The 53,933-nt window shown below is 71.8% G+C and carries 56 protein-coding genes and 1 pseudogene (1 of these 57 only partly in view); 29 read left to right on the top strand and 28 right to left on the bottom strand.

Going from position 1 to position 53,933, the window contains the following annotated elements:
• The first annotated feature begins 64 nt into the window (after nt 1-64).
• Nucleotides 65-1,219 carry a UDP-N-acetylmuramate dehydrogenase gene (locus Sru01_RS25480; RefSeq protein ID WP_203990464.1) on the top strand — a complete coding sequence of 385 codons (1,155 nt, stop codon included), beginning with the start codon at nt 65-67 and terminating at the stop codon, nt 1,217-1,219.
• A gap of 14 nt (nt 1,220-1,233) precedes the next feature.
• On the opposite strand, the gene Sru01_RS25475 is transcribed toward Sru01_RS25480, so the two are convergent.
• The 3 genes from Sru01_RS25475 to Sru01_RS25465 form a co-directional block, all read right to left on the bottom strand.
• On the bottom strand, nt 1,234-1,800 hold the full coding sequence (locus tag Sru01_RS25475) for a TMEM165/GDT1 family protein (protein ID WP_203990462.1): 567 nt from the start codon (nt 1,798-1,800) through the stop codon (nt 1,234-1,236).
• A gap of 322 nt (nt 1,801-2,122) precedes the next feature.
• A complete protein-coding gene (locus Sru01_RS36345; protein WP_275412211.1) occupies nt 2,123-4,990 on the bottom strand; it encodes a helix-turn-helix transcriptional regulator in 2,868 nt (955 codons plus the stop codon).
• A 252-nt stretch (nt 4,991-5,242) separates the two neighbouring features.
• Nucleotides 5,243-5,410: a hypothetical protein gene (locus tag Sru01_RS25465; RefSeq protein ID WP_203990458.1), complete on the bottom strand. Its 168-nt coding sequence runs from the start codon at nt 5,408-5,410 to the stop codon at nt 5,243-5,245.
• A gap of 241 nt (nt 5,411-5,651) precedes the next feature.
• Between Sru01_RS25465 and deoC the strand changes: the two genes are divergently transcribed.
• The 4 genes from deoC to Sru01_RS25445 are packed head-to-tail and all read left to right on the top strand — an operon-like array spanning nt 5,652 to nt 9,110.
• Entirely contained in the window at nt 5,652-6,602 is a 951-nt protein-coding gene (deoC, locus tag Sru01_RS25460) for a deoxyribose-phosphate aldolase (protein WP_239137730.1), read from the top strand.
• A 10-nt stretch (nt 6,603-6,612) separates the two neighbouring features.
• Nucleotides 6,613-8,043 carry an aldehyde dehydrogenase family protein gene (locus Sru01_RS25455; RefSeq protein WP_203990454.1) on the top strand — a complete coding sequence of 477 codons (1,431 nt, stop codon included), beginning with the start codon at nt 6,613-6,615 and terminating at the stop codon, nt 8,041-8,043.
• Nucleotides 8,036-8,245 carry a hypothetical protein gene (locus Sru01_RS25450; RefSeq protein WP_203990453.1) on the top strand — a complete coding sequence of 70 codons (210 nt, stop codon included), beginning with the start codon at nt 8,036-8,038 and terminating at the stop codon, nt 8,243-8,245. The genes Sru01_RS25455 and Sru01_RS25450 overlap by 8 nt, the downstream gene beginning before the upstream one ends.
• Nucleotides 8,238-9,110: an aldehyde dehydrogenase family protein gene (locus tag Sru01_RS25445; RefSeq protein ID WP_203990452.1), complete on the top strand. Its 873-nt coding sequence runs from the start codon at nt 8,238-8,240 to the stop codon at nt 9,108-9,110. The genes Sru01_RS25450 and Sru01_RS25445 overlap by 8 nt, the downstream gene beginning before the upstream one ends.
• 60 nt (nt 9,111-9,170) lie before the next feature.
• Here the strand turns inward: Sru01_RS25445 and Sru01_RS25440 are convergent, their stop codons facing one another.
• Complete coding sequence (locus Sru01_RS25440; protein ID WP_239137728.1) at nt 9,171-9,749, bottom strand: LURP-one-related family protein; 579 nt, start codon at nt 9,747-9,749, stop codon at nt 9,171-9,173.
• Between the two features lie 155 nt (nt 9,750-9,904).
• Between Sru01_RS25440 and Sru01_RS25435 the strand changes: the two genes are divergently transcribed.
• Both Sru01_RS25435 and lipB read left to right on the top strand, forming a co-directional pair.
• Nucleotides 9,905-10,105, top strand: a complete 201-nt coding sequence (locus tag Sru01_RS25435) for a PspC domain-containing protein (protein ID WP_203990450.1) — start codon at nt 9,905-9,907, stop codon at nt 10,103-10,105.
• Between the two features lie 151 nt (nt 10,106-10,256).
• The gene (gene lipB, locus Sru01_RS25430; protein WP_239137727.1) at nt 10,257-10,922 is read left to right on the top strand and encodes a lipoyl(octanoyl) transferase LipB; all 666 of its coding nucleotides are present in this window, start codon (nt 10,257-10,259) and stop codon (nt 10,920-10,922) included.
• 139 nt (nt 10,923-11,061) lie between these two features.
• On the opposite strand, the gene Sru01_RS25425 is transcribed toward lipB, so the two are convergent.
• Genes Sru01_RS25425 through Sru01_RS25415 form a run of 3 tightly spaced genes read right to left on the bottom strand, consistent with a single transcriptional unit; the run spans nt 11,062 to nt 14,126 of the window.
• Nucleotides 11,062-11,925: an MBL fold metallo-hydrolase gene (locus Sru01_RS25425; protein WP_203990448.1), complete on the bottom strand. Its 864-nt coding sequence runs from the start codon at nt 11,923-11,925 to the stop codon at nt 11,062-11,064.
• Between the two features lie 5 nt (nt 11,926-11,930).
• Complete coding sequence (locus tag Sru01_RS25420; RefSeq protein ID WP_203990446.1) at nt 11,931-12,518, bottom strand: TetR/AcrR family transcriptional regulator; 588 nt, start codon at nt 12,516-12,518, stop codon at nt 11,931-11,933.
• A 51-nt stretch (nt 12,519-12,569) separates the two neighbouring features.
• On the bottom strand, nt 12,570-14,126 hold the full coding sequence (locus Sru01_RS25415) for an amino acid permease (protein ID WP_203990444.1): 1,557 nt from the start codon (nt 14,124-14,126) through the stop codon (nt 12,570-12,572).
• A 358-nt stretch (nt 14,127-14,484) separates the two neighbouring features.
• On the opposite strand from Sru01_RS25415, the gene Sru01_RS25410 reads away from it, so the two are divergent.
• The 3 genes from Sru01_RS25410 (at nt 14,485) to Sru01_RS25400 (ending at nt 17,356) form a co-directional block, all read left to right on the top strand.
• Nucleotides 14,485-15,774, top strand: a complete 1,290-nt coding sequence (locus tag Sru01_RS25410) for a cytochrome P450 family protein (RefSeq protein WP_203990442.1) — start codon at nt 14,485-14,487, stop codon at nt 15,772-15,774.
• Between the two features lie 252 nt (nt 15,775-16,026).
• Nucleotides 16,027-16,800, top strand: a complete 774-nt coding sequence (locus Sru01_RS25405; protein WP_203990440.1) for a DUF6196 family protein — start codon at nt 16,027-16,029, stop codon at nt 16,798-16,800.
• Complete coding sequence (locus Sru01_RS25400; protein ID WP_203990439.1) at nt 16,790-17,356, top strand: CGNR zinc finger domain-containing protein; 567 nt, start codon at nt 16,790-16,792, stop codon at nt 17,354-17,356. Before Sru01_RS25405 ends, Sru01_RS25400 begins: the two co-directional genes overlap by 11 nt.
• A gap of 128 nt (nt 17,357-17,484) precedes the next feature.
• Here Sru01_RS25400 and Sru01_RS25395 read toward each other — a convergent pair whose 3' ends face one another.
• Both Sru01_RS25395 and Sru01_RS25390 read right to left on the bottom strand, forming a co-directional pair.
• Nucleotides 17,485-18,030: a type 1 glutamine amidotransferase domain-containing protein gene (locus tag Sru01_RS25395; RefSeq protein WP_203990437.1), complete on the bottom strand. Its 546-nt coding sequence runs from the start codon at nt 18,028-18,030 to the stop codon at nt 17,485-17,487.
• A 106-nt stretch (nt 18,031-18,136) separates the two neighbouring features.
• Nucleotides 18,137-19,045, bottom strand: a complete 909-nt coding sequence (locus Sru01_RS25390) for a Sco1979 family transcriptional regulator (protein ID WP_203990436.1) — start codon at nt 19,043-19,045, stop codon at nt 18,137-18,139.
• A 251-nt stretch (nt 19,046-19,296) separates the two neighbouring features.
• Here Sru01_RS25390 and Sru01_RS25385 point away from each other — a divergent pair, with 251 nt between their 5' ends.
• The 7 genes from Sru01_RS25385 to Sru01_RS25355 all read left to right on the top strand — a co-directional run bounded on the left by Sru01_RS25385 (nt 19,297) and on the right by Sru01_RS25355 (nt 27,290).
• Nucleotides 19,297-19,788 (top strand): ATP-binding protein, encoded by a 492-nt coding sequence (locus tag Sru01_RS25385; RefSeq protein WP_203990435.1) that lies wholly within the window; start codon nt 19,297-19,299, stop codon nt 19,786-19,788.
• A gap of 198 nt (nt 19,789-19,986) precedes the next feature.
• The gene (dnaK, locus tag Sru01_RS25380; RefSeq protein ID WP_203990434.1) at nt 19,987-21,852 is read left to right on the top strand and encodes a molecular chaperone DnaK; all 1,866 of its coding nucleotides are present in this window, start codon (nt 19,987-19,989) and stop codon (nt 21,850-21,852) included.
• 73 nt (nt 21,853-21,925) lie between these two features.
• Nucleotides 21,926-22,462 (top strand): nucleotide exchange factor GrpE, encoded by a 537-nt coding sequence (locus Sru01_RS25375; protein ID WP_239137726.1) that lies wholly within the window; start codon nt 21,926-21,928, stop codon nt 22,460-22,462.
• A 7-nt stretch (nt 22,463-22,469) separates the two neighbouring features.
• On the top strand, nt 22,470-23,399 hold the full coding sequence (locus Sru01_RS25370) for a DnaJ C-terminal domain-containing protein (RefSeq protein ID WP_203990433.1): 930 nt from the start codon (nt 22,470-22,472) through the stop codon (nt 23,397-23,399).
• A gap of 32 nt (nt 23,400-23,431) precedes the next feature.
• Nucleotides 23,432-23,737, top strand: a complete 306-nt coding sequence (locus Sru01_RS25365; protein WP_203990432.1) for a chaperone modulator CbpM — start codon at nt 23,432-23,434, stop codon at nt 23,735-23,737.
• A gap of 2 nt (nt 23,738-23,739) precedes the next feature.
• On the top strand, nt 23,740-26,370 hold the full coding sequence (gene clpB, locus Sru01_RS25360) for an ATP-dependent chaperone ClpB (protein WP_203990430.1): 2,631 nt from the start codon (nt 23,740-23,742) through the stop codon (nt 26,368-26,370).
• 353 nt (nt 26,371-26,723) lie between these two features.
• Nucleotides 26,724-27,290, top strand: coding sequence for an ATP-dependent Clp protease proteolytic subunit (locus Sru01_RS25355; protein ID WP_203990496.1), 567 nt, complete (start codon nt 26,724-26,726; stop codon nt 27,288-27,290).
• Nucleotides 27,291-27,409: 119 nt separating this feature from the next.
• Here the strand turns inward: Sru01_RS25355 and Sru01_RS25350 are convergent, their stop codons facing one another.
• From Sru01_RS25350 to Sru01_RS25335, 4 genes and pseudogenes are all read right to left on the bottom strand, one after another.
• Nucleotides 27,410-28,177, bottom strand: a complete 768-nt coding sequence (locus Sru01_RS25350; RefSeq protein WP_203990428.1) for an ABC transporter permease — start codon at nt 28,175-28,177, stop codon at nt 27,410-27,412.
• Nucleotides 28,178-28,353: 176 nt separating this feature from the next.
• Nucleotides 28,354-29,304, bottom strand: a pseudogene (locus Sru01_RS25345) (ATP-binding cassette domain-containing protein); the annotation flags it as partial.
• 400 nt (nt 29,305-29,704) lie between these two features.
• Nucleotides 29,705-30,718, bottom strand: a complete 1,014-nt coding sequence (glnII, locus tag Sru01_RS25340) for a glutamine synthetase (RefSeq protein ID WP_203990424.1) — start codon at nt 30,716-30,718, stop codon at nt 29,705-29,707.
• A gap of 259 nt (nt 30,719-30,977) precedes the next feature.
• Nucleotides 30,978-31,286 carry a chorismate mutase gene (locus Sru01_RS25335; RefSeq protein WP_203990423.1) on the bottom strand — a complete coding sequence of 103 codons (309 nt, stop codon included), beginning with the start codon at nt 31,284-31,286 and terminating at the stop codon, nt 30,978-30,980.
• A gap of 140 nt (nt 31,287-31,426) precedes the next feature.
• Here Sru01_RS25335 and Sru01_RS25330 point away from each other — a divergent pair, with 140 nt between their 5' ends.
• Together Sru01_RS25330 and Sru01_RS25325 are read left to right on the top strand one after the other, a co-directional pair.
• Complete coding sequence (locus tag Sru01_RS25330) at nt 31,427-31,747, top strand: ArsR/SmtB family transcription factor (RefSeq protein WP_203990422.1); 321 nt, start codon at nt 31,427-31,429, stop codon at nt 31,745-31,747.
• A complete protein-coding gene (locus tag Sru01_RS25325; RefSeq protein ID WP_203990421.1) occupies nt 31,744-32,133 on the top strand; it encodes a VOC family protein in 390 nt (129 codons plus the stop codon). The genes Sru01_RS25330 and Sru01_RS25325 overlap by 4 nt, the downstream gene beginning before the upstream one ends.
• 236 nt (nt 32,134-32,369) lie before the next feature.
• Here Sru01_RS25325 and Sru01_RS25320 read toward each other — a convergent pair whose 3' ends face one another.
• From Sru01_RS25320 to Sru01_RS25310, 3 genes are all read right to left on the bottom strand, one after another.
• Nucleotides 32,370-33,731 (bottom strand): pectinesterase family protein, encoded by a 1,362-nt coding sequence (locus tag Sru01_RS25320; protein ID WP_239137725.1) that lies wholly within the window; start codon nt 33,729-33,731, stop codon nt 32,370-32,372.
• Nucleotides 33,732-33,977: 246 nt separating this feature from the next.
• A complete protein-coding gene (locus Sru01_RS25315; protein ID WP_239137724.1) occupies nt 33,978-35,474 on the bottom strand; it encodes a family 43 glycosylhydrolase in 1,497 nt (498 codons plus the stop codon).
• A 521-nt stretch (nt 35,475-35,995) separates the two neighbouring features.
• Complete coding sequence (locus Sru01_RS25310) at nt 35,996-37,000, bottom strand: DNA polymerase ligase N-terminal domain-containing protein (protein WP_203990419.1); 1,005 nt, start codon at nt 36,998-37,000, stop codon at nt 35,996-35,998.
• A 169-nt stretch (nt 37,001-37,169) separates the two neighbouring features.
• Between Sru01_RS25310 and Sru01_RS25305 the strand changes: the two genes are divergently transcribed.
• Entirely contained in the window at nt 37,170-37,721 is a 552-nt protein-coding gene (locus tag Sru01_RS25305) for a hemerythrin domain-containing protein (protein WP_203990417.1), read from the top strand.
• A gap of 51 nt (nt 37,722-37,772) precedes the next feature.
• Here the strand turns inward: Sru01_RS25305 and Sru01_RS25300 are convergent, their stop codons facing one another.
• From Sru01_RS25300 to Sru01_RS25290, 3 genes are all read right to left on the bottom strand, one after another.
• Nucleotides 37,773-38,429 (bottom strand): DUF6082 family protein, encoded by a 657-nt coding sequence (locus tag Sru01_RS25300; RefSeq protein ID WP_203990415.1) that lies wholly within the window; start codon nt 38,427-38,429, stop codon nt 37,773-37,775.
• Nucleotides 38,430-38,516: 87 nt separating this feature from the next.
• On the bottom strand, nt 38,517-39,140 hold the full coding sequence (locus Sru01_RS25295; protein ID WP_203990413.1) for a DUF6879 family protein: 624 nt from the start codon (nt 39,138-39,140) through the stop codon (nt 38,517-38,519).
• Nucleotides 39,133-39,471: a hypothetical protein gene (locus tag Sru01_RS25290; RefSeq protein ID WP_307812081.1), complete on the bottom strand. Its 339-nt coding sequence runs from the start codon at nt 39,469-39,471 to the stop codon at nt 39,133-39,135. The genes Sru01_RS25295 and Sru01_RS25290 overlap by 8 nt, the downstream gene beginning before the upstream one ends.
• 275 nt (nt 39,472-39,746) lie before the next feature.
• On the opposite strand from Sru01_RS25290, the gene Sru01_RS25285 reads away from it, so the two are divergent.
• A complete protein-coding gene (locus tag Sru01_RS25285) occupies nt 39,747-40,601 on the top strand; it encodes an NAD-dependent protein deacetylase (protein ID WP_203990490.1) in 855 nt (284 codons plus the stop codon).
• Here the strand turns inward: Sru01_RS25285 and Sru01_RS25280 are convergent.
• Nucleotides 40,579-41,028 carry a cupin domain-containing protein gene (locus Sru01_RS25280; protein WP_203990411.1) on the bottom strand — a complete coding sequence of 150 codons (450 nt, stop codon included), beginning with the start codon at nt 41,026-41,028 and terminating at the stop codon, nt 40,579-40,581. The two genes, Sru01_RS25285 and Sru01_RS25280, sit on opposite strands and share 23 nt — an antisense overlap.
• A complete protein-coding gene (locus Sru01_RS25275) occupies nt 41,025-41,417 on the bottom strand; it encodes a VOC family protein (RefSeq protein WP_203990409.1) in 393 nt (130 codons plus the stop codon). The genes Sru01_RS25280 and Sru01_RS25275 overlap by 4 nt, the downstream gene beginning before the upstream one ends.
• Nucleotides 41,418-41,464: 47 nt before the next feature.
• On the opposite strand from Sru01_RS25275, the gene Sru01_RS25270 reads away from it, so the two are divergent.
• Nucleotides 41,465-42,100 (top strand): TetR/AcrR family transcriptional regulator, encoded by a 636-nt coding sequence (locus tag Sru01_RS25270; protein ID WP_203990408.1) that lies wholly within the window; start codon nt 41,465-41,467, stop codon nt 42,098-42,100.
• Nucleotides 42,101-42,232: 132 nt separating this feature from the next.
• Here the strand turns inward: Sru01_RS25270 and Sru01_RS25265 are convergent, their stop codons facing one another.
• The gene (locus Sru01_RS25265) at nt 42,233-43,174 is read right to left on the bottom strand and encodes an aldo/keto reductase (protein WP_203990407.1); all 942 of its coding nucleotides are present in this window, start codon (nt 43,172-43,174) and stop codon (nt 42,233-42,235) included.
• 138 nt (nt 43,175-43,312) lie between these two features.
• Here Sru01_RS25265 and Sru01_RS25260 point away from each other — a divergent pair, with 138 nt between their 5' ends.
• Nucleotides 43,313-44,062: a sulfite exporter TauE/SafE family protein gene (locus Sru01_RS25260; protein WP_203990406.1), complete on the top strand. Its 750-nt coding sequence runs from the start codon at nt 43,313-43,315 to the stop codon at nt 44,060-44,062.
• A 10-nt stretch (nt 44,063-44,072) separates the two neighbouring features.
• Here Sru01_RS25260 and Sru01_RS25255 read toward each other — a convergent pair whose 3' ends face one another.
• Together Sru01_RS25255 and Sru01_RS25250 are read right to left on the bottom strand one after the other, a co-directional pair.
• Entirely contained in the window at nt 44,073-44,885 is an 813-nt protein-coding gene (locus Sru01_RS25255) for an SAM-dependent methyltransferase (protein WP_203990405.1), read from the bottom strand.
• Between the two features lie 129 nt (nt 44,886-45,014).
• A complete protein-coding gene (locus tag Sru01_RS25250) occupies nt 45,015-45,830 on the bottom strand; it encodes an SAM-dependent methyltransferase (RefSeq protein ID WP_203990404.1) in 816 nt (271 codons plus the stop codon).
• A gap of 204 nt (nt 45,831-46,034) precedes the next feature.
• On the opposite strand from Sru01_RS25250, the gene Sru01_RS25245 reads away from it, so the two are divergent.
• The 3 genes from Sru01_RS25245 to Sru01_RS25235 are packed head-to-tail and all read left to right on the top strand — an operon-like array spanning nt 46,035 to nt 48,850.
• Nucleotides 46,035-47,234: an ABC transporter ATP-binding protein gene (locus Sru01_RS25245; RefSeq protein WP_239137723.1), complete on the top strand. Its 1,200-nt coding sequence runs from the start codon at nt 46,035-46,037 to the stop codon at nt 47,232-47,234.
• Nucleotides 47,235-47,268: 34 nt separating this feature from the next.
• Nucleotides 47,269-48,045, top strand: coding sequence for an ABC transporter permease (locus Sru01_RS25240; RefSeq protein WP_203990402.1), 777 nt, complete (start codon nt 47,269-47,271; stop codon nt 48,043-48,045).
• Nucleotides 48,046-48,049: 4 nt separating this feature from the next.
• Entirely contained in the window at nt 48,050-48,850 is an 801-nt protein-coding gene (locus Sru01_RS25235; RefSeq protein WP_203990400.1) for an ABC transporter permease, read from the top strand.
• Between the two features lie 232 nt (nt 48,851-49,082).
• On the opposite strand, the gene Sru01_RS25230 is transcribed toward Sru01_RS25235, so the two are convergent.
• Nucleotides 49,083-49,958 (bottom strand): DUF3037 domain-containing protein, encoded by an 876-nt coding sequence (locus Sru01_RS25230; RefSeq protein ID WP_203990399.1) that lies wholly within the window; start codon nt 49,956-49,958, stop codon nt 49,083-49,085.
• A 15-nt stretch (nt 49,959-49,973) separates the two neighbouring features.
• On the bottom strand, nt 49,974-50,777 hold the full coding sequence (locus tag Sru01_RS25225) for a hypothetical protein (protein ID WP_203990398.1): 804 nt from the start codon (nt 50,775-50,777) through the stop codon (nt 49,974-49,976).
• A gap of 223 nt (nt 50,778-51,000) precedes the next feature.
• On the opposite strand from Sru01_RS25225, the gene Sru01_RS25220 reads away from it, so the two are divergent.
• Nucleotides 51,001-51,504 carry a GNAT family N-acetyltransferase gene (locus tag Sru01_RS25220; RefSeq protein WP_203990397.1) on the top strand — a complete coding sequence of 168 codons (504 nt, stop codon included), beginning with the start codon at nt 51,001-51,003 and terminating at the stop codon, nt 51,502-51,504.
• A 207-nt stretch (nt 51,505-51,711) separates the two neighbouring features.
• Here Sru01_RS25220 and Sru01_RS25215 read toward each other — a convergent pair whose 3' ends face one another.
• The gene (locus tag Sru01_RS25215; protein ID WP_203990396.1) at nt 51,712-52,215 is read right to left on the bottom strand and encodes an ATP-binding protein; all 504 of its coding nucleotides are present in this window, start codon (nt 52,213-52,215) and stop codon (nt 51,712-51,714) included.
• Between the two features lie 202 nt (nt 52,216-52,417).
• On the opposite strand from Sru01_RS25215, the gene Sru01_RS25210 reads away from it, so the two are divergent.
• Together Sru01_RS25210 and Sru01_RS36340 are read left to right on the top strand one after the other, a co-directional pair.
• Entirely contained in the window at nt 52,418-53,287 is an 870-nt protein-coding gene (locus Sru01_RS25210) for a helix-turn-helix domain-containing protein (protein ID WP_203990395.1), read from the top strand.
• A complete protein-coding gene (locus tag Sru01_RS36340; RefSeq protein ID WP_203990394.1) occupies nt 53,284-53,505 on the top strand; it encodes a DUF397 domain-containing protein in 222 nt (73 codons plus the stop codon). The genes Sru01_RS25210 and Sru01_RS36340 overlap by 4 nt, the downstream gene beginning before the upstream one ends.
• 52 nt (nt 53,506-53,557) lie before the next feature.
• On the opposite strand, the gene Sru01_RS25200 is transcribed toward Sru01_RS36340, so the two are convergent.
• Nucleotides 53,558-53,933, bottom strand: the 3' portion of a protein-coding gene (locus Sru01_RS25200; RefSeq protein ID WP_203990392.1) for a YDG/SRA domain-containing protein. 524 nt of this gene lie beyond the right edge of the window; only the last 376 of its 900 coding nucleotides appear in the window; the start codon falls outside the window, past its right edge — the gene reads right to left on this strand; its stop codon occupies nt 53,558-53,560.

Raw genomic sequence — 53,933 nt, 5'->3', positions numbered from 1 at the left:
GGCCACCTTGCGTGGCGTGCCGTCGGATGACGTCGGGCGATCTGGGGCGATGTGGGGATGGTGCATGGCTGACCGGCTGGCAGGGGTGCGGATCGCCCCGTACACCACGTTGCGGCTGGGCGGGCCCGCGCGCGCCTTCGCCGCGGCGGATTCGGCGGCGGAGCTGGTGGAGCTGGTCGCGGCGGCCGACCGGGCCGGCGAGCCGGTGCTGCTGCTCGGCGGCGGCAGCAACCTGGTCGTCGCGGACGCGGGATTCGACGGGCTGGTGGTCCGGGTCGCCTCGCGCGGCGTCGAGGTCCGCCAGGACGGCGACCGGGTGACGGTCACCGCGCAGGCCGGCGAGGACTGGGACGCGCTGGTGGCGCGCACGGTGGCCGAGGGCTGGTCCGGCGTGGAGTGCCTGTCGGGCATCCCCGGGTCGGTGGGCTCCACCCCGATCCAGAACGTCGGCGCCTACGGCCAGGAGGTCGCGCAGACCGTGGCCGCGGTGCGCGTGTACGACCGGGCGACCGGCGAGCTGCTCGACCTGCCCGCCGAGCGGTGCGGCTTCGCCTACCGGCACAGCGCGTTCAAGGCCGACCCGGGACGGCATGTGGTGCTGTCGGTCACCTACCGGCTGGCCAGGTCGGCCGAGTCCGGGCCGATCGCCTACCAGGAGCTGGCCACCCGGCTGGGCGTGCGGGCGGGCGAACGGGTGCCGCTGCGCGACGCGCGCGCGGCCGTGCTGCGGCTGCGCCGCGGCAAGGGAATGGTGCTGGACGCGGCCGACCCCGACACCTGCAGCGCGGGCTCGTTCTTCACCAACCCGATCCTCACCGCGGCGGAGGCGGCGGAGCTGGAGCTCCGGGCGCCCGGGTTCCCGCGCTGGCCGATGCCGGACGGCGCGGTGAAGGTGCCGGCGGCCTGGCTGATCGAGCACGCGGGGTTCGCCAAGGGGTACCGCCGCGGCCCGGCGCGCATCTCCACCAAGCACACGCTCGCGCTGACCAACCCGGGCGGGCTGGGCGTGACCGGCCCGGCCACCGACCCGGAGGCGCTCGCCGGCGCCGGTCCGCAGAGTGACGGCCTGCCGGGGGACGGCCTCCCGGGGCCGGCCGGCGAGGCGCCGGCCACCACGGCCGACCTGCTCGCGCTGGCCCGGGAGGTCCGGGACGGCGTGCGCGCCAAGTTCGGCGTCACGCTGGTCAACGAGCCGGTGCTGGTCGGCGCCGGGCTCTGACCCGGGCGGCCGGCTCAGCGCAGCGGCTCCAGCAGCAACAGCACCCCGAAGATCGCGAAGGCGGCGGCCGCGCCATAGCGGATCACCTTGTCCGGCAGCCTGCGGCCGAGCATCCGGCCGACGGCGATGGCCAGCGCGTCCGCGGCCACCATGCCGACCGTGGAGCCGATCCAGGTGCCGAGCCAGCCGTGCTGGGTGGCCAGCGTGATGGTGGCGAGCATCGTCTTGTCGCCCAGCTCGGCCAGGAAGAACGCCACGCTCACCGCGATCAGCGCGCTGCGGGTGGTGTTGCGGGCCTTGGCCGACTCGGCGTCGGTCAGCGTGTCGCCGCGCAGCGTCCACCCCGCGAAGGCGAGGAACGCCACGCCGGCCGCGATGGAGATGGCGGTCGTCGGCAGCGCGTCGCCGATGAGCCCGCCGACGGCGACGCTGAACAGGTGCACCACGGTGGTGGCGATGGTGATGCCGGCCAGCACCGGCCAGGGCCGGAACCGGGTGGCGAACGTCATCGCCATGAGTTGGCTCTTGTCGCCCAGTTCGGCCACGAAGACGACGCCGAGACTGATCAGGAAGGCTTCCACGGGAGGAGGGGGCCCTTCGTCGGTCGGGCCACCGGACCGGAAGCGGGCCCCCGCGGGGATCTCGGGCGCGACTCCTCCGGCCCGGCAGCGGAGGTTCGCACACGCGTGCGGCTGCCAGGCCGAAGGTCTCGTCCGCCCGGGTGGGCTCGCGTGACCGGGCTTGACGCCAGTGTGTCGACCACGCGATTGGGACTACTCCCCTTCGGTGCATCCACCCTATCCGATGGCCGGGATCGCCTGGTCCGGGCCCGCTCGGCGGCGTGCGGGCCGCCCCGGGACCGCGTTCCGGCGGCCGCCGGCCCGGTCCGGCGGGAACCGGCGCTCAGACCAGCAGGGACAGCCGGTGCGCCGCCGCGGCGGCCTCGCCCCGGGTGGCGGTGCCGAGCTTGGCCAGGATGTTGGAGACGTGCACGCTGACGGTCTTGGCGGAGATGAACAGCTCGCCGGCGATCTCGCGGTTGGAGCGGCCGAGCGCGACCAGGCGGAGCACCTCCAGCTCGCGGGGCGTCAGCTCGGTGGTGCGCGACGCGTCGGCCGGGCTCGCGCCCTCGACCAGGGAGATCCCGGCGCGCCGGGCGAGCGACTCGATCGCGGTGACCAGCGGCCGGGCGCCCAGCGAGCAGGCGATCGGATACGCCTCGCGCAGCCGCGTCGCGGCGCCGTCCCGGTCGCCGGCCCGCGCGGCGGCGGCCGCGGCCTGGGTGAGCGTGGTCGCCTGCTGCGGAGGGCGGCCCAGCGTCGCCCAGGCGGCCGCCGCCGCGTCGAAGTCGCCGGTGAAGGCCAGCCGGTAGGCCACCGAGACCGGGCCGTCCAGCGTCATGTGATCGGCGCGCGCCTCGGCCTTGGCCAGCACCGCCGCGGCCAGGTCGGGACAGGAGGCCTCGGCCGCGTCGCAGGCGGCCCGGATGCGGGCCATGGCCCGCCAGCCGAGCATCGCCTTGCTGGAGTGCATGTTCCCGGAGGTGGGCAGCAGCTCCTCGGCGGTGCGCAGCGCCTCGGCGTGCTCGCCGCGCAGCAGGTGCAGCTCCAGCAGCAGCCGGAGGTTCGCCATCCACTCCTGGGCGTAGGACAGCGGCTCGCGGCCGGTGGTGCCGACCTCACCGAGGATGCGCTCCAGCTGGTCGGTCTCGCCGCGCCCGGCGGCGATGTCGCCGCGGACCCGGCGCAGGTGCTGGCGGATCCGCGGGATCGGGTCCATGGCCAGGGCGTGGTCGATGGCGTCCACCGCCTCGTCCCAGCGGCCGATCGACTCCAGCGCCTCGGCCCGGTTGTTGGCCAGGAACGCGCCGGAGTTGCGGTAGCGGCCGATCTTCCGGGCGATCGCCTCGCCCTCCAGCGCCCGCTGCACGGCCTCCTCCGAGCGGCCGAGGTTGTTCAGGGCGTCCACGCTGTTGGCCAGGGCGCGCAGCGTGATGCGGCCCGAGCCGAGCCGCCGGCCGATCTCCATCGCCTGCTCGTTGGTGCGGTACGCCCCTTCCAGGTCGCCGGCCAGCGACTGGCCGAGCGCCAGGTTGATCAGCAGCTCGCCCTCCAGGCACTCGTCGCCGAGATCGCGGGAGATCTCCAGCGCCTCCTGGGTGAGCGCGGTGCCCTCCACGGTCTCGTTGCTGAACATCAGCACCGAGCTGAGCCGGGTGAGGACGTGCACCCGGGCCTCGGTGGGCCGCGGCACCAGCCGCTCGGCGTAGCGCAGGTCCTCGATGGAGTTTCGCCGGCCCTTGTCGCTGTTGAGCTGGGAGCGGCGGACCAGCAGCCGGGCGACCCGCTCGGGCTCGGCGCCCTCGTCCAGCTCGGCCAGCGCCCCCTTGACGAATTTCAGCCCGCGCTCGGTCTCCCCGCTGATCAGGGCGGCCTCTGACGCCAGCTCCAGCACGGTGGTGTGGTCGACGCCGATGCGCGTCGCGGCGTCCGGCACCCGGTCCCACAGCGACAGCACCCGCTCCAGCAGCTGGATCTGCTCGGTGTAGGCGAAGGCGTTGGCCGCCTTGCCGGCGGCCTCCCAGGCGGCGATGAGGGCCCACAGGTTGTCGCGCGCCGAATACCAGTGGTGGGCGATCTCGATGGCGGCCCGGCCGGGCGGCACCAGCGTGCGGTCGCGGTCGATCTCCTCGGCGAACCGGGCGTGCACCCGGTTGTGCTCGCCGGGCAGCATCTCCTCGTGCACGGCCTCGCGGATCAGCGCGTGCCGGAAGACGTAGGCGCGCCCGTCGGCGACCTGGATGACGTTGCCGGCGATGGCGGGCCGCAGCGCGCTCTCCAGGTCGACGTCGGACAGGTCGGTGACCGCGGCCAGCAGCCGGTGGCCGACCCGGTTGCCGCCGGCCGCCGCGATGCGCAGCACGCGCTGGGTCTCCTCGGGCAGCCGCTCCACCGAGCCGATGATCAGGTCGTGCAGGGACTCGGGCACGCCGCAGTTGTCGCAGTCGTGCTCGACCAGCGCCTCGACGAACAGCGGGATGCCCGCGCTGCGGTGGAAGACGCTCTCGACCAGGGAGTATTTGGGGGTCTGCCCGATGATGCCGGCGATCTGGTCGGCGACCTCGCCCCGGATGAGGCGGGGCACCTCCAGCCGGACGACCCCCTCCACCCGGCCCAGCTCGGCGAGCACCGGGCGCAGCGGGTGCTGGCGGTGCAGCTCGTCGGACCGGTAGGTGAGGATCATCAGGACCGGCGCGGTCCGCAGGTTGCGGCTGAGGAAGGCGATCAGGTCGCGGCTGGACCGGTCGGCCCAGTGGATGTCCTCGATGATCAGGACGATCGCCCGGCGTTCGGCGAGGCGCTCGATCAGGGTGAGGAACTGCTCGAACAGCCGCGCCCGGCCGGTCTCGGTCTCGCGGTCGCCGCTGGGCTCGCCGAACTCCGGCAGCAGCCGGGCCAGGTCGCGCGCGGCGCCGTCGGGCAGCAGGGCGGCCACCTCGGCGGCGCCCATCTCCTTCACCAGCTGCCGCAGCAGTGCGGTGAAGGGCGCGTAGGCGAGGCCTTCGGCGGACAGCTCGACGCATCCGCCGAGCAGCACGTGCGCGCCGGCCGCCGCGGCGTCCTCGGCGAACCGGCTGACCAGGCGGGTCTTGCCGCCGCCGGCCTCGCCGCCCACCAGGACGGCCGACGCCGCCTGCTTGCGCGCCTGCTCGAACGCCTCGGAGAGTGTGCCCAGCTCGGCTTCGCGTCCCACGAATACGGGACTCACCATCCGACCGACCATGTCCGCCAGCATGTCATGTCCTGTGCAGCCGTCAGTACTGTTTATTCGCTCAGCTGAGCGAACGGGCGTCGCGGGCACGGGTGCCGTCCGGCCGCCTCCGCCGGACGGTACCCGCGAGCCCCCGCGCCGTTCAGGGCGGCTGGGAGGCCCGGCCGGGAGGGAGGTTCCGGCCGGGCATCGTGGGGACGGGTTTCTCGCGGGTCTCGCGGCGGGGCTCGCCACGAGACGGGGACCGGCGCGTCACGAGGTGCGCAGCTTGCCGAAGACCGCGCGGGAGCGCCGCTCGGAGCCGCGGGACTTGCCCGCCCGCCCGGCCAGCGCCTCGCGGACGCGACGGTGCTCGGCGGCCTCGGCGCGCAGTTCGGCCACCCGGTTGGCGATGAGCTGGTAGTGGATCTCGGGTCCCATGGTGGGTGTCTCCTTGTTTCGCATCTCTTTTCTGACATCTCTAGATTCGCGGTAAGGCGCCCCCCGCCACATCGGGCGGATGCCCTATCCCCGCCCGGTCCGTGGCCCCGGACATGCCTAAGTCCCGCCGCGTAGGGCCTTAGGCGCCGCCCGCGCGGCGGCCGGCGGCCTTACCGGGCCTTAGGGGATGGCCTGGTTTGGCACAATCCGGCTGGTCGGCGATGCTGGGGAGGTGTCAACACTGACGACCTCGCTCGCGGAGATCGCGTCATCGGACGCGGCGCTGCGCGCGTTCCTGCACGGCCTGCCCGGCGTCGACCGGGTGGGCGCCGACCAGCGCGCCGCGATGCTCGGCACCCGATCGATCAAGACGACCGCCAAGGCCCAGGCCATCGACCTGGCCATCTCCATGGTCGACCTGACCACGCTGGAGGGGGCGGACACCCCCGGCAAGGTGCGCGCGATGTGCGCCAAGGCCGTCCGCCCCGACCCCGCCGACCCCTCGGTGCCCAAGGTGGCCGCGGTCTGCGTCTACCCCGACCTGGTCGCCGGCGCGGTGGCCGCGCTGCGCGGCTCGGGCGTCCGGGTGGCCAGCGTAGCGACCGCCTTCCCGAGCGGCCGCTCCTCGCTGGAGGTCAAGGTGGCCGACACGGCCCTGGCGGTGGCGGCCGGCGCCGACGAGATCGACATGGTGATCGACCGCGGTGCCTTCCTGGCCGGCGACTACCGCAAGGTGTACGACGAGATCGTGGCGATCAAGGCCGCCTGCGCCGGCGACGGCCGCGACGCCCACCTGAAGGTCATCCTGGAGACCGGCGAGCTCGCCACCTACGACAACGTGCGCCGGGCCTCCTGGCTCGCCATGCTGGCCGGCGCCGACTTCATCAAGACCTCCACCGGCAAGGTCGCCCCGGCGGCCACCCTGCCGGTCACCCTGGTGATGCTGGAGGCGGTCCGCGACTTCCGCGCGGCGACCGGGCGGGTGGTCGGCGTCAAGCCGGCCGGCGGCATCCGCACCACCAAGGACGCCATCAAGAACCTGGTGCTGGTCAACGAGACGGCCGGCGACGACTGGCTCACCCCGGACCGGTTCCGGCTCGGCGCGTCCAGCCTGCTGAACGACCTGCTGATGCAGCGCCAGAAGATGTCCACCGGGCGCTACGCCGGCCCCGACTACTTCACCCTCGACTGAGGCGGCCCCCATGTTCGAGTACGCACCGGCGCCCGAGTCGCGGGACGTCGTCGACATCCGCCCCTCCTACGGCCTGTTCGTCAACGGCGAGTGGGTCGACTCGCCGGGCGGCGAGCGCGAGAAGACCGTCAACCCGGCCAGCGAGGAGGTCCTCGCCGAGTTCACCATGGCCACCGACGCCGACGTGGACCGGGCCGTCACCGCCGCGCGCGCCGCTTACGACACGGTCTGGAGCCGCATGCCCGGCCGGGAGCGGGCCAAGTACCTGTTCCGCATCGCCCGGATCATCCAGGAGCGGGCCCGCGAGCTGGCCGTGCTGGAGTCGCTGGACAACGGCAAGCCGATCCGCGAGTCGCGGGACGTGGACCTGCCGCTGGTCGCCGCGCACTTCTTCTACCACGCGGGCTGGGCCGACAAGCTGGAGTACGCCGGGTTCGGCCCGGCGCCCCGGCCGCTCGGGGTGGCCGCGCAGGTCATCCCGTGGAACTTCCCGCTGCTCATGCTGGCCTGGAAGATCGCGCCCGCGCTGGCCTGCGGCAACACCGTGGTGCTGAAGCCCGCCGAGACGACGCCGCTGACCGCGCTGGCGTTCGCCGAGATCTGCCGGCAGGCCGACCTGCCGCCCGGCGTGGTGAACATCGTGACCGGCGCCGGCGCCACCGGACGCGCGCTGGTGGAGCACCCCGGCGTGCGGAAGGTCGCGTTCACCGGCTCGACCGAGGTCGGGCGGCAGATCGCCCGCTCGGTGGCCGGCACCCGCAAGAAGCTCACCCTGGAGCTCGGCGGCAAGGCCGCCAACATCGTGTACGAGGACGCGGCGCTCGACCAGGCCGTCGAGGGCATCGTCAACGGCATCTTCTTCAACCAGGGCCACGTCTGCTGCGCCGGATCCCGGCTGCTGGTCCAGGAGTCGATCGAGGGCGAGCTGCTGGACGCCCTCAAGCGGCGGCTGGCCACCCTGCGGCTCGGCGACCCGCTGGACAAGAACACCGACATCGGCGCGATCAACTCGGCCGCCCAGCTGGCGAAGATCAGGGAGCTGAGCGAGGCGGGCGAGCAGGAGGGCGCCGAGCGCTGGTCGCCGTCCTGCCCGATCCCCGACAAGGGCTACTGGTTCCCGCCGACCCTGTTCACCGGCGTCGCCCAGTCGCACCGCATCGCCCGGGAGGAGATCTTCGGCCCGGTGCTGTCGGTCCTCACCTTCCGGACCCCGGCCGAGGCGGTGGAGAAGGCCAACAACACCCCCTTCGGCCTGTCCGCCGGGGTGTGGACCGAGAAGGGCTCGCGCATCCTGTGGACCGCCGACCGGCTGCGCGCCGGCGTGGTCTGGGCCAACACCTTCAACCGGTTCGACCCCACCTCGCCGTTCGGCGGCTACCGGGAGTCGGGTTACGGCCGCGAGGGCGGCCGGCACGGGCTGGAGGCGTATCTCGATGTCTGAGCCCTGCGAGCACCGGCGCGGGCCGCGCCGCCGGCGGCGGGCCCAGGCGGCCCGCGGGCACGCGCACGCCCGGGCCGGCCAGGCCCCCCTGACGACCCGCCGCGGGTGGTTCGCCCACCGCTGCGGGGTGAGCCGCTGCCACCAGGTCGCCACCCCGGCGCGGCTCTCCTGCGAAGAGACCACCTGGAGGGGCGATGACTGAGAGCGGCCGGCTCGCCGTACGCAAGACCTACAAGCTGTACATCGGCGGGGCGTTCCCCCGGTCGGAGAGCGGAAGGTCCTACGTGGTGACCTCCTCCAAGGGCGACTTCCTGGCCAACGCCTCCCGGGCGTCCCGCAAGGACGCCCGGGACGCGGTGACGGCCGCGCGCAAGGCGTTCCCCGGCTGGTCGGGTGCCACCGCCTACAACCGCGGGCAGATCCTCTACCGGATCGCCGAGATGCTGGAGGGCCGGCGGGCGCAGTTCGCCGCCGAGCTGGCCGACGCCGACGGCGTCTCCGCCCGCCGGGCCGGCGAGCTGGCCGACGCCGCGGTGGACCGGCTGGTCTGGTACGCGGGCTGGTCGGACAAGATCGGCGCGATCCGCGGCGCGGCGAACCCGGTGGCCGGGCCGTACTTCAACCTGTCCACCCCCGAGCCGACCGGCGTGGTCGCCGTGGTGGCGCCGCAGCAGGCGCCGCTGCTCGGCCTGGTGTCGGTCGTCGCCCCGGTGATCGTCACCGGCAACACTTGCGTGGTGGTGACCTCCGAGCGGGCCCCGCTGCCGGCGATCACGCTGGCCGAGGTGCTCGCCACCTCCGACCTGCCGGGCGGCGTGGTGAACCTGCTCACCGGCCGGGTGGCCGAGCTGGCGCCGTGGCTGGCGGGACACATGGACGTGAACGCCATCGACCTGACCGGCTGCGACGAGGAGCTGGCGGTGGCCTGCGAGCGGGACGCCGCGGAGAACCTCAAGCGGGTGCTGCGCCCGCCGGCCGGGAAGATCGACTGGTCGGCCGACCCGGGCGTCGAGCGGCTGACCGCGTTCCTGGAGACCAAGACCGTCTGGCACCCCACCGGGGTGTGAGCCGGGCATGGCGGCGGCCCCGGCCCGGCCGGGGCCGCCGTCACGCCCGCGCGGGGACGGTCAGCGGGCCTGCAGCGCGTCCAGGGCCACCGCCATCGCGATGATCAGGCGGCGGTCCAGGCGCGGGTCCTGGATGTCCACCAGGTAGCGGTCGCGCAGCCCCCACTTGCGGTCCACCGAGAACGCGATCTGCGCGCCCTGCCCGAAGTCGAAGTGGTACGGCAGCCACGACAGCGAGTCGACGAACCGGCGCAGCACGCTCACCAGCACGTTGCGCTCCTGCCCGGTGAAGGTCGGCATGCCGGGCTGCTGGAAGTGCCAGGTGGAGCGGATCAGCGAGGCGGCGAACTCCTTCTTGAAGAAGCCGATCGGCTGCCCGCCATGGTCCACGACGTCGTAGCCGCTGGCCAGGTCGATCACCTTGCGGGCCTTGAACCCGGCGAGCACGTACTGCCGCGAGTCGTCGGTGTACAACGTGACCTGCTCTTTGAAGGCCAGCCGCTTCTGCTCGGCGAACGCCACCATCGGGCCTTCGGAGCCGTCGGGCAATTCGATGTGCACCACGTAGCGGTTCACCATCATGGTGATCTTCTGGCGCACGATGAGGCGGTGCTGCGCCTGCAGGGTCGGGAGGTCCACTTTGCTCTCCATGGTCAGGGGATTGCCACCTTAGAGGGTCCACGCGCTGATCAGGACGTGCCCGCCGCCGCGGGCCGGGAACGTGTGAATTTCCGGGAACCGGGCAGGAGCGGGGATCGTTGACCGAGTGAATGGACTCGGGGGAGGAGCCGTTGATGTACAGATCGCGCGAGCACAAGATGATCGCCGGCGTGTGCGGTGGCCTGGCGGAGAGCTGGGGCTGGACGCCCACCATGGTCCGCCTGCTCTTCGTGCTGTCCTGCGTGCTGCCCGGCCCGCAGTTCGTCATCTACCTGATCATGTGGCTGGTCATTCCGAAGGCACCGGCCGGCGCCGGCTACGGCTACCGCCGCTGACCCGGGGCGCCTGACTCGGGTGCCTGACTCGGGCGCCGCCCGCCGGGCCGGCCCGGCGGGCGCCGACCGGCGCCCGGTGCCCGAAGCCGGCGCGGGCCGGGGCGGCCGACCGGCCGCCGGTCATCGGTTCGTCGGACGTATGCTCGGACGCGTGAGCGAACGAACGGTACGCGCGCGGCCGCTGGCGCCGGTCGTCGACGAGCTGGTCGAGTACGAGAAGGCCATGGAGCGGATGGCCGACCTGGTCGACGAACGGCAGCGTGACGCCCGGCCCGACACGTTGTGGCTGCTCAGCCACCCCCAGGTGTTCACCGTGGGCAAGCGCACCGCGGCCGAGCACCTTCCCGACCCCGCGCACGGCATCCCGGTGGTCGCCACCGGCCGCGGCGGCCAGCTGACCTACCACGGTCCCGGCCAGCTTGTCGGCTACCTGGTCGTCAAGCTGCGCGTGGACGAGGGCATCGTCGACTACGTCCGCGAGGTCGAGCTGCGGCTGGTCGACGCGCTGTCCCGCCTCGGCGTGCCCGCCGAGCGCCGCGACACCCCGCCCGGGTCGGAACTGCTCACCGGGGTGTGGACCCGCGACACCGGCCGCAAGATCGTCTCCATCGGGATGCGCTCGAGCCGCGGGGTCACCAGCCACGGGTTCGCGCTCAACGTGGAGGGCGACCTCGACCCCTGGCACTACGCGGTGCCGTGCGGCATGCCGGAGGTGGACATGACCTCGCTCGCCCGCGAACTGCCGGGCGGCGCCCCGCCCTTCGACGAGGTCCGCCGGGTGGTCGCCGCCGCGTTCGAGGCGTTCCCCGCCGGCTGACCCGCGCCACCCGACCCGCGCCGCGCGGCCCCTGCGTGGACCCGCTGCCCGGGCTCCGCCGCCTTCGCGGCGCGCTCCGCCGTCCCGGCCCCACCGGCGGGCGGCCGGCCGCGCCGGGCACCGGTGCCCGGCGCACCTGTCATAGGGCCGGCCGGGCCGCTGTCTGGTCCGGCGTCGCCGGGCGGAAGCGGTCGAGTTCCACCGGGTCGTGCGCCGAGAAGATCTCGGCCGCGCCGCCGGCGGCCAGCGCGCGCAGCCGGCCCAGGTTGGCCAGCCGGGCCGCGCGGTCGGCCTGCATGAGCGACTGGAACAGCCGCAGCCCCGGCGGGCACCGGTGCCGGTCGGGCGCGAGCTGGTCGTGGTGGAAGTAGGCGTCACCGGCGTGCACCAGCCACCGGGCGGCGCCCTCCCGTCCGGTGTCGACGGCCACGCCGGTGTGGCCGCGGGTGTGCCCGGCCAGCGGCACCAGCAGCAGGCCGGGCAGGCCGGGGATCTCCCGCACCCCGGTGAACCCGTGCCACCGGTCGCCGCCGGTGCCGTACTCCGCCCAGCGCGGGCCGTGCGCCCACTGCGCCGTCCGGTAGCGCCGGCGCTCCAGCGCGGTGGCCGGATGGCGGGCAGCCGCCAGCTCGGCCGCGCTCACGTGCACCTCGGCGTGCGGGAAGTCCGCGAGCCCGCCGGCGTGGTCCACATCCAGGTGGGTGACGATGATGTGCCGCACGTCCCCGGCGGCGTGGCCGAGCCGCTCCACCTGCCGGACGGCGGTCTCCGCCGGGTCCAGCAGCGGCCTGTTCTGCCGGAGGAACCACCGGCCGAGGTGTTCCGCCGGCCGGCGGAGGTCGGCGAGCCCGAACCCGGCGTCCACCAGGACCAGGCCGTCGTCGCTCTCGACCAGCAGGCAGTGGCAGACCATCCGCCCCCGGTCCAGCAGGCCGCCGGTGCCGTTGACCAGCCGGCGCAGCGGCGGGCTCATCGTCCCGCAGTTGAGGTGGTGGACCCGCATGCCGCTCACCTCGCGCCGGCCGGGACGGCGGCGTCCACCAGGACGCGCAGCTGGCGGGCGGCGGCGTCCAGCGGGGCGGTGTCCCGCCGGACGCGGGCGAGCAGCAGGGCGCCCTCCAGCGTGGCCAGGATGGTGGTGGCCAGGTCGTCGTGGCGGTCGGCCGGCACCTCCCACCGGCCGAGGGCGGTGGCGATGAGGTCGGTCCAGGACCGGTACGCCTCGTCGCACGCGGCCCGCAGCGGATCGCAGCCGGCCGATTCCAGCGCCACCGTGGCGACCGGGCAGCCCTCGGTGTAGTCGGAGGACTCCAGCGCCGCGCGGAACAGCCTGACGGTGCCGTCCAGGGCGTCGCCGGGCCGACCGGCGCCGGCGATCAATGACTCCAGCAGCGCGCGGATCTCGGCGCCGCCGGCGCGGACCGCCTCCACGCCGAGCTGTTCCTTGCCGCCGGGGAAATGGTGGTAGAGCGTGCCTTTGGGGACCTGTGCCGCCGCCAGCACCTGGCTGAGCCCGGTGCCGCTGTAGCCCTGGCGGCGGAACAGGTCGGCCGCGGTGGCGAGGATGCGCCGCCGGGTGTCCTTCTCGTCGGTCATGATGACCACACTAGACCGACCGGTCGGTCTAGTGCAATCGGCGGCTCGCGATCAGCCGGCCGGCCGGTCCGCGGGCCGGTCGTCCACGGTGCGGCGCGGGCCGGTGAACCAGTGCCGGGCCGACAGCCGCCACCACAGCGCGATGCCGGCCAGCACGACGCCGACCGCGATCGGCGCGTAGTTGAGCGAGGTCCAGGCGAACTCCGCGTTGCCCGGGACGCCGGCCGGGCCGAGCGGCAGCACGAAGTACACCGAGATGACGGCGATCTCCACCACCGCGATCCAGCACAGCACCCGGTACCGGCGGCCGAGCGTCCACGGGCCGGGCCGGAAGGCGTCGCCCGCGCGCAGCCGCAGCCAGATCGGGATCAGGAACGCCAGGTAGAGCCCGATCACCGCGATGGACACCACCGCCAGGAACGCCACCGGGACCTCGGTGCCGGCCGGCGCGTACAGCGCGGGCAGGGTGAGCAGCAGCGCGACCGCGCAGCCGGCGATGATGGCGTTCGCCGGGGTGCCGTTGCGGTCGACCCGCGACCACAGCCGCCAGCCGGGCACCGCGCCGTCCCGGGAGAAGGCGTACATCATCCGCGACATCGAGGTGACGCAGCTCATCCCGCAGAAGAACTGGCCGACGGTGGAGATGCCGAAGATCACCGTGGCCAGGCCGGGGGACAGCGCCGAGGTGAAGATCGCCCCGACGAATCCGCCCTCCTTGTTCACCGCGTCGACGTCGGTGGCGGCGAACAGGAAGGACAGCAGCAGGATCCAGCCGCCGATCGCCGAGTAGAAGATCGACTTCCACAGGCCGCGGGCCGCGCTGAGCGCCGCGCCCTTGGTCTCCTCCGACACGTGGGCGCAGGCGTCGAAGCCGGTGATCGTGTACTGGGTGAGCAGGAAGCCCAGCGGCAGCACGTACAGCCAGAACAGCGGGCCGGAGTCCCCGGCGCCGAAGCCGGAGTTGTCGAACCGCTCGAACAGGAAGCCGACGCTCTGGTGCTTCTCCGGCCCGAAGGCGAGGATCAGCACCACGGCGGCGGCGCCGGCCACGTGCCACCACACCGAGATGTTCTGCAGCAGCGAGATCAGCCGGTGGCTGAAGATGTTGATCAGCGCGTGCAGGACGAGCACCACCGCGAACAGCAGGAAGGTCTGCTGCAGCGCGTCCCCCCGCGCCCAGCTCTCGCTGAACCGGCCGATCGTGATGTTGAGGAAGGTGGCGCAGCCGTAGTCGACCGACGCGGTGACCGCGATCAGGCCGATCAGGTTGAGCCATCCGGTGTACCAGCCGTGCACCGGGCGGCCGAGCTTGGCGGCCCACCAGTAGATGCCGCCGGCGGTTGGGTAGGCGGAGACCAGCTCGGCCAGGCAGAAGCCGATGACCAGGATGAACGCGGCGATCAGCGGCCAGCCGACCGAGATGGCGAGCGGGCCGCCGTTGTTCCATGCCTGGCTGAAGGTGGTGAAGCAGCCGGCCAGGATGGAGATGATCGAGAAGGAGATGGCGAAGTTGGAGAAACCGCTCCAGGTGCGGGCGAGTTCCTGCTTGTATCCGAGCTCGGCCAGGCGTTCCGCGTCGTCGTCGATGGGGGAGGTCTGCTGGGCCATGGCTCTCCTTGCCGTACGCGGGCGGCACGGGTGCCGCCAGGGGGAGTGGGGGGTTGCGTTGGCCGGATGGGAGTGTTCCCGCAGGTAAACACACTTTCAGCGGCAGGTCGAGCATGAACGGCCCGAGAAATCCAGCTTTTACTCCTACGTCCAGACTTAGGCCGGTTTGTGACACACAGGGTTGAGTGGCCCGCCCAGCGCGCATAGATCCTTGCGGTTCCTCTCCCGCCACGCCGTGCCGGGCCCGCGCTCGGCCCGGCACCGCCGCCCACGGGCGGGCACCGGGCACGCCAGGGCCGCGCACCGGACGCCGGAGAGGCGCCGGCGACACTCATCGATGCCCGAGGAAGGCACAGGCATGGGAACTTCGGCCGCTCCCAGCACCAGCAGCACTACCGACGCCGGCCTGCCGGCGGAGACGATCGACCTGACCGACCCCCGGCTCATGCGGGACCCGTTCGGCGGGTACGGGCGGCTGCGCGAGCGCGCGCCGCTGGCCCGCGGCCGGTTCACCGGACGCGGCACCCCGGTGTGGCTGGTCACCCGCTACGCCGACGTGCGCATGGTCCTGGCCGACCCGCGGTTCGCCAACGACCCGGCCAACGTGGCCGGCCTGGACGCCGCCGGCATCCGCGCCCGCGAACTCGCCGCCCGCGGGGTGCCCGCCGAGTACGCCAGGTATCTCGACAGCGTCCTGGACGTCGACGGGGCCGACCACCTGCGGCTGCGCACGCTGGTGTCCCGCGCCTTCACCCGGCGCCGGGTCGGCGCCCTGCGTCCCCGGGTCGAGCAGATCACCGAGGACCTGCTCGACCGGCTGCCCGACGGCGCCGCCGGCGGCGTGGTGGACTTCCTGGAGGGCTTCGCCTACCCGCTGCCGATCACCGTCATCTGCGAGCTGGTCGGCATCCCCGAACCGGACCGGCCGCGGTGGCGCCAGTGGGGACGGGCCCTGATCGAGATGCGCCCGGGCGGGGTCGGTGCCGTCCTGGCCGCCATGGTCGGGCACATCCGCGAGCTGATCGAACATCGCCGCGCCGCGCCCGCCGACGACCTGCTGACCGCGCTGATCCGCGCGCACGACCAGGGCGGCGACCGGCTGTCGGACACCGAGATGGTCACCATGGTGCTCACCCTGGTGCTCGCCGGGCACGAGACCACCGCCCACCTGATCGGCAACGGCGTCGCCGCGCTGCTCGCCCACCCCGGCCAGCTCGCCGCGCTGCGCGCCGACCCCGGCCTGCTGCCGGGCGCCGTGCACGAGCTGATCCGCTGGTGCGGCCCGGTGCACGCCACCCGGCTGCGGTACGCCACCTGCGACCTGGAGATCGGCGGCATGCCGGTACGCCGCGGCGAGGCGGTGATGGCCATGCTGGTCGGCGCCAACCACGACCCCCGCGAGTTCGACGACCCGGCCCGGCTGGACATCACCCGCCGGCCCGGCGGCGACGCGCACGCCGGGTTCGGCCACGGCCCGCACTACTGCCTGGGCGCCGCGCTGGCCCGCCAGGAGACCGAGGTCGCGCTGGCCGCGCTGCTGCGCCGCTTCCCCGGCCTCACCCTCGCCGTCCCGTACGAACGGCTGGAACGCCAGCTCATGCCCGGCGCCTGGCGCCTGGCCCGCCTCCCGCTCCGCCTGGCGGGCTGACCGGACGCGGGGGCCGCCGGTGCTTCACGGCACCGGCGGCCCTCCGGGTCACCGGTAGGGCGTGGCCGCCGGCGGGGTCTCGGCGGCCGGGGCGAGCAGCCGCCCGTTCGCCGGGTCGTACTCGCCCTCCGGCAGGTGGACCAGCCCGGTGGACGGGTCGGCGATCCCGCGGCTTCACTCCGTGCCCACACCTCAGCCAGGTGGCCTCGATCAGGTCTTCTAATGGAATAACCCATTAGTTAGGGTGATCCCATGGTTTCAATCTCCCATGAGCGTCAGGTCGAGTCCGAGCGGCGGCTGAGGGCGGTGCTGCGTGCCGCGGAGCTCGCACACCTGCCCGGGGCCTGGTGCTTCCAGCGCTTCGACGGCGACCCGCCCTTCGCAGCCCTCGCCACGGTGACCGACGTCGACGGCCGGTGCGCCCTCGCGCCGGCCACGCCGGACGCCGTCGAGCGGTTCGGCGTCACGCTGACCACGTTCGCGCCACGGATCGACAACAGCGGTTACGTCGGATGGCTGGCCACCACGATCAAGCAGCGCCTGGGCAGCGGCGTCTTCGTGATCTGCGGCGACAACCCGCGCCGCGGCGGGATCTTCGACTACCTCGGCTACCCGCTGGAAGTGGCCGGCGCCGTGCGCGGCCTGCTCGACGAGCTGCGGCGGCCGGGTGGCGGCGACCCGCTGGATCTCGACCTGCGTGTGTTCGAAGTGGTGAGCACCTCCCCCGCGAGCGCGGTGTCCCGCGACACCTTCTTCGAGTTCCACGAGCGCGACGGTCTCGTCGAGGCCGGCTACGCCGGCGGCGGGATCGTCCAAGGGCGCCTGGTCGGCCGGCGCGAAAACGATCGGGTAAGCGCCGCTTACAGCCAGCTCGGCGTCGACGGCCGGTTGCACACTGGCACCGCCACCATGCGTGTGGAGCCGGACGCCGGGGGAGGGATCCTGCTGGTCGAGGAGTACACCTGGGCGGACGGCACGACCGGCCGCAACGTGCTGCGATCGGCCGAGCGGCACGATGCCGGCTGAGCCCGTCGCGATCTCGTTCGCGAACACCCGATCATCCGCCCAGCGCGACCGGATCGCCACCCTTCCGCAGTGGCGGGCCTGGCTGGACGAGTGGCCGGGCATCCGGGCGGCGGGTCACGCCGTCGACGCCGGTGGCCTGCTCCTCGTGCGGACGACCCGAGACGACGTGCAACTCCTCCTGCACGCCACCACCGGCCGGGCCCCGGCCGAGCCGGGGGCGGCCGTGCGACTGCTCGACCTCATCCGCTTGGGCACGGGCCTGGAACTCCACTGGCAGGCAGGTCACGCCACGCTCGCCGTTCCACCGGGCACCGCGCCGGCCACACTGATCGCGCGGCACCTCGCCCACGCCGCGCTCGGCCTGCTGCTGACCGGCCCCCCACTGGGGGCCTGCCAGGAGCAGCACTGCCTGAAGCTCTTCGTCACCACCCGTGCGGACCGGCGCTGGTGCGACAGCGCCGCCTGCGGCAACCGCGCCCGCGTCCGCTCGCACCACCGCCGGCGTCGAACCGATGAGGTGGGGGCCGCTCCGATGCCGCCGGATGCCGCCGGGTAGCTTCATCGCGACCGGCCTGGATCGCCGAGCAGATCATGCCGCGACTCGACGCCGAGGTTCCATCCGTAGCCCCCGTCCGCGCCGCGGCCCGGGCGCGAGAGCGTCCGGGCCGGATGGGTCGTGCGCGGTCAGCCGCCGAAGTTCTCCACCAGGGCCTGGCAGAAGGCCTTGAGGTCGTCGGGCTTGCGGCTGGTGATCAGGGTGTTCGGCCCGTTGGTGCAGACCATGACCTCCTGGTCGGTCCAGGAGGCGCCCGCGTTGGTGAGGTCGGTCCGCAGGCTCGGCCAGGAGGTCAGCGCGCGGTCGCCCACCACGCCGGCCTCGATGAGCGTCCACGGCGCGTGGCAGATGGCCGCGACCGGCTTGCCCGCGTCGAAGAAGCTCCGGGCGAACCGGACGGCGTTCTCGTCCATCCGCAGGTTGTCGGGGTTGGCCACCCCGCCCGGCAGCACCAGGCCGTCGAACTCGCCGGCGCTCACCTGGTCGGCGGTGGCGTCGATGTCGAAGGTGTCGGCCTTGTCGAGGTGGTTGAAGGCCTGCGCCTTGCCCGGCTGGGTCGAGATCAGCCGGGGGGTGCCCCCGGCCTGCTCCACGGCCTTCCAGGGCTCGGTCAGCTCCACCTGCTCGATGCCCTCCGGGGCCACCAGGAAGGCGATCGTCTTGCCCTGTAGCATTTCGTCCACTCCCTCTGAGCTGCGTTTTCTCTCGTTCCAGGCCCGTGCCCGGCAGGTGGCCCGGTATGCAGCCCAGGGGACGGTTTCCGTGCCGCCCCTGGTGGGGTCAGAATTCCTTGCGGAGATCGTCCAGGAACCGGCGGGTCTCGGTGACGGTCGCCGCCTCGACGCACAGGCGGTCCATCACCTTCATGTACGGGTCGGTCTCCTCGCGCTTGTCCAGGTAGAGCGCGCTGGTGAGCTGCTCCATGTAGACGACGTCGGGGATCTCCTGCTCGTCGAACCGCAGGATGGTGAACGGCCCGCCGGCCGCGGCGTGCCCGCCCTGACCGAACGGGACGACCTGCAGGGTGATGCCGGGCGACCTGGTGAGGTCCAGCAGCCGCTCGACCTGGGCGCGCATGACGCCGGGGCCGCCGAGCGGGCGGCGCAGCGCCGCCTCGTCCACCAGCGCCCACAGCCGCGGGCCGTCGGCGGAGGTGACCCGCCGCTGGCGGGTCATCCGCAGCGCGATGCGCCGGTCGATCTCCTCCTCCGGCGCGTCGCCGTGGCCGAGCATGATCACGGCGCGGGCGTACTCGTCGGTCTGCACCAGGCCGGGCACGAACTGGATCTCGTAGGTGCGGATGACCGAGGCGGCCTCCTCCAGCCCCACGTACAGCTCGAACCAGGACGGCAGCAGGTCGCCGTACTTGTGCCACCAGCCCGGGGCCTTGGCCTGCTCGGCCAGCGCCAGGAAGGTGCTGCGCTCGGCGTCGTCCACCACCCCGTACAGGGTGAGCAGGTCGGCGACGTCCCGGGTCTTGAAGCCCACCCGGCCGAGCTCCAACCGGCTGATCTTGGCGTGCGACGCGCGGATGGCGTCGCCGGCCTGCTCGCGGGTGATGTTCCTGGCCTGGCGCAACCTGCGGAGCTGGGCTCCGAGGAGGATGCGCAGCGCCGTGGGGCCGCCACGCGTGAAGGAGGCGACGACACCTGCCTCTGGCGTCTCGTCCTGCCCGAGCGCGGAAAACATTGGTGCTCCCTGGGACGGGGGGATTAAGCCGACAGTCTCTCATTTCCCCCCGGGGATCGCACAACCCGGTGCCGGGAACCGGGTCACCCTCACTCCCATGTCGTACTAAATGCCTAATTATCACGTTTCGGCGGGAAAAAATGTCATCTGCACGTGCAAGCGTTCTTGCATCCGTACGTGCCGGTGGCCCAGTATTGATCGTCGCACGTCTTGTTCCGACCGGGTGACGGCCCGACGCAGTGAGGATCTCGATGACCGCACACCTGGCACGACGGCAGACCGTGGTACGGGGCGAGCCTCCCTGGTGGCTGCCGGGTGCGATCGAGCACGACCAGTGGCGGCCGGCCGGCCGGGAACTGCCGGTGCTCGGCCGCGCCGCGACGTCGATCAAGACCGCCCGCGACTTCACCGTCGCCGCGCTGGAGGACTGGGGCCTGGGCGAGCTCGCCTGCGACGCGCGGCTGGTGGTCTCCGAGCTGGTCACCAACGCCATGCGGCACGCCGGCCAGGCGACCAGGATCCGCCTGCTGCACCGGGCCGCGCACGTGGTGTGCGCGGTGTACGACCCGGCCGCCCGGCCGCCGGTCCTCACCCGCGCCGCCGACCTCGCCGAGTCCGGCCGCGGCCTGTACCTGGTCGAGAGCGTCAGCACCGCCTGGGGTTGGCAGGTCCTCGGCGGGCCGGGCAAGCTCGTCTGGGCCGCCTTCCGCGCCCCGCTCACCCTGGCCCGTACCTCCGCCTGACCGCTCCGCCTGACCGCGCTCGCTCTTCCTCCCGGTTGCCGCCTGCTGACCTGGCCTTTCTTCTCGCTGAGTACTGTGAGACGGAAGGGTGGCCGCAAGCCACGGCGCGGCGGCCGGGCGGGGGCCCGGCGCCCCCGGCGCCCCCGGCCACCCCGCCCGCGGCGCGCAGGGGGGCGCGCGGCCAGGGGGAGGTCAGTGATGGCGAAGGCAGTCGGCATCGATCTGGGCACCACGAACTCCGTGATCGCCACCACCGAGGGCGGCCAGCCGGTGGTGATCCCGAACGCCGAAGGGCAGCGCACCACCCCCTCGGTGGTCGCGTTCACCGAATCGGGGGAACGGCTGGTCGGCCAGCTCGCCCGGCGGCAGGCCATCCTCAACCCCAAGGGCACCGTCTACTCGGTCAAGCGGTTCATCGGCCGGCGCTACGACGAGGTCGGCAGCGAGATGAACGCCGTCTCCTTCGACGTGGTCCCCGGCCCGGACGGCGCCGTCCGCTTCGACGTGCGCGGCAAGATGTACGCGCCGGAGGAGATCTCCGCGCTCATCCTGCGCAAGCTCGTCGCCGACGCGTCCCGGTTCCTCGGCGAGAAGATCACCGAGGCGGTGATCACCGTCCCCGCCTACTTCAACGACGCCCAGCGGCACGCCACCCGGGACGCCGGGCGGATCGCCGGCCTGGAGGTCATGCGGATCATCAACGAGCCGACCGCCGCCGCGCTGGCCTACGGGCTGGAGAAGAAGGGCAGCGAGACGGTGCTGGTCTTCGACCTCGGCGGCGGCACCTTCGACGTCAGCGTGCTGGACATCGGGGACGGCGTCATCGAGGTCCGGGCCACCGCCGGCGACACCCACCTGGGCGGCGACGACTTCGACCGGCGGATCGTCGACCACCTGGCCGAGGAGTTCCAGCGGCAGGAGGGCATCGACCTGCGCCGCGACCCCCAGGCCCTGCAGCGGCTGTTCGAGGCCGCCGAGAAGGCCAAGGTGGAACTCTCCTCGGTCACCCAGGCCACCATCAGCCTGCCGTTCGTCACCGCCGACGCGGCCGGCCCCAAGCACCTCAACACCACCCTGCGGCGCGCCACCTTCGACGAGATCACCCGCGACCTGGTGGACCGCACCATGGGGCCGGTGCGCCAGGCGATGGAGGACGCCAAGCTGTCGGCGGCCGACCTGGACGAGGTCATCCTGGTCGGCGGCTCCACCCGCATCCCGGCCGTGCAGGAGGCCGTCCGGCGGCTCACCGGCGGCAAGGAGCCCAACATGACGGTCAACCCCGACGAGGTGGTGGCCGACGGCGCCGCCATCCAGGCCGGCGTGCTCAAGGGCGAGGTCAAGGACGTCCTGCTGCTGGACGTCACCCCGCTGTCGCTGGGCATCGAGACGCTCGGCGGGGTGATGACCAGGATCCTGGACCGCAACACCACCATCCCGGCCCGCCGCACCGAGACGTTCAGCACCGCCGAGGACGAGCAGCAGGCCGTCGACGTGGTCGTCCTGCAGGGCGAGCGCGAGCGGGCCGCCGACAACCGCGCGCTGGGCCGGTTCCGGCTGGAGAACATCCGCCCGGCCCCGCGCGGCGCGCCGCAGATCGAGGTCACCTTCGACGTGGACGCCAACGGCATCCTCAACGTCACCGCCCGCGACAAGGACACCGGCGGCGAGCAGCGCATCACGATCAGCGAGAGCTCCAACCTCGACAGGTCGGAGATCGAGCGGATGGTGCAGGACGCCGAGCGGCACCGCGGCGAGGACGCCCGCATCCGCGAGGCGATCGACGCGCGCAACGAGCTGGACTCGGCCGCCTACCAGGTGGAACGCCGGCTCGCCGAGCTCGGCGAGCGGGCGGCGGTGCACGAGAAGGCCCGCGCCGAGCAGCTCGTCGGCGACGCCCGGCAGGCCGTCCGCGAGGAGGCGCCGGTCGAGCGGCTGCGCGACCTCACCTCCGAGCTCCAGCAGGTCTACCACGGCCTGGGCGCCGCCGCCCCGCGGGAGGAGCCGACCGGCGCGCCGGGCGGCGGGGACGACGTGATCGACGCCGAGTTCACCAGCTCGGACTGACATGCGCGGCCATCGACCCGACCGGCGGCCCCGGAGCGCGGCCGGACCCGCCGGTCCGCCGGAGCCCGGCCCCATGGACATGGCCGGGCCCGGGCATGACGCCGCGGCCGTGCCGCCGGACCCTACGGCGGAGACCATCGAGGCGGACGAGGGGACCGGCGCGGCGGTGGACGAGCTCATCGAGAAGATCGCCGGCCTGGAGGACCGCTGGCTGCGCTCGGTCGCCGAGTTGGACAATGTCCGCAAGCGCCTGGCCCGCGACATCGAGCGCGCCCGCGGCGACGAGCGGGTCCGCCTGCTGCGCGAATGGCTGCCGGTGGTGGACAACCTCGACCTGGCCTTGCGGCACGCCGGCGCCGACCCGGGCGCGATGGTCGAGGGCGTGCGGGCGGTGCGCGACCAGGCGGTGGCGCTGCTGGCCCGGCTCGGCCACCCGCGCCACGACGAGACCGGCGTGCCGTTCGACCCGGCGGCGCACGAGGCGGTGGGCACCCGGGCCGACCCCGGCGTCCCGCCCGGCACGGTCGTCGAGGTGGTCCGGCCCGGCTACGGCGACCCCGGCGCCCAGCTCCGCCCGGCCGCGGTGATCGTCTCCACCAGCCCGGACTGAGGCGGCCATGGCGGCGGGCGACTACTACCAGGTGCTCGGCGTGCCGAGGACGGCGAGCCAGGAGGAGATCCAGCGCGCCTACCGCAAGCTCGCCCGCAAATACCACCCGGACGTCAACAAGGACCCGGCCGCCGAGGAGCGGTTCAAGGACGTCTCGGAGGCCTACGACGTGCTGTCGGACCCGGCGGACCGGCGCCGCTACGACGCCTTCGGCCCCGAATGGCGCTCGGTGCCACCGGACGTGGACCCGGACGCCTGGTCCCGCGCCCGCGCCGGGGCGGGCGCCCGGGCCGGCGGGCCGGGGTACCACTACGCCGAAGGCGGCGTGAACGTCGACCTGTCCGACCTGCTCGGCGGCATCTTCGGCGGCCGGGCCGGCCGCGGCCGGGCCCGCGGCCCGATGCCCGGCGCCGACCAGGAGGCCGAGATCGCCCTAACCGTGGACGAGGCCTACCACGGCGGCCGCCGCACCCTCACCCTGCAGGGCCCGCAGGGCACCCGCACCCTGGAGGTGACCATTCCGGCCGGCGCCACCGAGGGCCGGCGCATCCGGCTGGCCGGGCAGGGCGGCCAGGGCATGGACGGCGGCCGGCCCGGCGACCTGTACCTGGTGGTGCGGATCGACGACCCGCGGTACCGGGTGGAGGGCACCGACATCCACCTGCCGCTGCCGCTGGCGCCCTGGGAGGCCGCGCTCGGCGCCGCCGTGCCGATCACCACCCCGGGCGGCACGGCCACCGTCAAGGTGCCGCCCGGCACCTCCACCGGGCGCCGGCTGCGGCTGCGCGGCCGCGGGCTGCCCGGGCCGCGCGGCGGGCACGGCGACCTGTACGCCGAGGTGCGGATCATGGTCCCGCGCGCGCCGGCCGGCGAGGAGCGCCGGCTGTACGAGCGGCTGGCCGAGGTCTCGTCCTTCGACCCGCGCCGGGAGACGTGATGGGCGCGGGAGACGCCGGGAAGGGGACCGCGATGACCCGGACCACCACGACCGCGCTGGTCCGGCTGCCCGGCATCGGACTGGAGGCGTTCGCCGCGGCCGGCGGGCTGCATCCCGACCACGTCCGGCGCCTGGTGGCGCTCGGCCTGCTGGAGCCCATCGCGGGCGAGGACCTGCGCTTCCCGCCCGCGCAACTCGTCCTGCTCGGCCGGATCGAGCGCCTGCACGCCGGCCTGGCCCTCAACTACGCGGCGCTCGGCGTGGTGATCGACCTGCTGGACCGGATCTCCGAACTGGAGGCGGCGCTGCGGCGCCGCCCGCGATCGACGGGAGCCTGACCGTGGACCCCAACCGACTGACGCACAAGTCGCAGGAGGCGATGCACGAGGCGCAGGCCGAGGCGGTCCGCCGCGGGCACCCCGAGGTCGACGGCGAGCACCTGCTGCTGGCCCTGCTCGACCAGGCGGACGGGCTGGTCCCGCGGACCGTCTCGGCCGCCGGGGGCGACCCCGAGAAGCTGCGCCAGGAGCTCCAGGCAGAGCTGGACCGGCGGCCCAAGGTCAGCGGCCCGGGCGTCGCGCCCGGCCAGGTGTACGTCACCGGGCGGCTGTCGCGGGCGCTGGAGGCGGCCGGGCGGGAGGCCGAACGGCTGCGGGACGACTACGTCTCGGTGGAGCACCTGCTGCTCACCCTGGCCGGCGAGGGCGTGGACAGCGCCGCCGGCCGGCTGCTGCGCGGGCAGGGCCTCACCCGCGAGCGCCTGATGGAGGTGCTGGCCCGGATCCGCGGCAACCAGCGGGTCACCTCGGCCACCCCCGAGGGCGCCTACGAGGCGCTGGACAAGTACGGCATGGACCTGGTCGCCGCGGCCCGGGCCGGCCGGCTGGACCCGGTCATCGGCCGGGACGCCGAGATCCGCCGGGTCGTGCAGATCCTGTCCCGCAAGACCAAGAACAACCCGGTCCTGATCGGCGACCCTGGCGTCGGCAAGACCGCCATCGTGGAGGGCCTGGCCCAGCGGATCGCGGCCGGCGACGTCCCCGAAGGGCTGAAGGACCGGATCGTCTTCGGCCTGGACATGGGCGCGCTCATCGCGGGCGCCAAGTACCGCGGCGAGTTCGAGGAGCGGCTCAAGGCGGTGCTGACCGAGGTCAAGGCGGCCGAGGGGCGCATCCTGCTGTTCGTCGACGAGCTGCACACCGTGGTCGGCGCGGGCGCGGCCGAGGGCGCGATGGATGCCGGGAACATGCTCAAGCCGATGCTGGCCCGCGGCGAGCTGCACATGATCGGCGCCACCACGGTCGGCGAGTACCGCAAGCACATCGAGAAGGACGCCGCGCTGGAACGCCGCTTCCAGCCGGTCTTCGTGGACGAGCCGTCGGTGGAGGACGCGATCTCCATCCTGCGCGGGCTGCGCGAGCGGCTGGAGGTGTTCCACGGCGTGCGGATCCAGGACCAGGCGCTGGTCGCCGCGGTGGTCCTCAGCCACCGGTACATCACCGACCGGTTCCTGCCGGACAAGGCGATCGACCTGGTCGACGAGGCGTGCGCGATGCTGCGCACCGAGATCGACTCGATGCCGGCCGAGCTGGACGGGCTGACCCGGCGGGTGACCCGGCTGGAGATCGAGGACGCGGCGCTGTCCAAGGAGGACGACCCGGCGAGCGTCCAGCGCCTGGAGACGTTGCGCGCCGAGCTGGCCGGGCTGCGCGCCGAGGCCGATGCCATGCGCGCCCAGTGGGAGGCCGAGCGGCACGCGGTGAAGAAGGCCCAGCAACTGCGCCAGGAGATCGAGGCGGTGCGCCGCGAGGCCGCCGAGGCCGAGCGCGGGTACGACCTGAACCGGGCGGCCGAGCTGACCCACGGCCGGCTGCCGGACCTTGAGCGCCGGCTGGCCGCCGCCGAGGAGCAGCTCGCCGCCAAGCAGGGCGGCCACCGGCTGCTGCGCGAGGTCGTCACCGAGGAGGAGATCGCCGCGATCGTCTCCCGGTGGACGGGCATCCCGATCAGCCGGCTGCGCGAGGGCGAGCGGCAGAAGCTGCTGCGCCTGGACGAGGTGCTGCACGAGCGGGTCGTCGGCCAGGACGACGCGGTGCGCGCGGTGGTGGACGCGATCATCCGCGCCCGGGCCGGCATCAAGGACCCGCGCCGGCCGATCGGCTCGTTCATCTTCCTGGGCCCGACCGGGGTGGGCAAGACCGAGCTGGCCAAGGCGCTGGCCGCGGCGCTGTTCGACACCGAGGACAACATGGTCCGGATCGACATGAGCGAGTACCAGGAGCGGCACACCGTCAGCCGGCTGCTCGGCGCGCCGCCCGGGTACGTCGGCTTCGAGGAGGGCGGCCAGCTCACCGAGGCGGTGCGCCGCAGGCCGTACTCGGTCGTGCTGTTCGACGAGATCGAGAAGGCGCACCCGGACGTGTTCAACGCGCTGCTGCAGGTGCTGGACGACGGGCGGCTCACCGACGCGCAGGGCCGCACGGTCGACTTCCGCAACACCGTGATCATCATGACCTCGAACATCGGGTCGCAGTACCTCATCGAGGGGGTCACCCCGGGCGGCGAGATCGAGCCGGCCGCCCGGGAGCGGGTGCTCGGCGAGCTGCGCGGCCGGTTCCGCCCGGAGTTCCTGAACCGGGTGGACGAGATCGTGGTCTTCAAGCCGCTCACCGAGCCGGAGATCGAGAGCATCGTCTCGCTGATGTTCGGCGAGGTGCGGGAGCGGCTGGCCGGGCGCGGCATGACCCTGGAGATCACCGGCGACGCGCTGCGGCACATCGCCGGGCAGGGGTTCGACCCGGTCTACGGCGCCCGCCCGCTGCGCCGCTTCATCGCCCGCGAGGTGGAGACCCGGATCGGCCGGGCGCTGATCGCCGGGGACGTCCGCGACGGCGCCGTCATCCGGGTCGGCGAGGCCGGCGGCGCCCTCACCGTCACCTACGACAACCCCGCGCCCGCCGAGGCCGTCTAGCCGCGGTCGTCCGTGACGCGTCCACCCGGCCCGGCGGCGGAAATCCAATTCTGGGAGCCGAAGTCAAGGGAATTCTTTTTGGGCGTAATACGCGTTAAGCGTATTACGCTGTGCGAATAAATCGGCCATGGGTGAAATGGCAGTCCGCCCGGTCGGGTTTTCTGGCAGCGTTAATGGAATCGCGGCCGGTCGGGTCGCGGTGCGAATGCCGGCCCACCGCCGGCAGGGAGCAGGTGACCATGAACCCCACGGGGCGTCCGTTCCACGACCCGTTCACCCATGCCGTCCAAGGTGCCGTCCAGGGTGCGGACCAGGCGCGGGCTCCGCAGGTGGAGGCGGTGCCGCCACCGGGCATGATCGAGCCGGTGGCACAGCGGCTGCTGCGCCGGCGCATCGTCTTCCTCGGCCAGGAGGTCGACGACGAGATCGCCAACCGGCTCTGCGGCGAGCTGCTGCTGCTGTCCGCCGAGGACCCCGAGCGCGACATCTTCCTTTACGTCAATTCGCCGGGCGGCTCGGTCTCCGCCGGGCTCGCCCTCTACGACATCATGCAATTCGTCCCGAACGACGTGGCGACCGTCGGCATCGGGCTGGCCGCGTCGATGGGCCAGTTCCTGCTGTGCGCCGGCGCGCCCGGGAAGCGGTACTCGCTGCCGCACGCCCGCATCATGATGCACCAGCCCTCCGGCGGCATCGGCGGCACCGCCGCGGACATCAAGATCCAGGCGGAGAACATGCTCTACACCAAGAAGGTGATGGCCGAGCGCATCGCCGGGCACACCGGCCAGCCCGTGGCGCAGATCGAGACCGACTTCGACCACGACCGCTGGTTCACCGCCGAGGAGGCCCGCGAGTACGGCCTGGTCGACCACGTGGTGCGCAGCGCCACCTCCATCCCCTCCGCCGGCCCGGTCTCCTGACTGTGCTTTTTGGCGCGTGCTCCGCACGCGCGGGTTCGGGCGCCCTTCAGCCGGCGCCCGAACCGGCCCGGGAGGGGCGCGCACCGGCTGGACGGCCGGCTTCGCGCGCGCGGGGGTGGTCAGATGGCGCGGCGGATGGCGCGATTGCCGAGGATCAGGCCGATGGCGGCGACGGCGGCGGCCGCGAGCAGGCCGGGCGGCACCGCGGGGTCGGCGAACCGGGCGTCGAACAGCGCCCGTTCCGCCTCGACCAGGTAGTACACCGGGTTGAGCGTGGCGGCCGCCCGCAGCCAGCCGGGGCCGGCGTCCAGCGGCAGCAGCACTCCCGACAGCAGCAGCAGCGGGAACATCAGGAACTGGGTGACCGCCCAGAACAGGTCGCCGCCGGGGTGGGAGGCGATGGCGAGCACGTACGACAGCGCGCCGAGGCCGACCCCGAACAGCACCAGCACCAGCAGGCCGGCCAGCACGCCCGCCGGGCGCAGGTCGAAGCCGAGCGGCACCGCCATCACGATGATCAGCACCGCCTGGGCCAGCAGCACCGCGAACTCCTTGAGGGTCCGCCCCACCAGGATCGCGGTGCGGTTCAGCGGCGACACCAGCATCCGCTCCATGGCGCCGCCGATCAGCTCGGTGAGCATGGTCCAGCCGGCCAGCAGCGGCCCGGACAGGCACATCATCACCAGGATGCCCGGCACGAACCACTGCCACGGCGACCCGCCCCCCGGAGCGCCGCCGGGGCCGCCGGTGCCCGCCAGCAGCGAGCCGAACACGAAGAGGAACAGCAGCGGCTGGACCATGTTGAACAGCAGGGTCATCGGCTGCCGCAGCACCGGGGTGATCTCCCGGACGAACACCGTCCAGACGTCCCGATGGAAGGTGGTCATCGCGCACCCCGCCCGGCCGCCGTACCGGAGGTGTCCGCGTCACCTGAGGCATCAGGTGCCCGGCCACCGGCCGGGTCCACCGGCCCGCCCCGGCCGGTCGGTGGCGCGTCCGAGGCCGACCGCGTCGGCGTCTCCGCCGGAGTGCCGGGGGCGTCGTCGGCGGGCGGCCGGGCGTCGTCGCTCTCGCGCAGCGTGCGGCCGGTCAGGCTGAGGAACACATCGTCCAGCGTCGGCCGGGTCATCTCCGCCGACGCGGCCGGCACCCCGGCCGCGTCCAGCGCGCGCAGATACTCCGGCATCGCGGTCCGGGCGTCCGGCACCCTGACCCCGACGGTGCCGCCGGTCACCGTCACCTCCGCCGCGCCGGCCAGCCGCGCGGCCACCTCGGCGGCCCTGGTCACCCCGGCCGCCTCGGCCGGGGTGACGGCCAGCCGGTCGCCGGCCAGCTCGTCCTTCAGCCGGTCGGCGGTGCCGTCGGCGATGACCCGGCCGTGGTCGATGATCACGACGCGCTCGGCCATGGTGTCGGCCTCCTCCAGGTAGTGCGTGGTGAAGAAGATCGTGGTGTCGTACTCGGTGCGCAGCCGCAGGACGTGCCGCCAGACGTCGGCCCGGCTCTGCGGGTCCAGCCCGGTGGACGGCTCGTCCAGGAAGATCAGCCCGGGCCGGTGCACCAGCCCGAGGGCGATGTCCAGGCGCCGCCGCTGCCCGCCGGACAGCGTGCCGGGCGTGCGGCGGGCCAGCGGCAGCAGATCGAGCAGTTCGAGCACCTCGTCGGCCCGCCGCCGGGCATGGGCGCGGCTCAGCCCGTAGCAGCAGCCCTGGGTGATCAGCTCGTCGCGGGCCCGGAACCCGTCGCCGGCGCCGTTCTTCTGCCCCACGTAGCCGATGCGGGCGCGCACCCCGGCCGGGTCCGCCGTCACGTCGCGACCGGCCACCACCGCCGTCCCCGAGGTCGGGGCCAGCAGGGTGGTCAGCATGCGCAGGCTGGTGGACTTCCCGGCGCCGTTCGGGCCGAGGAAGGCCACCGTCTGGCCCGCCGGCACGTCCAGGTCGAGGCCGCGGACGGCCGCGACGTCACCACCTTTGATTTTGAACCGCCGGGTCAGCCCCCGGGCATGGATCATCGTTCCTCCTGGTCGGATGGGAGTGCGGGCATGCCGAAGAAGCCCCGGCCGGGGTGGGTTCGTCGGTGATCGAGCCCTTATCCTCCGCCCCGGCTCCGCCGGTTGGCAAACGTGAAAGGGACGTTCACATACCGGGCTGACCTGCGGAAACGCCGTTCAACGACCGGCGCCTGATCGGCTGCCGGCAAGATTTCTCGACACCGCCGTCCCGCCCCTGAGCTGGGGTTTCGCTGACCGGCCGGTGGGTGTCCCGGGAATTTTTCACCGGGCGCGCCGTACCGGTGGCGGCGGCACCCGGGCCGCCGTACGGCGAAAAGGCGATGGCGCCGCGGCGGGCGACCGGCCCGGGAGGGCACGGTCACCGCCACGGCGCCATCGGCCGGGGACTCAGGGAGCGGGGTCAGACCTGGCCGGCCTGCTCCAGGGCCTCGCAGCAGGTGTCGACGATCAGCCGGGTGACCACGTAGGGGTCGCAGTTGGCGTTCGGCCGGCGGTCCTCGATGTAACCGTGCTTGTCCACCTCGACTTGCCACGGGATGCGCACCGAGGCGCCCCGGTTCGACACGCCGTAGCTGTACTCGCTCCACGGGGCGGTCTCGTGCATGCCGGTGAGCCGGTGCTGGATGTCCGAGCCGTAGCCCTCGATGTGCTCGGCGGCCTTGCGGCCGAGCGCCTCGCAGGCGGTGATGATCGGGTCGTAGCCCTCGCGCATCGCCTTGGTGGAGAAGTTGGTGTGCGCGCCGGCGCCGTTCCAGTCGCCCTTGACCGGCTTGGGGTCCAGGGTGGCGGACACCCCGAAGTCCTCGGCGATGCGGTACAGCAGCCAGCGGGCGACCCACAGGTGGTCGGCCACCTCGACCGGGCCGGCCGGGCCGACCTGGAACTCCCACTGGCCGGGCATGACCTCGGCGTTGATGCCGGAGATGGCCAGCCCGGCGGCCAGGCAGGCGTCCAGGTGCTTCTCGACGATCTCCCGGCCGTACACCTCGTCGGCACCGACCCCGCAGTAGTAGAAGCCCTGCGGCGCCGGGAAGCCGCCGACCGGGAAGCCGAGCGGGCGGCCGTCCTGGAAGAAGGTGTACTCCTGCTCGATGCCGAACCACGAGTCCTGGGCGGCGAAGCGCTCGGCGACCGGGGTGAGCTTGGCCCGCGTGTTGCTGGGGTGCGGCGTCATGTCGGTCAGCAGCACCTCGCAGAGCACCAGCACGTTGTCGCCGCCGCGGATCGGGTCGGGGCAGCTGAAGACCGGCTTGAGCACGCAGTCGGACGCCTTGCCCGGTGCCTGGTTGGTGCTGGACCCGTCGAAGCCCCAGATCGGCAGTTCGGCTCCGTCAGCAAGGATCTTGGTCTTCGAGCGCAGCCGCGCGGTCGGCTCGGTGCCATCGATCCAGAGGTACTCGGCCTTGTACGTCACGTAAGTCCCCTTCGGTGCCAGGTTGGCGCATTCCGCGCACTGGGCCCGGACGCGATGCGTGTCAGCAACGCCGAGGTTGTCAACCGGGCGTTTCCCGGCTGTTGCCCGTTTATGAACAGCATGTGAAATGCGCCGCGGAAGGGAATGGTGCGTGTCACACATCAAGGCTGGTCATCGCCGGTACGGCCCGATCCGGCCATCCAGAATGTGGACATCAGTCGATTTCTCGGTATTCGACGGAGAAACCGGGCGGGCGGCGTCAGCCGTCGCGGCGGTGCTCGGCCAGCTCGTATTCGATGAACGCGCCGATCATCGCCCGCCACACCGCCTCGGCCACCTCCGGTGACAGGCCGGCCGCCGCGGCGCGGTCCCGGGCGGCGGCGACCACCTGGGCGACGCGGTCCGGCGCCCGCACCGCCCGCTCGTCGGTCTTGAACGTGGCGGCGGCCCGGACCAGGCGCTGCCGCTCGGCGAGCAGCGCGGTGAGCCGCCCGTCCACCTCGTCGATCCGCGCGCGCACCTCGGCGAGCGAGGCCGGCGCGGGCGGGGCGGGGGTTTCGGCGGACATGGGGACCTCCGGTCGGGTCGGCAGTGGTGGATCTTCAGGGGAAGCCTAGGGCCGTGGCCGGTACGGGCCGGCCCGGTGCCGGTGACCGGCGGCGGGCCGCTGTTGACAGGCAAGTAGCTACTTGCATAACGTATCGCCACGTGGCTGACGTGTTCAAGGCCCTGGCCGACCCGACGCGCCGCGCGATCCTCGACGAGCTGACCGAGCGTAACGGGCAGACCCTCTTCGAGATCTGCGGGCGCCTGTCGGCCAGGCACGGGCTCGGCTCGTCGCGGCAGGCGATCTCGCAGCACCTCGACGTGCTGCAGGCCGCCGGCCTGGTCGAGACGCGCCGCGAGGGCCGCTACAAGTTCCACCACATCAACACCGCGCCGCTCGAACCGATCGTGGCGCGGTGGCTCAGCAAGGCCGGGACGGACGACGGCGACGGCGCCGGCTCCGGCGGAAGGGACGGCACATGAAGATCCACCTGACGAACGTGATGGTCGACGACCAGGAAAAGGCGCGGCGGTTCTACACCGAGGTCCTCGGGTTCCAGCAGAAGCACGACATCCCCATCGGTGAGCACCGGTGGCTCACCGTGGTGTCCCCGCAGGACCCGGACGGCACCGAGCTGCTGCTGGAGCCGGACGAGCACCCGGCGGCCAAGCCGTTCAAGAAGGCGCTGGTCGCCGATGGCATCCCGGCCGCCGCGTTCATGGTGGACGACGTCCGGGCCGAGTACGAGCGGCTGCGCGGGCTCGGCGTGGAGTTCGCCCAGCAGCCCACGGAGATGGGCCCGGTGATCACGGTGGTGCTCGACGACACCTGCGGCAACCTGGTGCAGCTCGCCCAGTACATCGGCTAGCGCCGGCGACCCGCACCGACCGGCGGGGCCTCGCCCTTTTCGCGACGAGGCCACGCCGGCCGCCGTGGCGGGCCGGTGAACCGGCGGTCCGCCACGGCCGGCCGGTCCGCCCCGGACCCCAGGCCGCCGGTCGCGGCGCGGGCGACCGGCGGCCAGGCCCCACCGGGCTGGCGGGGTCGGCCGGCCGCAAGCGGCCCGGCGGGGTCGGCCGGTCCGGTCGCGGTGGCCCGGCGGGATCAGCCGGCCGGCCGCCACCCGTCGGAGCCGGCGAGATACTTCTGCGGGGTGTAGTTCGCGGCCTGGGAATCGCTCAGCTGTGGCCGGTTGGCGTTGGTGCCCGCGCCTGCGCCGGTGTTCTTGTACTCGAAGAAGCGGGCGTTCTTCCATGAGTTGCCGGACATGTCGGTCCAAGGCTGCGCGGTCTTGATGGTCGAGCTGAGAGTGGACTCCCGGAACAGCACCTGGGCGGCGGCCCCCCAGGGCCGGCCCAGCTGGGTGGTGTTCGCCGTCGCGCCGGTGATCCGGGAGCGGTAGATGAGGAAGCCGTAGGTCTTGCCGGCGGCGGTCCGGGCGGCGGTGAGCGGGGCGCCGCTGCTGCGCTTCTCGTAGATGTCGCAGTCGTCGAGCACCGCGGTGCCGCCGCCGAAGATGAAGTCGACGGTGCCCTCGATGTAGGAGCTCTTGACGTAGGTGCGGGCGGAGTCGTTGATCAGGAAGGTGTCCTGGTCGCCGAGCAGCCGCACGTTCGACAGGACCGCCCGGTCGGCGTTGAGGTTCAGCGCGACGGCCTGCTGGTCGACGGTGGTGGAGTTCTCTACGTAGTCGTTGGAGATCGTCAGGTTGGTCAGCGCGGCGTCGTGGCCGGTCACGAACGCGGTGGCGCTGTTGAAGGTGCCGCCGTTCCCGCCCGCGTAGTGGTTGTTGACGATCACCACGTCCCGCGCCGACGCGCCGAGGCCCTGCAGCGTGATGTACGGCTTGGTCGCCGGGATCGTGACGATCTCCCGGTAGGTGCCGGCCTTGATGGTGATCACCACCCGGCCGGTGTTGTTCGCCGGCACGGCGTCGATCGCCGCCTGCACCGTGCGGTACCGGCCCGACCCGTCCGCGGCCACCGTCGGAGTCCCGCTCGACGGGGTGGGCGTGGGCGTCGGGGTCGGCGTCGGGGTGGCCGTCGGCGTGGGTGTCGCGCTGGGGGTGGGGGTCGGGGTGGGCGAGGTGGTTGCGCCGGTGCAGGTGACGCCGTTGAGGGTGAAGGACGTGGGCTTGGGGTTGGCGCCCGACCAGGTGCCGTTGAAGCCGATGGAGACCGACGCGCCGGTGGCGATGGCCGCGTTGTACCCGACGTCGGTGGCCGTGACGTTCTGCCCGCTCTGCCGGTAGGTGGCCGACCAGCCGTCGCCCACCTTCTGGCCGCTGTCGGAGAAGGTGAAGCCGAGGGTCCAGCCGTTGACGGCGTCGCCCAGGTTCTGGATGGTGATGCTCGCGGTGAACCCGCCCGCCCAGTCACTGGTCGTGTAGGTCACCGCGCACCCGGCCGCGGCCTGGGCCGGCACCGCGGTGAACGCGGCGGCGGCGAGCGGGACGGCCGCCGCCACGGCGGCCCGCCGGACCGTACCGGCGCGGCGGCCGGCCGCCGGAGCAGGTACGGCCGGGCGACGGCCGCGACGGGCGGGGACGAGGGTGAATGCCCTGCGGAGGGGGGACATCGATCTCCTTGGGAAGAGTGGGCACGGACCGGTGAGCGGGACGGGCCACGGATTCGACCGCCGGGTACGCCGGCGCCCTGGCGCGGGCGGCCGGCGCGACACCGGTACCCGGCTCGGGAGGCCGGGTACGCGGGCTCAGTAGACGAAGGGCCAGCCCGCGCCGTCCCAGCCGAGCTTGTTGATGCCGAGGCGAGCGGAGCCGTCGTCGGCGTACCAGTGGTAGAAGAGGACGTCGCCGTCGGTGTCGGCGAGGACCGCCTGGTGACCGGGGCCGTGGATGCTCCCATGGCCGGCCAGGACCTGCGTTCCGCCTCCGGAGGTCATCGCGGTCCCGTTCCGGTCCACGTACGGGCCGGTCACCGAGGTGGCGCGGCCCACCATGACGCGGTAGGTGCTGGACGCGCCCTTGCAGCACAGGTCGAACGAGACGAACTGGTAGTAGTAGCCGCCGTGCCGGTAGATGAACGGCGCCTCGGTGGCGCCGCCGTTTCGGCCGGAGATGCTGAGGATCGTGGTGTTCAGCCGCTTTCCGGTCGCCGGGTCCAGCTGGATCATCTTGATGCCGGACCAGAAGGAGCCGAAGTCCAGCCACCAGCGGCCCTGGTCGTCGATGATCAGGTTCGGGTCGATGGCGTTCCAGTTGTCGGAGGTTCGCGACTCGATGACCAGGCCCTGGTCGCTCCACGAGCCGGCCGCGCCGGTCGTGCTGGTGGCCAGGAAGATGCCCGAATGGTTGGAGCCGAACGTGCTGGCCGCGTAGTACATGTAGTACTTGCCGTTGACGTAGGTGATGTCCGGTGCCCACAGGGTGTTGCCGCCGCCCGTGTAGGAGTGGGCCCAGGTGACCGCGCCGGAGAATGCGGCGCCGGCGTCGCGCCAGGTGGTCCTGTCGGTGGAGGTCTTCAACCGGATGCCGTCCCCGGTGTACGCGAGCAGGTAGCCGCCGTCCGGCCGCTTGGTCACCTCCGGGTCGTGCGCCAGGACGTCACCGTTGACCACCCCTGGGTTGGGATAGCTCGGCGGCGGCGTGGTGGGGCCGCCGGTGGGGGAGGGGGTCGGGGTGCCGCCGCCGAGCTTGACGAGCTGCCACTGCTGGTTGGCGCCGTTGAGGTCGGTGTACTGGGAGATGCGGCCGCCGTCGGCGGTGGACCACTCCCACACCTCCAGGGCCTTGCCGCTGTTGCGGTTGATCAGCTTGATGTGGCCGTTGTCGGTGTCGACCACCCGGAACTGCTGGTTGGTGCCGTTCTTGTCGGTGTACTGGATGACGTTGGCGCCGTCGGCGGTGGACCGGCCGGAGATGTCGACCACCTTGCCGCTGTGCCGGGACTTCAGCCGGTAGTAGCCGCCGCCGGAGTCGATGAACTGCCATTGCTGCCAGGCGCCGTCGTTGCGGGACCACTGCACCAGCGGGGCGTTGTCGGCGGTGGCCATTTCGTACACGTCCAGCGCCTTGCCGCTGTTCCGGTTCACCAGCACGTACGAGGCGTTCGGGTCGATCGTCGCCGCCCTGGCGGGTGCGGCGAGGACGAGGGACTGGCAGCACGCCAGCAGGGCCACGACGAGCAGCGTGACGGCCCGCGCGGCGGGCGGGCGGGCCGGCCGTGCCGGAGGGTGAAGGAGCCTGTCCATGGACACCTCTCTGTTAACGCTAACAACCGGCGGGCCGGCCGGACCCCGATGTTCGCCCGGCTGCAGCGTCCCGTCCAGCCGTTTGAAACGTTTCATCGATTTCACCGGCCGGCTGTCGCGAGTACGGTCATGGCGGATCATTCGGGACCTCCGAGGGCGACTCGGCCGCCGGCCGCGGATCGCCGGCCGGACCGTCGCCTCGGTGACCGCGATCGCCGCCGCGGGCGGTTCAGACGCTAAGAAGCGCCGATCGCCCCGTCAAGTAATGGGTGAACAAATGGGCGTCTTACCATGGAAAGCCGAGATGGCGCCGCAGGTCAGCGAAATGGCGAGCTCAGCACGCGCGGCCGGGCGGCGGTGAAACTTTCAACTCCGGGATTCTTCGGTAATGCCATTGAATAATCTTCCGCCCGCTCCGGCACGGTCGGTCGCGGGGCGCCCGGCCGGCCCTGGAGCGGGATCGCACCTGACCCGGGACGCCGGGCCACGGTCCCGCGGGCGGCCGGTGCCCGCCGGGCCGGTCAGTCCGCGTCCGGAACCGGAATGCGCAGCCAGTCGGGGGTGGAGCCTCCCGGCCGGTAGGTGCCGTCCAGCCGGCGGGCGAACACGGCGGGCAGCCCGCGCTCCCGGGCCACCGCCAGCATCGCCTCGCCGTCCCCGGGGAACCACGGGGTGGTCTGCCAGTGCGGCCCGCGCAGCTTGAGGTGGTCCAGCGTGCGGCGCCGGTCCTGGTAGGTCCGGCCGGTCAGGTCGCCGGTGTTCAGCCGCAGCACGTCGAACACCATGTAGGCCAGGGTGTCGCCCACCCCGGTGAGCTGGCCGTCGAACAGGATGGGCAGGTCGGGCAGCCCTCGGCCGGGCGACTCCAGGCCGGGGTGCTCGCCGGCCGGGATCTCGGTGCCGTCCTCGGCGTAGAACCAGGCCCTGCCGTCCCGCACCTCCGCCAGGGCGCGCCGGCCGCCGAAGTCGAACTCGAACCCGTATGCGCCCGGGTCGCGGGGTATCCGGCGGCGTTCGGCGGGGCGCATCGGCCGCACCTCGGCGACCGGCGGCCACCTCGGCGGGGGCGGCGGGTCCATCCGGTGGATCATCCAGTTCTTGGCGTCCAGCGGGAACAGCACGTAGCGGCCGGTGGCCCGGGAGCCGTTCATGACCACCTTGACCTCGCGGTCGGTCCACTTCTCGGTCTGGTACGTGCCGCGATCCCAGATGAGCATCAGCCCGCCGCCGTACTCGCCCGGCGCGATCTCGCCCTCGAACGTGGCGTACTCCAGCGGGTGGTCCTCGGTGTGCACGGCCAGGTGGTTGGTCTTCGGGTCCAGCGGCAGGCCCTTGGGGATCGCCCACGACACCAGCACCCCGTCCCGCTCCAGCCGCAGGTCCCAGTGCAGCCGGCGGGCGTGGTGCTCCTGGATCACGAACGTGTCGTTCCCGCCGGAGGGCAGCGGTCCGGCGGCGGGGACCGGCTCGGGGGTGCGGGCGGGGTCGCGCTTGCGCCGGTAGGTGTCCAGCTTGTCGGCCGACATGGCGCTTTCGTACCCACTCCGGCCCGGCGATCCCGGGACGGCGCGGGTTCTGGGGTGACCCCCCTGATGCGGACTTAAGGGCAAATGTCCAGGAGTCTTCCTGATCGTGTCCTATGTCGAGTTCTCCCGGCGGTGACGCAGGGTATCGGCGCAGGTGGAAGGAGTGATGATGGCTCAGACACAGAAGATGGACCAGCTCCACACCGATGACGTCGTGTCGGTGCTGCGCCGGCACCACGACATGATCAAGGAGATGTTCACCGAGGTGGACAAGGCCTCCGGCGCGCGCCGGGACGAGGCGTTCATGCGGCTGGCCCGCATGCTCTGCATGCACGAGGCCGCCGAGGAGGAGGTCGTGCACCCGTTCGTCCGGGACCGGGTCAAGGGCGGCGACCGCATCGTCCAGGCGCGCATGCGCGAGGAGGACGACGCCAAGGTCATGCTCACCGGGATGATGGCCGCCGGCACCGACAGCCGTAGCTTCATGGCCGATTTCAAGCGGCTGCGCTCGGCGATGCTCCAGCACATCGAGGCCGAGGAGCGCGAGGAGTTCCCGAGGCTGGTCAAGGAGAGCAGCGACGCCGACCGGCGCGCCATGGCCGAGGCCATCAAGGCCGCCGCCCAGGCGATCACGCTCACCGACCCGCGTCTGGGCACCCCGGACGCGGTGATGGACCGCACCCGGGACGTGATCCGCCAGTCCATGGGCAAGGCCATGTAACCGTCGTGACCGTCCCACCCCGGTGCGCGGCCCCCCTCGGTGCCGCGCACCTCACCCATTCCTCATCCCGGCCCCTTCCAGCCGATCCGCGATGCCCCGCAGCAGGCCGGCCAGCCGGGCGGTCCTCCGGTGGACCGGTGCGGCTTCGAGGGTGGGCATGGTCGCCAGGGACTTCTGGTACTCCTCGTCGAGGATCGAGTGGAATCGTCGCGCCTTGCGGGTCTGTGAAGTCCTGATCCGTGCCTCCCGGGCGTCCCGCCAGAACACCCGTCCCGGCCGGGCGGAGAAGACGGTCGCCGCACCGTGCCGTAAGTGGGTCTCGGAGAAGGTGCCCAGCTCGAATCGGGTCTGCCAGTAGGAAACGACGAGGTTCGTGTACAGCTGCTGGCGGATCGACCTCTCGTCGCGTTCGGTACTGAAGACTCCCCAGCATTCACGATAGTCCGGGTCGTTCAGCGCCATCGTGATCAGCTCATTATGGGTGGCCCGGGAGGCCTGTTCCCTGGCCAGTTTGACTTCACGCGCCTGAAGCACCAGCGAGAAGGCGATCGCGGCCAGCGCCAGCACGGACAGGAGGGCGGCCGCTGCTCCGTATGTCTGGCCTATCTCGCTGCGACGAGACCATTGGCCGCCATCGTCGATCGCATCAATGGCCAAGGGCGACAGCACCACCAACGCCGTCGCGGTGAGTACCAGCGGGATGGTCAAAAGCACCACGAGATGTCGGGCTGTGGTCAGGTTGGTAATGCTTCGTGGAGCTTCGCTGCGAAGATTTCCTGGCGGCCATGCCGCCTTTCATACCCCCTGAGGCGGCGGCGGGGGAAGATTCTGGATCTCCCGGTGAAAGTACGGCAGCAGATCACCGCCGCGCTCCCACAGCTCCCTGATCTCGTTCCGGCATGATTCGATGACGTCGAGATCATCGAAACGGCGTGCACCGGACAGCAGCCCGTCGGTGTAGCCGATCTCGTACATGACGGGGTCCGGACGCCGGTCGCCGAGGATCACGACCTCGGGCAGGACCGCGTCCCCCTCCAGGGCCTCGGCGGCCTCGACGGGCAGGACCCGGATCTGCTCTCCCAGCTCGGCCCAATGGAACAGAAGCTGTAGTTCCCACTGCAGGTACGGGGTCGGCGGATTACAGACGAAACGGATACGCCGCTGGATGATGCCGTGGCGGTCGAGTTCTCGTTGATGCTCGGCCCGTTCGGCGCGCATGCCCGCGGCGAGGCTCAGCGATCTCGCCCAGTCGCCTTGCGCCATGGCCGACCAACTCGGTGTGTAGGGCTCCCGGAAGGTCAGTCGCCGTTCCAGCTTCCAGGTGACGTCGGCCGTCCAGAAGTGCCGCTGGAAGTCACTGCGGTAACCGGCGAGGTCCAGCGACTCGGCCGCCGGCAGCCGGTGCAGCTTCTCAAGCATCGGGGATGTCCGGTTTGGCGGACGCCAGGAGACGCCGGGGAATCATGACCAGCCGCTCGTCGGAACGAATGGTGACATCGGCCGGCAGCCGTCCCGCGTAGGCCGCGGTGACGTCCCGGCCCACCACCGCGATATCCCCGTTCTCCAGCTCCCAGATGTCGGGACATCCATCGGTGTTGGCGGTTTCGCCGAGTTCCTTCATCGACCTGCCGAGCCTGCGGAGAAACCCGGTTCCGGCATCCGCCTCCCACGGTCCGTTCATCGGCACCCATTCTCCCGCGTGATTCAGAGCCGCCTTAATGTCACATGGATCGACGTCGCTGTCAATCACCGTCGCGGTTATCTCGGTTGATTCCCTCGTTGTCCGGCTCGTGGTTATCGGGGGTGGCTATTAGCTATTGAACCTATTTCGGGGTGACTGTGGAGTTCTGGCGGGCCGATATGTGAGCGATCGGCGGGCACCCGTGTCAAGGTGCCGCCCGTCTCCCGGCCAGGGACGTGCCGGCCGCTGCGTCGCGAGTGGCCGTCGGTTTCTGCCGTGATGCCCGGCCGGTCCGGGCATGGCGGGGGGTGAGGCAGCATGGAAGGGTGAGCGACGGCACGAGCATGCTGGCGGGCCTCCTGGCCGGGGGCGGCGTGATGGTGCTCAGCGGGGCGGGCCTGTCCACCGAGTCCGGCATCCCCGACTACCGCGGGCCCAGCGGGTCGCTGCGCCGGCACACCCCGATGACCTACCAGACGTTCGTCGGCGCCGAGGCGGCCCGCCGGCGCTACTGGGCGCGCAGCCACCTCGGCTGGCGGTCGATGGCCCGGGCCGCGCCGAACGCCGGTCACCGCGCGGTCGCCGAGCTGGAGCGGTGCGGGCTGCTGGCCGGCATCGTGACGCAGAACGTCGACGGTCTGCACCAGGAGGGCGGCGCCCGCGAGGTGATCGAGCTGCACGGCGGCCTGCGCGACGTCGTCTGCCTGGACTGCCGGGAGATCACCTCCCGCGAGGAGCTGGACGCGCGGCTGCGCGCGGCCAACCCGGGGTTCGACGCCCGGGCCATCGCGATCAACCCGGACGGCGACGTCGACCTGCCGGAGGCGGCGATCGACGGCTTCCGGGTCGTCGGCTGCCGGTCCTGCGACGGCGTGCTGAAGCCGGACGTGGTCTTCTTCGGCGAGACCGTGCCGCCCGCCCGGGTCCGCGACTGTTACGCCATGGTCGAGCGCTCCCGCGCCCTGCTGGTGCTGGGGTCGTCGCTGACCGTCATGTCCGGCCGCCGGTTCGTGCTGCACGCCGCGAAGCTGGACATCCCGGTGGCCATCGTGAACCAGGGGCCGACCCGGGGCGACGATCACGCCACGCTCACCGTCGACGCCCCGCTCGGCACCGTGCTGCCCGCCGCCGCCCGGCTGGCCGCCGCCGGGTCCGACCGTCCGGCCGCCGGCGCCGTCAGGCCGGCGGCGGGCCGGTGATCTGGTAGCCGTGCCGGGCGGCCACCTCCGCCAGCCGGGCCGGGTCCGCCGGTCCGGCGCCCAGGGCGGCGACCTCGGTGACGAAGTGCTCGAAACCGGCCGGCCAGGTCAGCTGCAGCAGGCGCAGCGGCACGTCCTGCCGGTTCGCCAGCGCGTGCGGGCGCCCGCGGGGGAGCACCAGGAACGACCCCGGCCCCGCCTCCCGCACGCCGTCGTCCCCGTACGCGTGCAGCACGCCGGCCAGCACGTAGAAGGCCTCGTCGTCGTGGTGGTGCACGTGGGAGGGCGTGGCGAATCCCGGCGGGCACTCCTGTTCGATGAGGGTGAGCGCCCGGCCGGTCTCCCGGCCGCCCGCCTTCACGGTCATCGTGGTGCCGAGGAACCGGTGGGCCGGCCCGGCGCCGGCCGGCAGGTGCAGTACGGTCATTCGCCCTTCTCCATGGTGTAGAGCCGGATCTCGATCCCGTCCGGGTCGGTGAGGCCGGCGATGAGCCGGCCGGCGCTGCCCGCGGCGATCCCGGAGTGGGTGACTCCGGCCGCGTCCAGGTGGGCGGCCCATTCCTTCAGGTCGTCCAGCCGGGGAACGCCCAGGGCGAGCGGGTCGAAGCCGCGCAGCCCGGCGGCGCGGCCGGCGTCCTCGCGCAACGCGATCAGCAGGGTCCCGCCGGGGTCGGCCATCGCGACCCCGCGCAGCACGCCCTCCTCGACGAACTCGATCGCGACGTCCAGGCGCAGCACGCGCCGGTACCAGTCGATGCTCGCCCGGAGATCGGAGACCGGCAACTTGACGTGGTGGAACCCGCGCAGCGCGGCCATCAGACCTCCTGATTTAAAGTCGTACTTTAAAGTGGTACTTTAAATCCATGCCGGAGGTCAAGGGGGCGCGGCGCCGGTCGGCGCAGACCAGGGCGCGCATCGTGGCGGCCGCCCGGGGGCTCTTCGTCGCCCGCGGATACACCGGGACGACCTTCCAGGACGTCGCGGACGCCGCCGGAGTCTCGGTGCAGACGGTCTACTTCCAGTACGGCAACAAGAGCGCGCTGCTCAAGCACGTGGTGGACGTCGCCTCGGCGGGCGACGATGAGCCGGTCCCGCTGCTCGACCGGCCCTTCTTCGCCGCGCTGCGCGAGGCGCCGGACGCGCGGGCCGCCGTCCAGGGCTGGACGCGGGTGAGCGGCGAGATCCTGGCCCGGGTCGCCCCGGTGCTCGCGGTGGTCCGGGACGCCGCGGCCGGCGACGCCGACATGGCCGCCCAGTGGGCGGCGAACACCGAGCAGCGGCACACCGCGCACGGCGCGTTCGTCGCCATCCTGGCCGCCCGGCACGCCCTGCGCCGCGGCCTGTCCCGGCGCCGGGCCACCGAGATCACCGTCGGCCTGCTGTCGCCCGACCTGTTCCTGGTGATGACCGGCGAGTGCGGCTGGCCGGTGACCGCCTGGCAGCGCTGGGCCGCCGACCAGCTCGGTCACGCCCTGCTCGCCGAGCCGGACGTCCGGTGACCGCGCGCCCGCCGATGAACCCCGCGCTCGCCATCCGGTGCGGCGCACCGCCGGCCGGGGCGACCCGGCCGCGTGCCCGCGGGCCGGTGAGTTCACGTTCGACGTCCGGTGACGGTCCGCCGGACGGCCCCGTCAGTGCAGCCAGTCCTCCTCGGGGGCGGCCGAGCGCGCCAGCGCCGGCCACAGCTCGTCCGGGATCGGCCACCGGGCCAGTTCCAGGGTGCGCGACACCCGGCCGGGCGCCGAGAAGCCGACGATCGTGGAGGCGATCCGCTCGTCGCGCATCGACCACTGCAGCGCCGCCGCGGCCAGCGGGACGCCGTGTGCCTCGCACGCCTCCGCCATGGCCCGTACCCGGTCGCGGGTGGCGTCGCTGGCGAGCCGGTAGGCGTACCGCGGCTGGGCATCCGGGCCCTTGACCAGCATGCCGCCCCCGTACGGGGCCGCGTTCACCACGGCGACGCCGCGGGCGGCCGCGTCGTCCAGCAACGGGCCGGCGGACCGGTCGACCAGGGTGAACCGGTTGTGGGTGATCACCACTTCGAAGGCGCCGGTGCCGAGGTACCGGCGGAGCAGATCGACCGGCCCGCCCGCGACGCCCAGGTGCCCGACCACGCCCTCCGCGCGCAGCGCGATCAGCGCCTCGACCGCCCCGCCGGGCGCCATGGCCTGGTCGAAGTCGATCCGCTCCGGGTCGTGGAAGTAGAGCAGCGGGACGCGGGTCACGCCGAGCCGCTCCAGGCTCTCGGCCACCGACGTCCGGACCCGGTCGCCGGAGAAGTCGCCGGTCACCGGATCCGGATCGACCTTGGTGGCCAGCACGAACCCCGGCGGCAGCCCGCCGTGGGCGCGGATCGCCGCGCCGATCCGCCGCTCGCTCTCCCCGTCGCCGTACTCGTTGGAGGTGTCCAGGAAGTTGAGCTCGCTGTCGAAGACCTCCAGCAGGGTGGCCACCGCCTGCTCGGCGTCCACCCGGTAGCCGAACACCTCCTGGCCGCCGCCGCCGAGCACGCTCGCCCCGGCGCACAGCGGCGTCACCGCGAGCCCGGTGGACCCCAGTGGATTCCTCTGCATGGCCACCCGTCCCTTCCGCGGCCCGGCCCCCGGATGGGCACGCCGCCGGCCCCATCCTTTCGCATACCGGGCATTCGCCCCGTCTCCACCGGGGAGGCGGCCGAACCGGGTTCCGGCGGCTGTGGTTGAGTGCTGGGTGTGTTCACCGAGGTACTAGGTCTGGTCGCGGTCGGCGTGGCGGCCGGGGTGGTCAGTACGGTGGTGAGCCTGGCGTCGATCGTGTCGTACCCGGCGCTGCTGGCCTTCGGCCTGCCACCGCTCACCGCGAACGTCACCAACACCATCGCGCTGCTGTTCACCGGGATGGGCGCCGCGGCCGGCTCCCGGCCCGAGCTCGTCGGCCAGGGCCCGCTCATCCGGCGGCTCGGCGTCGCGACCGCGCTCGGCGGCGCCGTCGGCGCGGCCCTGCTGCTGGTCACCCCGGCCCGGGCGTTCGAGGTGATCGCCCCGTGGCTGATCGCGGCGGCGTCGCTGCTCCTGCTGCTGCGCGAGCCGCGTCCCGGACAGGCCGGCCTCGGCGGGGAGAACGGCCGCCCGCTGCGCGCCGCCGTCTTCGGCGTCTCGATCTACACCGGGTACTTCGGCGCGGCCGGCGGGATCATCATGCTCGCCGTGCTCGCCACCGCGCTGGACCGCTCGCTGGCCCGGGTCAACGCGGTCAAGAACGTCGTCGCCGCCTTCGCCAACGCGGTCGCCGCCGTCGGCTTCGCGTTCTTCGGCCCGGTGGACTGGGGCGCCGTCGCGCCGCTGGGCGCCGGGTTCCTGCTCGGCGGGCGGCTGGGCCCGATGATCGTCCGGCGGATGCCCGGGCAGAGCCTGCGGATCCTGGCCGCCGTCTGCGGCCTGGCCGTCGCGGCCAAGCTCGGCTATGACGCCTACCAGTCCTGAGCCGGCCGGCTCAGGGCACCCGGCCGACCCCGCCGACGATCCAGACGCGCTGCGCCTGGGTGAGGCTCTCCGAGCGCTCCGGCCGCCACTTGCGGATGTACACCAGGCCCGGATCGACCAGCTCGGTGCCGTCGAAGAACCGCCGGATCTTCTCCTGGCCGCGGATCGCCCCGTCGGCCTGCGGGATCATCTGCCGGAACAGCTCGATCACCGGCGCCACCAGCTCCGGCCGCGTGTCGAAGGCCGCGTGCCCGATCGCCAGGAAGCTGCCGGAGGCGATGTGGTCCCGCACGAAGGCCACCGCCTTGTACGGCTCCTCGGCGTCCGGGATGTACTGCAGCCGGGCCGGGATCACCACACCCACCGGCCGGGTGAAGTCGATCAGGCGCAGCATCTCGGGGTCGGCGAGCATCTCGGCCGGCCGCAGGATCGAGCCCTTGACCACCCCGGTGTTCTCGTCCCGGGCCAGGATGGCGCGCGCGTGCGACAGCACCACCGGGTCGTCGTCGACGTACACCACCCGGGCGTCCGGGACGAGCTCCTGGGCGATCTCGTGGGTGTTGCGCTGGGTCGGCAGCCCGGAGGCCACGTTGACGAACTGCCGGATGCCCTCGCCGGCCAGGTGGCGCACCACCCGTTCCAGGAACGCCCGGGTGTCCACCGCCATGGTGTGCACCTCGGGGGCGATCCGCAGCAGGTGCTTGGCGAATGCCCGGTCGGCGGCGAAGTTGTCCTTGCCGCCCAGCAGGTAGTCGCTCAACCGCGCGATGTTCGGGACGTTGGCACTCAGCCCGGGCGCTTCCCGCCGCTCCGCGTCGCTCATCCCGGGCCTCCTTCGCCGATCCCCCGATGGTGGTGATTATCCCGTCAACCACACTTAACCAGCGGGACTATCACTCTGAAAGTCATCATTTCTGGCACAACTCGGCAAGCTTCCCCTGCCCGCCGCCGGTCAGCGGACGCGGCCGACCCCGCCGACGATCCACACCCGCTGCGCCTCGGTGGTGTTCTCCACGTGGTCCGGCCGCCACTTGCGGATGTAGACCACCCCCGGCTCCACCAGCTCGGTGCCGGCGAAGAACCGCCGGACCTGCTCGACGGTGCGCGGCAGCTCGTCGGTGTCCGGCAGCATCTGGCGGAACAGCTCGACCATCGGCGCGACCAGCTCGGGCCGGGAATCGTAGGCGGTGTGGCCCATGGCGAGGAAGCTGCCCGGGGCCAGCCGGTCGCGGACCTGCGCCACCGCCTTGTACGGCTCGTGGCTGTCGGGGGTGTACATCAGCCGGGTGGGGATGAGCATGCCCACCGGCCGGTCGAAGTCGATGAACCGCCGCATCTCCGGGCTCTCCAGCAGCTCGGCCGGCCGCAGGATCGACCCCTTCACCACCCCGGTGTGCTCGTCGCGGGCCAGCAGCGCCCGCGCGTGCGCCAGCACCACCGGGTCGTCGTCCACGTAGACCACCCGGGCGTCCGGGACGACCTCCTGGGCGATCTCGTGGGTGTTGCGCTGGGTGGGCAGCCAGGACGCCACGTTGACGAACTGCGTGATGCCCTCGCCGGCCAGGAAGCGCACCACCCGCCCGACGAAGTCGCGAACGTCGTGCGCCATCGTGTTGATCTCCGGCGCGATGGCGAGCAGCCGCTTGGCGAAGAGGCGGTCGGCGGCGAAGTTGTCCTTACCGCCCAGTAAGTAGTCGGTCATCCGGGCGAGGTTCGGCACGCTGGTGTTGATACCGGGAAACCCGCGACGTTCCGCGTCCTCCACCACGAACCTTCCTTCCGCCCTCAGATGGCCGATTATCCCCGTAAGTGCGCCGCTGGCGCCTGCTATCTCTATGAAAGTTATCGATTTCTCGCAGAATATTCATCGGGTCAATCCGGCTGTCTGCTCGAACGGCCAGGTCAGGAGGGTTGCCGCCGCCGACGGGAAAATCGGTGGGAAGATCCGTCCTGACCTGGCAAGATCAACGGCGTGAAGCTGGTCGAAGCGCGAGCGCTCACCAAGATCTTTCGCCGTCCGGACAAGGAACCCGGACTGCGCGGGTCCATGAAGCATCTGCTGCGCCGCCGATTCACCACGATGACCGCGGTCGACGCAATCGATCTTTCGATCGAGCCCGGTGAGGCACTCGCCTACGTCGGCCCGAACGGCGCCGGCAAATCCACCACGATCAAGCTGCTGACCGGCATCGTCGAGCCCACCGGCGGCGAGGTCCGGGTCGGCGGCATCGTCCCGCACCGCGACCGGCAGGCCAACGCCCGGCAGATCGGCGTGCTGTTCGGCCAGCGCACCCAGCTGTGGTGGGACCTCCCGGTCCGCGAGTCCTTGGCCCTGCTGCGCGACATGTACGACATCTCGCCCACCGATTACCAGCGGCAGCTCGACCGGTTCGACGAGGTGCTGGACCTGGGCGCGCTGCTCCCGGTGGTGACCCGCAAGCTGTCCCTCGGCCAGCGGATGCGCGCCGACCTCGCCTGCGCCCTGCTGCACCAGCCGAAGATCGTCTACCTGGACGAACCCACCATCGGCCTGGACATCGCGGTCAAGGACCGGGTCCGCGACTTCCTGCGGCAGCTGCGCGCCGAGGGCACCACGATCATGCTGACCACCCACGACCTCGCCGACATCGAGGGCACCTGCGAGCGCATCGTCATCATCGACGATGGGAAGATCATCTACGACGGCGGGCTGGCCGAGGTGAAGGACCGCTACGCCCGCGAACGCCGCGTCCATCTGCAACTCGGCACCCCGATAACCGCCGCCGACCTGGCCGCCCGCTTCCCGGCCGCCGCCGTCACCCCCGGCGAGGCGCACGGCGAGTTCACCATCTCCTTCGACAAGTCGCTGCTCACCGCCGGCGCCGTCCTGACCGGCGTCGCCCAGCTCGCCGAGGTCGTCGAGGTCCGCATCGACGAGCCCGCCATCGAGGACGTCGTCCGCCGCGTCTACGCCGGCGAGCTGAACATCACCCCCGGGCCCGCCGACGCCGCGGGCGCTCACCCGCCCAGTGCTTCCCCCACCAGTGCGCACCCCGCCGGCACTCATGCCGCCAGTGCTCGTGCCGCGTATGCCGCCGGTGCCGCCGATGCCCGCGCCGCCGGCGTCCCCGGTGCCGAGGACGTCACCGGTGCCGCCGGCGACGTCGATCCCGCCGAGGAGGCGAGCCGGTGACCGCGTACCGCCACGCCGCCGGGGAGGCGGGCCGGTGAAGGTGTACCTGGCGATCGCCCGGGTCACCGCCCGGTCGGTCCTCGCCTACCGCGGCGCCTACGCCCTCGGCATCGCCGGCAGCTGCTTCCAGCTGCTGGCCACCACCGCGCTGTGGACCGCCCTGCTGGCCGGCGGCGCGTCCATCGGCGGGTTCGACCTGCCGGAGATGAAGGCCTACTTGCTGGTCGGATTCGCCACCGGGCTCATCGGCACCCTGGTCGGCGACTGGGTGCTGGCCAACCGGATCCGCGACGGCCAGGTCGCCCTGGACCTGGTCAAACCGATCGACACCCAGAAGGTCTTCTTCGCGCAGAACTGCGGCGGCCTCGGGCTGGAGATCGTGTTCATCGCCGTGGTCAGCGGCGTCTTCGTGCTGCTGGCCGGCCCGATGCCCGGCCCGGCCGACGGGTGGCTGTTCGCCGCCAGCCTGGCCTTCGTGCTGCCGATCCGGTTCGGCATCACCTTCCTGACCACGATGCTGGTCTTCTGGACCGAGAACCACCACGGCGTCGTCTGGGCCCGCGACGGCGTCGCCGCGGTGCTGTCCGGGGCGATCGTCCCGCTGGCGATGATGCCCGGCTGGCTGCAGTCGGCCGCCGCGGTGCTGCCGTTCGCCGGCCTCACCTCCACCCCCGCGCTCATCTACCTCGGCAAGGCTCCGAACCCCGGCCTGCTCATCGCGATCCAGGCCGGCTGGGCCGTCGCGCTCTGGTACCTCGCCCGGTTCGCCTTCCGCGGCGCGTCCCGCCAGATCACCATCCACGGAGGCTGACGCAGTGACGGCCGCCCTGCTCCGTGACCTGCGCCTCTACCGCCGCTGCCTCGGCGCGGTGATCCGCGGCATCATGGAGTACGTCGCCGACTTCTGGATCCTCATCGGCGCCGGCATCGTCACCCAGTCGCTCGGCCTGGTCTTCCTCGGCGTGGTGTTCGCCAAGGTGCCCACCCTGGCCGGCTGGACGTTCCCCGAGATGGTGCTCATCTACTCGCTGTTCGGCATCGTGGCCGGCGTGCTGCCGATCTTCGCCGACGGCATCTGGAACCTGGGCCGGCTGATCCACGAAGGCCGGTTCGACTACCTGCTCACCCGGCCCTACTCCCCGCTGCTTCAGGTGCTGAGCCGGAGCATGGGGTTCAACGGGGTCGGCGACACGCTCGCCTCGCTGGCCATGTTCGGCTGGGCCGTCGCGCACGTCGACGTCGCCTGGACGCCCGGCACGGTGCTCGTCGGCCTGGTGCTGCTGGCGAGCGCGATCGCGCTGCGGCTGGCACTGCTGGTCATCGGCAACTCGGCGGCGTTCTGGGTGCGCTCGCCGTTCGTCTTCGCGATCACCGTGCTGCGGGTCGGCGAGCTGGGCCGCTACCCGATCGGCATCTACGGTCTCGGCATCCGGCTGCTGCTCACCACCGCGCTGCCGTTCGCCTTCACCGCCTTCTACCCGGCCGCCTGGCTGCTCGGCCGCGGCGGCCAGGCCTGGCTCGGCCTGGGCACCCCGCTGGTCGCCGCCCTCGCCTGGCTGGCCGCCCTCAAGATCTTCAACCTGGGCCTACGCCGCTACGAGAGCTCAGGCCACTGACCCCCAGGCCGACTCTTCACACGCGACCAGGTCTTCCTCAGCCGCCTGGTCGCCGTCGACCCGCGCAACGTTGTTCCCGTCCTGGCCGACCGGCGGCTCATTGAACGACACGTCGCCCCGGCGGACCGGCAGCGGCGCGTCACCCACCTGACCACCGGGCCGCCCTACCTGGAGTTCCGCTTCCAAACATGTTGTTCTGGGCACTGTGCAACCAGCTCGAGAGCTCATCCGGTCAGGTAGACCGGTGCAGGAGATTCACCGCTTGGGCGCTCACGGCGCTGACCTCTTCGACGGAGTGGACCTGGGCCCTCAACGCCCGGAAGACCTGATGAGCCTCCTCATAGGCCGCTTCTTGCTGAGCCGTCTCAGGAGTTGCGATCACTACCCGTAGATCGACGTTGCTGGAGATCTCGCTCAAACGTCCAAGTGCATCGACGAGGCGTCCTTGATCACCAGTGCGGAGACGCTCCAAGGCGAACCCCCATGCTTTGACCTGAGTAACCAGCCGCTCTACGCCTGTCACCCTGAACGACCAGCCTTGTGCCAATTGCACCGTTCGGCCGTTGGCGATGGCGATATCGATCATCGAATGCAGCTTGTCGCCGATGAAGACCTCAGCCCGGGGACGCAAGAAGTGGGCCGGGATCGCGGCCTCCTGGTAGGCCTTGCGAAGATCTTGGACCACCCGGTCCTTGCCGACGGTGACCTGGCGCGGCTGGCTTGCCGGATCGATGATCATGTGACGGAAGATGACATCCAGGGCCGCTTCCGCATGCCCCGCTACGATCGGCGTCGGCGGGCTGAGCTGCACGATGTTCCGATGGTCGTGATGGAGCCCGCTGAGCCAGCCTTCACCCAAGGGGTGAGTGCCTTCTGCTTCCAGTACCTCTCGCGCTTCTGCGATCTCACTGCTCACTCGCACGAGGAAGCGATCCGCCACGTCGATCGCCGCGGGTGATGCAAACCTCTTGATTCTCTCGGTGTTGCTCAGGCGCCGTACCGCCCAGTCACCGGCAGCAGGGTCACCAGCGATCGCGCCGACGTTGACGAACTCACCGGTGCGGGGGTCAGGGAGACAGCGGACGATCGAGTACATGTACTTGCTCACTGGAGACACCCTCCTTCAGGTCAGCGCTCGAAGCCGGTGGGCCGTGGCCGGTGCTCGGTGTTCCAGAAACCACCCGAGGGTGGCCAGTGCCTCGTCGCTCACCGGCCACGAGGCCGGTACGCGACGGAGGACAGTGGCGAGCATTTCACGTTCTACTGTTTCAAGAGCAGCCGCCACGGTCGCGACGGCCCTCCGATCCAGCCCGTCAGGCGGGTCGAGGAGCACATTCGGCTCATCCACCGCCTGTCGCAAGACCGCGGCATCGATCACTCCATGATTAGGCGGTAAGTACAAACCGTGATCATGTGAGTAGATCGTTCGATCAGCATCTACGTCATAGAGCCACTGTGGGTCATCCCCATAACACCAGTCGTACAGAGCGTACACGCCAACATGGCGAATTCGATTGTGATCGAGACTTCGGTACGCCAGGTGATCTCGGTGCTCCTCGGCACGCTCCAGGGCCCTACTTGCGTGCGCGATGCCGGGAACAAGGCTGACGCCGCGACTGATGCGCTCCCCTCGGAACTCTTCCGGAATGCGGATCAGTGCACTTCCGCACACCGGTGCCCCGATCAGCCCGCCCACCTGGCTGACGACGTACTCGATGGCAAGTGACCCGCGTGCCCACTCTCGCCGGCACGACTCCAGAGTCTTCACGAAGTAGTCGTTCCCGTCGCTGGCTATGGCTCGAAAAGGGCTGGCCCAGCTATGGACGCTGGAGTCGAGGACGGCGACAAGCTCAAGGTGGGCATAGTCGTCGGTGCGTCCTCCCACCAGTCCGCGCCAATCCGAAAAATCGACCAAAACAACCTCCACCTCTCGGGTTGCATAGGGGCGATCTTAATGGCCGGGTAAAACGGAAGGCGGTGCTTGCCAAAACGGTGTCAGGGCGTTCATTGTGGATATATTAAGTCATTTGCGGCATTCGGTGAATTTTGCCGGAGATTGCACTCTGGTGGAAAGTGTCGGCATTGGGAGTAGATAATCGCAAAAGGTCGACGACCAGGAGTCTGGGTCAGACGCGTGGAAGGCTGTGGCGGTGACGAGCACCGAACCACTCATCCGGCTGGCGATTCCGCAAGATGCTCCCGCGCTGCTGGACCTGCAACTGGCGCTGGACGGGGAGACGGAGTTCATGCTGGTCCAGCCGGGGGAGCGGCGGGCCGACGTCGAACGGCTGGCCTCCCGGCTGGCCGCCGGGCCGTCGTACGTCGTGGTCGCCGTGGTGGACGGCCTGGCCGCCGGCTACGTGGACGTGTCGGTGCTGCCCTACGCCCGGGCGCGCCGGACCGGCCACGTGGTGGCGGGCGTGCGGGCCGCCTACCAGGGGCAAGGGCTGGGGAAGGCGCTGTTCCGCGCCGCCGTGGCCGAGGCCCGGGCCCGGGGGATGGGCCGGCTGGAGCTGACCGTCATGGAGCACAACCGCCGCGCGCTCGGGCTCTACCTGTCCTGCGGCTTCCAGGTTGAGGGCCTGCGCCGATCCGCCCTGGACGTCGGCGACCGCCGGGTCAACGAGTACTACCTGGGCCTACTCCTGGACTGACCGCTCCCGCGTCGGCCACGCCCGGGAATCCTCGGCTGGATTGAATGCTTGCGCAGCGGCCACATCCGGGACCCGCGGACCGGGTTCGACTGGACAGGGCACTCCCGCGTCTGGCACGTCCGGCCTGCGGCGGGGTTCGGCCGGGTGGAAAGCTCAGGCATCGGCCGGGCCGGTCACCCGTGGACCGGCGTCGGTTGGACTGAACGCTCAGGCGTCTGTCGGATCGGGTACCCGGGGATCGGCTTCGGCGATCTTCACACGGACGGTCTGCGGTGCGGGGACCAGGCAGCGGACCTGCTTGCCGATCGGGGTGAGGGCGACGTCCCAGCCGGGGGCGAGGGCGTCCAGCAGCCAGAGTCCGCGCCCGCCTTCGGCCTGGTCGTCGCCGGGTGCCGTCCGGGAGCGGACGGGCAGCCGGGCGGGGTTTGGGTCGTGCACCTTGACCCAGATCCCGGCGGTGTCCAGCTCGACCTCGACCACCACCGGCGCCCAGTCCCCGCAGGCCCGCACCGCGTTCCCGATCAGCTCGGACGCCACCAGCCGCGCCGACTCCGCCGCCTCCTCTTCGACTCCGGCCCCGGCCAGGACCTTCAGGATGACCTCCCGCACGGTCCGCAGGTTCTCCTCACACACATTCATATGCGCCACGAACCCCGCCGCCCGCACCTCCAGGTAGAACCCCAGCCCTACCGTCGCCTGCTCGCTCCCCATGGTGGCCCCTCTCGCGTGCCAGAAAGGCACACATCGTGAACTATCGTCACACATAGAAGTGGTGCGGGCACTTAACGTGACGTAGGCTTTCCATGGATGATGAAGCCTTTCCAAGGTCGGGCGCAAGCTTTCGACCTAACTCGATGTCAGGATCTCTGCAAGACAGCCTCCTGCCTGGCCAAAGGACTGCGAGACTGCGCCCATGCCCAACGCCCCCGTCGTGCCGACCGTTCGTCGACGCCGCCTCGGCACCACCCTGCGACGCCTTCGCAACGAGGCCGGCCTCACCTTGGACGAGGCTGCTGCCGCCATGGGGTGGAAGGGGCCAAAGATGTCCAAGATCGAGAATGCCAGCGCCACCATCCGACCAGCAGAGGTCACTGCCCTGCTGCGCGTGTACGGCGCCAGCGATCCCGCCGTGTTCGAAGCCCTGGAGAACCTTGCCCGAGACGCCGGCAAGAAGGGGTGGTGGCAGACCTACAGCGGCGTGGTGTCTTCCGCGTACGCGGACTACATCTCCCTGGAGTCGGATGCGGAACGCGTCTGCGAGTGGTCGCCGCTGTTGATCCCTGGCCTGCTGCAAACCGCGGCCTACGCGCGGGAGACCATCGCGAGCATCACGCATATCCGCACGCCCGAGGAGATCGCCGCCTTGGTGGAGGTCCGCTTGGCCCGCCAGGCCGTCCTCACCCGGCCCAGCGGCCCGTTGGAACTATGGGCGATCATCCACGAGGCAGCGCTGCGGCACCGCTTCGCGATCCGTCCCGCGACCATGCGCGAGCAGCTCAGGCGGTTGCTCGACGTCTCCGAGCTGCCAAACGTGACGATTCAGCTCATGCCGCTCGACTCCACCGCACACCCCGGCATCCTCGGAGGTTTCAGTCTCGTCACCTTCCCGGGACCTGTCCCAGACCTGGTCCTTTTTGAGAACCTGAGCGGAGCAACCTATGTCGAAGGCGATGACGTGGCGCCCTTTATGAAAGCGGTGGAGCGTATCCGTGCCTCCGCCCTTTCGGTAGAGGACTCTCTCGCTCGGATCGCAGAACTAGTAGAAGGTGGTACGCAGCGATGATTCCCTCCAAACTTAGTGGCGCTAATTATTCCGTCCTTGATTGGCGAAAGTCATCCGCCAGTGGGGCTGAACACAACTGTGTTGAAGTCGCCGAGATGGCAAACGGGGACAAGCTGATACGTGATTCGAAAAAGATCACTCATGGGTTGCTGAACTGCCCAAAGACTCAGTGGAGAATATTCTGTCGAGCGGTTCGTATGGGAATGTGGTTAGTTTAATCTGCAACTTCTTTCGTTGCCCGATATGTGAGTTGTCGGATTGTGTGGGCGGCTATTTTGTCCAGTAGCTGCGGTGCTGTCGCACAAAGTTAAGTCCGATCAAGTGCCTCTTATGTGTTCTGAGGGGACGTAGGGTGGAACCTTTTATAGCGTCGACGACCTTCAGATCATCAGTCAGGTAGTATGCACCGTTATCAAAGAGAACATGGTCGTTAGGGCATAGGCAGAGGGCGTTGGCTTCGATGTCTGGCCCATTGTGAGGGATGCCCAATCCTTGAATGTGGGCGACTTGGCTTGCGGGGCCGCTGGGCAACATTAGTGTTGTGCCGCAGATTTGACAGCGATTATCGTGCCATTCTTTTACGTTACGGACCACACTCAGTCGTCGCTTGAGCCGCTCGGTTAGCATGCTAGTGCGCTCGACTGGC

The sequence above is a fragment of the Sphaerisporangium rufum genome (assembly GCF_016863395.1).
In the GTDB taxonomy this organism is placed as follows: Bacteria; Actinomycetota; Actinomycetes; order Streptosporangiales; family Streptosporangiaceae; genus Sphaerisporangium; species Sphaerisporangium rufum.
The sequence above is the reverse complement of the archived record's forward strand: the minus strand, read 5'-3'. Positions and strand labels throughout refer to the sequence as shown.

What these genes read in the sequence shown, in the direction of transcription:
- Sru01_RS25480 (WP_203990464.1), top strand. Translation starts at nt 65, where the DNA reads ATGGCTGACCGGCTGGCAGGGGTGCGGATCGCCCCGTACACCACGTTG.
- Sru01_RS36345 (WP_275412211.1), bottom strand. Translation starts at nt 4,990, where the DNA reads ATGGTGAGTCCCGTATTCGTGGGACGCGAAGCCGAGCTGGGCACACTC.
- Sru01_RS25465 (WP_203990458.1), bottom strand. Translation starts at nt 5,410, where the DNA reads ATGGGACCCGAGATCCACTACCAGCTCATCGCCAACCGGGTGGCCGAA.
- Sru01_RS25455 (WP_203990454.1), top strand. Translation starts at nt 6,613, where the DNA reads ATGTTCGAGTACGCACCGGCGCCCGAGTCGCGGGACGTCGTCGACATC.
- Sru01_RS25450 (WP_203990453.1), top strand. Translation starts at nt 8,036, where the DNA reads ATGTCTGAGCCCTGCGAGCACCGGCGCGGGCCGCGCCGCCGGCGGCGG.
- Sru01_RS25445 (WP_203990452.1), top strand. Translation starts at nt 8,238, where the DNA reads ATGACTGAGAGCGGCCGGCTCGCCGTACGCAAGACCTACAAGCTGTAC.
- Sru01_RS25435 (WP_203990450.1), top strand. Translation starts at nt 9,905, where the DNA reads ATGTACAGATCGCGCGAGCACAAGATGATCGCCGGCGTGTGCGGTGGC.
- Sru01_RS25425 (WP_203990448.1), bottom strand. Translation starts at nt 11,925, where the DNA reads ATGCGGGTCCACCACCTCAACTGCGGGACGATGAGCCCGCCGCTGCGC.
- Sru01_RS25420 (WP_203990446.1), bottom strand. Translation starts at nt 12,518, where the DNA reads ATGACCGACGAGAAGGACACCCGGCGGCGCATCCTCGCCACCGCGGCC.
- Sru01_RS25415 (WP_203990444.1), bottom strand. Translation starts at nt 14,126, where the DNA reads ATGGCCCAGCAGACCTCCCCCATCGACGACGACGCGGAACGCCTGGCC.
- Sru01_RS25410 (WP_203990442.1), top strand. Translation starts at nt 14,485, where the DNA reads ATGGGAACTTCGGCCGCTCCCAGCACCAGCAGCACTACCGACGCCGGC.
- Sru01_RS25405 (WP_203990440.1), top strand. Translation starts at nt 16,027, where the DNA reads ATGGTTTCAATCTCCCATGAGCGTCAGGTCGAGTCCGAGCGGCGGCTG.
- Sru01_RS25400 (WP_203990439.1), top strand. Translation starts at nt 16,790, where the DNA reads ATGCCGGCTGAGCCCGTCGCGATCTCGTTCGCGAACACCCGATCATCC.
- Sru01_RS25395 (WP_203990437.1), bottom strand. Translation starts at nt 18,030, where the DNA reads ATGCTACAGGGCAAGACGATCGCCTTCCTGGTGGCCCCGGAGGGCATC.
- Sru01_RS25390 (WP_203990436.1), bottom strand. Translation starts at nt 19,045, where the DNA reads ATGTTTTCCGCGCTCGGGCAGGACGAGACGCCAGAGGCAGGTGTCGTC.
- Sru01_RS25385 (WP_203990435.1), top strand. Translation starts at nt 19,297, where the DNA reads ATGACCGCACACCTGGCACGACGGCAGACCGTGGTACGGGGCGAGCCT.
- dnaK (WP_203990434.1), top strand. Translation starts at nt 19,987, where the DNA reads ATGGCGAAGGCAGTCGGCATCGATCTGGGCACCACGAACTCCGTGATC.
- Sru01_RS25375 (WP_239137726.1), top strand. Translation starts at nt 21,926, where the DNA reads ATGGACATGGCCGGGCCCGGGCATGACGCCGCGGCCGTGCCGCCGGAC.
- Sru01_RS25370 (WP_203990433.1), top strand. Translation starts at nt 22,470, where the DNA reads ATGGCGGCGGGCGACTACTACCAGGTGCTCGGCGTGCCGAGGACGGCG.
- Sru01_RS25365 (WP_203990432.1), top strand. Translation starts at nt 23,432, where the DNA reads ATGACCCGGACCACCACGACCGCGCTGGTCCGGCTGCCCGGCATCGGA.
- Sru01_RS25355 (WP_203990496.1), top strand. Translation starts at nt 26,724, where the DNA reads ATGATCGAGCCGGTGGCACAGCGGCTGCTGCGCCGGCGCATCGTCTTC.
- Sru01_RS25350 (WP_203990428.1), bottom strand. Translation starts at nt 28,177, where the DNA reads ATGACCACCTTCCATCGGGACGTCTGGACGGTGTTCGTCCGGGAGATC.
- Sru01_RS25335 (WP_203990423.1), bottom strand. Translation starts at nt 31,286, where the DNA reads ATGTCCGCCGAAACCCCCGCCCCGCCCGCGCCGGCCTCGCTCGCCGAG.
- Sru01_RS25325 (WP_203990421.1), top strand. Translation starts at nt 31,744, where the DNA reads ATGAAGATCCACCTGACGAACGTGATGGTCGACGACCAGGAAAAGGCG.
- Sru01_RS25315 (WP_239137724.1), bottom strand. Translation starts at nt 35,474, where the DNA reads ATGGACAGGCTCCTTCACCCTCCGGCACGGCCGGCCCGCCCGCCCGCC.
- Sru01_RS25310 (WP_203990419.1), bottom strand. Translation starts at nt 37,000, where the DNA reads ATGTCGGCCGACAAGCTGGACACCTACCGGCGCAAGCGCGACCCCGCC.
- Sru01_RS25305 (WP_203990417.1), top strand. Translation starts at nt 37,170, where the DNA reads ATGGCTCAGACACAGAAGATGGACCAGCTCCACACCGATGACGTCGTG.
- Sru01_RS25295 (WP_203990413.1), bottom strand. Translation starts at nt 39,140, where the DNA reads ATGCTTGAGAAGCTGCACCGGCTGCCGGCGGCCGAGTCGCTGGACCTC.
- Sru01_RS25285 (WP_203990490.1), top strand. Translation starts at nt 39,747, where the DNA reads ATGCTGGCGGGCCTCCTGGCCGGGGGCGGCGTGATGGTGCTCAGCGGG.
- Sru01_RS25280 (WP_203990411.1), bottom strand. Translation starts at nt 41,028, where the DNA reads ATGACCGTACTGCACCTGCCGGCCGGCGCCGGGCCGGCCCACCGGTTC.
- Sru01_RS25275 (WP_203990409.1), bottom strand. Translation starts at nt 41,417, where the DNA reads ATGGCCGCGCTGCGCGGGTTCCACCACGTCAAGTTGCCGGTCTCCGAT.
- Sru01_RS25270 (WP_203990408.1), top strand. Translation starts at nt 41,465, where the DNA reads ATGCCGGAGGTCAAGGGGGCGCGGCGCCGGTCGGCGCAGACCAGGGCG.
- Sru01_RS25265 (WP_203990407.1), bottom strand. Translation starts at nt 43,174, where the DNA reads ATGCAGAGGAATCCACTGGGGTCCACCGGGCTCGCGGTGACGCCGCTG.
- Sru01_RS25255 (WP_203990405.1), bottom strand. Translation starts at nt 44,885, where the DNA reads ATGAGCGACGCGGAGCGGCGGGAAGCGCCCGGGCTGAGTGCCAACGTC.
- Sru01_RS25215 (WP_203990396.1), bottom strand. Translation starts at nt 52,215, where the DNA reads ATGGGGAGCGAGCAGGCGACGGTAGGGCTGGGGTTCTACCTGGAGGTG.
- Sru01_RS25210 (WP_203990395.1), top strand. Translation starts at nt 52,418, where the DNA reads ATGCCCAACGCCCCCGTCGTGCCGACCGTTCGTCGACGCCGCCTCGGC.
- Sru01_RS36340 (WP_203990394.1), top strand. Translation starts at nt 53,284, where the DNA reads ATGATTCCCTCCAAACTTAGTGGCGCTAATTATTCCGTCCTTGATTGG.